The sequence below is a fragment of the Thalassovita sp. genome, assembly GCF_034670005.1.
GTDB lineage: Bacteria > Pseudomonadota > Alphaproteobacteria > Rhodobacterales > Rhodobacteraceae > Thalassobius.
On sequence record NZ_JAXMOH010000006.1, the window covers coordinates 1 to 57035 of the forward strand.

Sequence of the window (57035 nt, forward strand, 5' to 3'; positions counted from 1 at the left end):
CCTGTTCTCTAATCTGCGCCATGCCCGCCATCTGATCCACGCCTGGCGCGAAGACTATAACTATCACCGCCCCCATACGAGCCTCGACGGGCTCACCCCGTGGGAATATCATCAACGGTCGAAAGAGGACCAAAACCTGAACAGAGCTAACTTATAATCGAGGACTCTCAGGGGAGCACGTCACAACCGGTATGCGTATTCGGGGAACGATCCGGTAAACTTGAGCGATCCGGAAGGGAACTTCTGGGGGGCTGCAATTGGTGGTGCGATCGGTTCTGGGTTTAGCGTAGGTTCAGACTATTTCAATAATCGAGATATTGATTGGGGTTGCGCGTTCGCTAATGGTTTTGTTGGTGCCATCGCCGGGGCAACGGGAGGTTTGGTAAGTGGAGTGATTGCGAAAGACGTAGCTGCGACTGGTATGAAATATGGGGTAGGGGCAGCAACGGCCGCGAAACATGGCAAAGTGCTTGGAAATACTGTAGGAGGCGCGGTCGGTGCTGCAGATGCTAGCGTTCTGGGCCAAGGGGCGGAAGATATGCTGAATGGAGAAGATGTATCTATAGATACCAAAGAGGTTCTTTCTGATTCGCTAATAGGCGGTGTAATCGGATCTGCTGCTGGAGTGATTGGAGTGGGAGAGCTTGTTGAAAAAGCTCCCGTCGGCATTGGTGGTTCAATTGGGGCAGCCTTGAGCAAAAAAAAACGTAAAAGAGGTTTTGGGAAAGATTGCCGAAGGGCTCGCCAAAAAAGTGTCAAGTGTACCGATGGACAAACAATATGAAGAAGATGAAAGTCAAGAAGGTGACAATGAGCCTACATATTCGGGATCATAGAAAGAGGCGAACTTTTTTTGTCATCTTTCTTGTGGTATTTGCGTGTTTATTTTCTTATTCGTACCTTTTTTTCGACTTTGAAGGTGAGGTCGTTGGATTCAAAAAGGTTTTAGGGGCGATCAAATTTTCGATAATTTATATGTATGTATTGATTATGGTGTTGCCGCTATTTTTTAGAGTTGCTTTTTCTTGGGGGTTTCTGATTCTCTATGCCGCCTTTACTTTTTTCTCTCTTTCCGGTTTGTATTACTCCTATGAAGATGGGTCCGTTCGTTTAATGGCTGTATTCAAAGCCGCTTGGGTCGATATTTTGGATATTTTGCATTTGTGTGCCCCGGTATTTTTGATTTCAACAGTTGTCGGGGTGCTGTTAAGGAGAAAATTTTAATAAAACAAACAAAGTAAATTCATTTTATTTCTGAGGCGACAAGGAATACTTTTAATTCGCAATGAATGAAGGATATAACCCTGAAAGGCTGTCTAGGCCGTTGCTTATTTTTTACGTTTACAACGTCATTGATCACGCTTGAGCATTATTCCTAGTACACTCCGCTTCGGTGTCTTCCTGAACCCCACCTCAAACCCGACACCATCAAACTCAACCGCCATCACCTTCGTCTCGAATCCCACCTCCGCTTCGTCCCGCGACAGAGCCTCCGCCCCCAACGGCCGGGCCAGTTCCCGCACCGCCCTGCGCGCCATATCCTCGCGCTGCGCGTAAGCGGCTTTCTTCAGCAGCTTCGCATTCGCCAATCCGGCCGATTGCAGTATGGCGACCACCCCGATGACCAGGACCAGCGTGATCATGGTTGAGATCAGCACGATCCCTCATCTAGGATCACGGCGGGGGTTTTGCATGAAAGGGCCTCGGAACTCGTGCGGTCGTTCACAAAGCCCAGTTTCACCATTTCGCTGCTCTGAGCCGTTATACGGTTCCAATATCCCGATGGTTTGATTTTCGCTGAAACGGCTTCTCTTCATCGTCTGTCTCCTTCGCCAGAGAACAGAGCAAACCTCAAACTGCGGACTCTCGTTATGAGTGAGGGACTAGCAGGGGGCAGGCCAGTACCTATAATCCGTACTCTGACGGGCTCTGTTCAGCGCCCATGAGACGTGAAATTCGATGGGCAGCGGCAACAACCGCGTCGCGAAGCTGTGGCGGTATACCACCAGAGCCATCGGCAGAGGTCGTGGCATTAAGCGCCGCGATCGTGCGGCCAGACAGGTCGCGTATCGGCGCGGCGACCGAAGCGATACCGGCCTCGAAACTCCCGATCTGTTCGACAAACTCGGCTTCGCGGTCGCGACGCTTCTCTGCTACGCCCCTTTTAGGAAGCGGGATCATTGTGCGGCTGACAGCACAATAGGTGTGCCGTGCGGGGTCGCCCGCGCTGCGGCCTGCCAGCGTTCGGTGAGGGCCTGAACGTCTTCGGGGCTGGCGATGCCGGCAGTTTCCAGAATCTCGATCAGGGCTTCAGACCAGACCTGCCAATAGGCATCTGCCCCGACCTGCTGAACCCGGGGGCCAAACACGGATGCCCATTCCGCCCAAGTGAATTGCCCCGCCTCGTTCAGCGCGACGGTGAAGGCGAAAAGCTGCGCCTGCCAGGGTTCTTCGAAGGGGGCTTCAGGCGCGTTCAAGATACGGCTCCCAGGCTTCGATGCTCACGGAAAGTGTCGGGTCGGCGTCTGCACCGTAAAGTTCCACGGCGTCGAACCGCACGGTGTAGAGAGGGCAGGGATGTTCCCCCTCGAAATGGCCGTTGCTGTCGGGATAGACATGGCAGCCGTGGATATCGGTGACGATGCCGCAATGGCCGCGCGCATAGCCGGGCAGGCGGGTGTGACCGGCGGGCTGATGGTTGCGGGTGCGGACACGATCGCCGACGGCGAAGACGGGGTCGGGCCCGGGGCGGTCGGCGGGGCCGCCCTTGGCAAGCACGCCTGCAACGGCTTCCACCGACATACGGCGGTCGGCGCGCTGGCCAGGGGTCTGCGCATGTCCCCCGCTCAACTCGTCGCGGCTGATTTCGCCCGCCGCTTCCAGCAGGTTTTCAAGCGCGCGCAGCCAGATTTCGTAATAGCTGGCATTGTAATAGACCGCCGGAGGCAGGCTTTCGCGCGCATGGCGGGACGCATCGATATTCCAATAGCCCAGCGCGGCGGAGGCAAGGGTGACGCCGAGAACCCGCTTTTCCCAGTCGGCATGGAACCGGGTGGTCTCATCCTCAGGGTGCACCGCGCCGAAGCCGTGCCGCCCGCCGATATCCTGCGGCCCGTTCATGGCGTTTCAGGCCGAAGGGGCTGCCCGCAGCCGATCATGCTGTCCCGGGTCACCAAATCTGCAAGAGCAGCGGCATCCATCCCTTGCGTCCCTTCCGGGCGTTCGGGAATCACCAAATAGCGGATTTCGGCCGTCGAATCCCAAACATTGATGTGGGTGGTTTCGGGCAATGTTACGCCGAATTCTTTAAGGACGGCGCGCGGTTCTCGCACAGCTCGTGACCGGTAGGCGGGCGTTTTGTACCATGTGGGGGGCAGGCCCAGCACCGGCCAAGGATAGCAGGAACAAAGGGTGCAGACGACCATGTTGTGTTCATCGGGCGTGTTGAAACGTGCCACCATGTGTTCACCTTGCCGACCGACGAACCCCATCGAAGCGATGGCTTCATTCGCGTCCTCCCGCAGCCAATCTGCGAAATCCGGTTCGCTCCAGGCCCGGGCGACGATGGCGGCACCGTTTCGGGGCCCGACCTTGTGTTCATAGGTTTCGATGATGGCATCGACGGCGGCCGGATCCACAAGCCCCTTTTCGACGAGGATTGTCTCAAGCGCACGCACTCTGGCCGTCATGTCGTCCAGCTCGTTATCAATGTGCGGGTCGTCATGCATCTGCAATTTCCTCGCCATCAGCGCAAGTGGGGAGAACGGTTTCCCAAGCCCGTATTGAAGTCCTTGAAATCAGTATGTCAATGGACCCCAAACGGCGCAACGCAATAAATGATAACCTGAAACAGAAGCCGTCTTGGTTGTTCAGAGACAAGCGGGGCCGGCAATTCGCGTCGAGGAATGGTCGTGGTGATATCCTCGTTACAGCAACTTCCCGATTTCCGAAGCGGTCAGAACCTTGCCGGCAGAAACCAGCTTTTCGTCGATTACCAGTCCCGGGGTCGACATCACGCCATAACCGGCGATCTGGGCGATATCGGTTACTTTGACGATCTCGGCCTGCTTGCCTGCGGCTTCGGCCGCAGTCTTGGCGTTTTCGCCCAGGGTCACGCATTTCTTGCAGCCGGATCCGAGGATCTTGATGATCATGGTCGTGTTCCTTTCAGATAAACCAGTGGGTGATGGTGTTGAACAATACGCCAATGCCAAGAATACCCCCGGTGACGACGGTCAGGAAAAGCACCAGAAGCGGCATGTTGACCACGCGTTTAAGCATGATGATCGACGGCAGGGACAGCGCGGTAACTGCCATCATGAAAGACAGGACAGTGCCAAGTCCGACACCTTTGCCAACTAGAGCTTCGGCAATCGGCAGGGTTCCAAAAATATCGGCATACATCGGGATGCCAACCAGGGTCGCCACGGGAACCGACCACCATTTGTCCTGCCCCAGCAGCGCAGTGACGATGCCAGTCGGCACCCAATTGTGAATCATCGCGCCGATACCGACCCCGATCAACACGTAAGGCCAGACCCGATGGACAATCTCGGTCACCTGATCGCGCGCAAAGACAAGCCGTTCTGCCCGCGTCATCGCATGGTCGTTGTCCTGAACAGGGGCGTTATGGACGAAATCGGCGATCTGATTTTCCATCCCGGCGCGCCCGATCAGGGTACCGCCGACGACTGCAACCACCAGCCCGACGACGACATAGGCCAGTGCGATCGGCCAGTTGAAGATCGACGCCAGCAGAATAACCGACGCCAAATCCACCAGCGGCGACGAAATCAGGAAAGAAAAGGTGATCGCCAACGGCAGACCCGCAGCCGTGAAGCCGATAAAGATCGGGATCGACGAACAGGAACAGAATGGTGTGATGGTACCCAGAAGGGCGGCCAGGGTGTTCGCCCAGATCCCTGAACGTCCTCCCAGGATGCGGCGGGTGCGTTCGGGTGGAAAGAAGCTCTGGACGTAGGAAATCGAGAAGATCAGCACCGACAGCAGAATGAAGATCTTGATCACGTCATAGACGAAGAACTGCACCGACCCGCCGATGCGCGACGCCGGATCAAGACCTACGCTTGAAATTCCGGCTGTCACCAGATCTGACAGCCATTGCATCCGGAGCAGTTGATCGTTCAGCCAGGCAAAGACGTTCATGCTAGGCATTCCTCGGACAAGGGGCGGACAGTCTGCGTATCAGGCCGGTAAGGGAGAAAAGGGCAAAACGAATCATTGGGCCTCCAGTTTGTGCGAAATTACGCATGGGCGGGAGAGCCTGCCGTTGATTTGGATCAGAACCACGCTCATTTAACTGTACAGGGTAACCTGTCGTCACAAGGCCAAAACGCATGACGCAGATCAAAGACAATTTATCGGCAAGATGAGCTGATGGGAGGACCCCGACACCAATCCAGTGATCGTCTGTCATGCCCAAATCCCATCCCGATTCCCGCGAAAAACCGCAGCCAGCCCATCCGGACAAGCGCAAGGCGGAATTGCCGTGGACAGCGCCGAAGTCTGACGCCGAAGACCCCACGGCCCCACGCCTGATCGCGACTATTATGAACAGTCCGGAATATCGTCAGGCTGATGAAGATGTGGAGTTTCTTCAGGGCGAAGCGACGCGGGGCGTTCGGCTGCAACTCGATTACCTCAAAGCGGAAAACCTGTTCCGCGAGCACGGCATTGCGCATTCGATTGTGGTTTTCGGCAGCACCCGGATTGCCGAACCCAAGGCGATCCGTGAAAAGGTTACAGCACTGGAAGCGCTGGTGGCACAAAACCCCGGAGACCATGAGGCGGAACGCGACTTGCGGATTGCCCGGCGGCTGCTGGACAGAAGCCGATATTACGACGTGGCCCGAGAATTCGGTCAGATCGTAGGCCGGGTCGAGGGTGAAAGCGGCAATCGGCTTGCCGTCGTTACCGGCGGTGGTCCGGGATTGATGGAAGCCGCAAACAGAGGCGCTCATGATGTCGGGGCCCGTACCGTTGGGCTGAATATCACGCTGCCGCATGAACAATTTCCCAACCCTTACCTGACGCCGGGGTTGTGTTTTCGGTTGCACTATTTCGCGATGCGCAAATTGCATTTCATGCAACGGGCCCGTGCGCTTGTCATTTTCCCCGGTGGCTTCGGTACGCTGGACGAAATGTTCGAAGCACTGACTTTGATTCAGACCCGAAAAATCAAGCCGGTTCCGGTCATTCTGGTCGGGCGCAGCTACTGGGAAAACGCTTTCAATCCGGAATTCCTGATGGAGGAGGGGACCATTGATCCCGAGGACCGCGACCTGTTCTGGTACGCCGAAACGGCGGAAGAAATTTGGGACGACATTCAGCGCTGGTATGACAGGGCGGGGCAAACGCTGACTTGAGGGAGGCAAATGATGCGTATTTCATTTCACGGTGCGGCACAGGGGGTGACCGGGTCTTGCCACTTGGTCGAGGTCTGCGGCCTGAAAATTCTTGTCGATTGCGGCATGTTTCAGGGCGGGCACGAACTGCACGAAGATAACGCCGCCGATTTCGGTTTTGAACCAGGCAAGATCGACGTGTTGCTGCTGACCCATGCCCATCTCGATCATTGCGGCCGCATTCCTCTGCTGCTGAAACGCGGCTTTTCAGGCGAAATCATCAGCACCGCCGCCACCCGCGATCTGACCCGGTTGGTCCTGATGGATTCCGCCCACCTGCATGAGGAAGAAGCCAAACGCCGTCGACATCACGGTCAAAAGGACCGTCCACTATACGACACCGTGGATGCGTTCGACGCGATCGGGCTTTTCGGGCGTCAGGCGCAATACGAACGGCCCATCGACCTGGGCCACGGGGTCCGCGCGACATTTTACGATGCAGGACATATCCTTGGATCGGCCAGTATTCTGATTGAGGCGGAAGAAAGTGATCGTCATCGCAGCATTCTGTTTTCCGGCGATATTGGTCCCAACGACCGCCCGTTGCTGAACCCGCCCGCCCCGCCGCATGGGGTTGATGCCGTGGTGATGGAAACGACCTATGGCGACCGTGATCACCGGTCGCTTGATGCCTCGGTCGATGAATTTTACGAAGCCATAAAGGATGCCGATGCGCGTGGCGGCAATGTCATCATCCCAACCTTCGCCCTGGAACGGGCGCAGGAGCTTCTTTATTTCCTGCGTGAAGGAATAGAGGCCGAACAGATCAGCCCATCGCTACAGGTCTATCTCGACTCGCCGATGGCGATCTCGGCCACCAAACTGTTCGAACGTCACCCCGAAGCGATGAAGGAAGATTTGTCGAAAATGATCTCAAGCGGGCGCGACCCGTTCAAATTGCCCGGGCTTCATTTCACCCGCGAAGCATCTGAATCGCGCCGGTTGAACCGGGTCCGGTCGGGGTCGGTTCTGATGGCAGGATCGGGGATGTGTACAGGCGGGCGCGTTCGGCATCACCTGCGTCACAACCTTGCCCATGCCGATTGCAGCGTTATCTTTGTCGGCTATGCGGCCGAAGGAACGCTCGCCCGGATCATCATTGATGGCGCCAAATCGGTGAAGCTGTTCGGCGACCATATTCCAATCCGGGCGCATATACATACCATCAATGGGTTTTCGGCACATGCTGGCCGCAAGGAACTTCTGGAATGGCACCAGCGCACCGGCAAGCCTGAAATTACCTTCCTTGTGCATGGCGAAAGCGATGCGATGAAAAGCTTCGCCAAAGGGCTCAAGGGGCACCGTGTGGAGTTGCCCAAGATGGGGCAGAGTTTCGAAATCTGAGATGCGATAATGTAACTTTGGCGATAGGAGGGAAAAAGATGTCCGATTATATCGACTATCTTGAAAGGCAATTGCACGAGGTCGATCAGGGGATTGAACGCGCGCAGAAACATTTCGAAGCATCCGGCACGTCCGACAAGGTCAAGGCGCTTGCCGAACTAACCCGGCTGCGCCAGCGCCACGCAGATCTTGATCAACGGATTGCTGCGGCAAAGGAAAAGGGAACCGAGGCATGGTCGTCCCTGCATACCAGTTTCCGGGAGGAAGCGGACGCGCTGAAAGACACGCTCGACAACTGGCTGACCCGGATCGGGTAGGAAGGAATGCTATGATTGAAGTCATGGATCAGAGCCGGGGCAATATCATCGGTCTTCATGTTACCGGCAAACTGCATGAAAAGGATTATGCCGAATTCCTGCCAAAGCTCGAAGACCTGTTCACTCAGTACGGCAAGCTTCGGGTGCTGTTTTTCGCCGACCCCGATTTTGAAGGCTGGGATATGTCGGCGGCCTGGCAGGATGCATCTGTCGGGTTCCGTCATGCAGCGGATTTCGAACGCCTTGCTGTTGTTGGCGCACCGGATTGGGTCGAATGGTGTATCCGGCTCAGCGGCTTTCTGTTCAAGGGCGACGTCAAGATTTTTCCGCCCGATCAACTGGACGACGCGTGGGGCTGGATTCAAGGGTAACGCCGGGCCGGGTCCAGTTGCGATTAAAACAGTTCGTCGTGGCAAACATTATGATGGAAACCGCTGAGGTCGATCGTGTGATTATCCGCAACAGCGCCGGCCTCGGATCAGATTTCGGGCTTGTTGAGCTATATCAAGGATTTTTCTTTAGAGCTGTAGGCTAGTGTTACGGCTACCGTAAACCGACCCATTTCAAACTCAGTGTTACAGAGAAAGGCAGGTGCATGGATATTAGTTCGACCTTGCGAGGGACATCTTTGATCCGGAGAAATAGCCTTTCCGCCGTACTTATGTGGGCGGCCGTGTTGGCTGTCGGCTTGGCTCCGGAGCCGCTCAGCGCAGAGGCTTCGCAGGTCGTGACGCAGGCTGACAGAACCCTCTGGGCTGAAACTGCGACCGAGGCCGATTTGAAACAGGCGCTGCAAACCCTGGAAACTGCCGCCGCTCAGGGAGATGTCGATGCGCAACTGGTTCTGGGCCAGCACCTGCTGAATGGCTGGGTTGTTACAAAGGATATTCCACAGGCTCTTGCGCTGCTGCAGCAGGCAGCGCAATCCGGCGATGCCAAGGCGCAGTTGGAACTGGGGCAGGCCTATCTTTGGGGAACCGTCGTTCCGACCGACCCCGCAAAGGCCCGGCACCTGTTGGACGCGGCTGCGGCGCAGGGCAACCCCGATGCGATGCGTGTTCTGGGTGAACAATTGATTGGCGGCTGGACGTTGACCCGCGATCTGGACCGTGGCCGCGCCCTGCTGGATGCCGCGATTACCAAAGGTGATGACAAGGCGCAGGTCGCGTTGGGCAAGCTGCTGTTGTTCGGGCAGGGGTTGGAACAGGACCGCGCTGGCGCGATGACGCTGTTTGAAGCCGCTGCCGAACAGGGCAACGGCAGCGGGCTGGCGGCTTACGGTGAGATGCTTATGTGGAGCCAGCGCAGCCCCCGAGCGGCCGAAGCGATGCTGAACCGGGCCGGTGAACTGGGTGCCAGCGAAGCCTGGGTCTCTCTGGCGCATGGTGCGATGTATGGCTATCTCGGCGGGGGCCGCGTTTCGCGGGCAAAGTTCGATGGATATGCCGAAAAGGGGCGTCAGGCCGGTGAAGAAGAAATCGCCGTGCTGGAAGCCACCCGCAACATGTGGGGCATCAATATGCGCGCCAGTGGTCCCGAAACGATTGCCCGTCTCAGAACCGCCGCCGATGCTGGTAATGCCGCCGCCGCCAAGTTCCTGATCGAACTTCTGCGCGACGGAAACGGGCTGAACTTGCACCGTCGTCGCGCCGATGCGCGGGCGGCGTTGGACGCCTATGGCGATCTTCTGACCAGGAAAGAGCGCGCTCAATTCGCGTTGAGCATCGACGCGGCCACCGCTTTTGGGCCTGCGGCCTATGCGACAGTGGCCGACGCCTATTTCGCCCGGCCCGAACTGAAATCGCGCTGGTTCGGGATGCAAATCCTAAAGGCCAATGAAAATGTCGCCTATTACATTTTGCAAATGCGCCTCAGGGAAGAGGGGCTTTATGGCGGTAGCGTGAACGGGTTTGCCACGCGGCTGACCCTAAATGCGGCGTATCGAACCTGTCTCGAATTGGACAGGCCCGAACGCTGCAATGACAATGTGATGCGTCCCGACGTGATCGGCGATTTGCTGGCGCGGTAATTTTGATGGGAAAGATGACGAATACTCCACAGCGCGATGCTGAGTCGCGAAAGCAAGATGCGCAATTCCGTTTCGTCCTTTGGGTCGGGGCCATTCTGGGCGTTTTTCTGGCCGCTGCCCGCGTCTTTGCGCTCCGCGAAGCGATGAGCGGGGGCGGAGTGGGCCAGAACCTGGCGCTGCTTGCGCGCGGACTGGGGCAGGATTGGCTGATCGTACTGGTGCTGACGCTGGTCTTTACCGCCTTGGTGCGGTCCGCGAATGGCGGTGCCCTGGGCCGGTTGTTCACCATCCTGTTCGGTGCTCTGGCCACGGTTGTCCTGCTGATCGGGCTGGCCAATCTGGTGGCGCTGCGGATGTTGGGGGCACCGCTAACGATGGACTGGGTCGCCTATTCCGACCTGGCGCATACCGATGTGGCGCTGGATTACATGCGCCGGGTGGTGTCGGCCAAGGTGATCATGGTCGGTGTCGGCAGTATCGTTGCCCTGCTGGGATCGGCGGCGGTTCTGGCCCGCGGACAGTCCGGTATCGTGCCCAAGCTGATGATGGGCTTGATGGCCTTTGCGGTCATTGCGGGCTTTGCGCAGCGCAGCAGGTCCGCTGGCGTCTCCGTGGCCCGGCTGCAAAACCCGATCGTCGCCTTTGCGACCTCCGTTGGGCGCGACAGCGGCATTCAGGGGCTGGACGGTCTGGCTGCGGATCAATCGGGGCTTGCGATGCCGTTTGGTCCGTCCGATCCCTTGCCGCGCCCGGGCAGACCGGTGAAACCGATCCGCAATGCGATCATCTTCGCCTATGAATCGACCCCCGCCAATCAGGTCAAAAGCTGGACTGGCCCGCATGATGTCACCCCCAACCTGACCGCGATCCTCGATCGGGCGCTGGCGTTTGACCGGGCCTATGCGCATGTGCCCGCGTCGAACTATTTCCTTGTCTCTGCCTTTGCTGCGCTTATTCCCGAACTGTCACCGATTTCGATGCTGGCCAGCTGGCCGGATCTCGATACGATTTTCGTTCCCGAGGTGATGCGCGCGAATGGGTTGCGCACCGCCTTTTTCAACTCCTCAGACAATCGGTTTCAGGATACAGAAGGCCTGGTCTCAGCGGCAGGTTTCGAACAGGTCAGCGATTACCGGGACTGGGACTGTGAAACGGGTGTCTATGAATATGCCAGCGTGACCGACAAGTATCTCAACACCTCAAGCGATTTGTGTACTGTCACCCAGATCATCAAATGGATCGAACAGCGCCCTGATCTGCCGTTCTTCTTATCTTTCCGCACCGGTATGACCCACTACCCGTATTTCCCCGGTGAAAATCCGCAAGATTACGTGCCCGACGAAACCTATAACGATTATCTAAACGCATTGCGGGTCGGCGATGAAGCCTTCGGCAAGTTGATGAGCTATCTTGATCAAAGCGGGTTGGCCGATGAAACCCTCGTGGTGGTGCTGGGCGATCATGGCGAAGCCTTTGGTCAGCATGGCACCTATGTACACGCCGCCGGGATCAACGAAGAAAACGTTCATATCCCGATGGCGCTGGTCAATCCGCAATTGTTCAACGGGACACGCAGCGACCTGTTCGTGGGGGTCGCCGATATTGGGCCGACGATCACCGATCTGCTGGAATTTCCGACCCCGTCTTCGTGGCAGGGACGATCCGTTTTTGCTGAGGGTCGTAAAAACGGCATCCTGTTCTTTTCGCCGTGGAACGGGTTTCTCGTGGGGTATCGCGAAGGCGATGAAAAATTCATCTACAACGGCAATACCGGCGAAATGGCGCTTTACGATCTGGCCGCTGACCCGGGCGAAATCGACAACCTCGCCGCAGCAAGACCCAAACAGGCGGCCGCAGCGCGCGACAAGCTGGGCGTCGCCATCGCCGCGCATAACCAGTATATCGACTGGCTGTTGGCCCATAGCGGCGCGGCCGAACAGGATCAGGCCGAGGCGGATGAAATCGAAATCGCCGCAACCGGGATGAGCTTCAAATCCCCGCCCGAAGGCTGGGTGATGATGGATGGCGAACATGTCGGCGGTTTCAAGCTGACCTCGGCCCCGTCCAATGCCGACCAGGCGGTGACCCAGGCCGAAATCGATGCCGCGATCACCACCTTTCATTTGCCGGTCTCCGCTGGCCCCTGTCCGCGCAATATCGAGTTGTTTTTTCTGAACGACGAATGGGCGGGTGAAGGCCAGACCGGCGATACCGACCTGTTCATCCGCTCGGTGAAATTCGCCGGTACCACTTACTACTTCAACCGTTTCACCCCCCTTCATGAACGGGTCGGAGGCGTTTCAGGGGACTATTTTCGGTTCTGGCGCAATGGGGGTATTCGCATCGACCTTGATCTCGACCAAAGCTGTCTGAGCCGCGACTTGGTGCAGCAGTAATCCGGTTTGGGTTGCGATTTTCGCGGGGCAATCGATAGGTGGTTGTTTCTAAAAGAAAATGCGCCTCACGACGTTGCGGAAACGATGCAACATTTGTGTTAAGTAAAGAATATGTGCTTTCAAATGTTAAGGTTCATGTCGTTTTGATGAGAGGTCGTTTGGGGGGCAGCCAAAAAAACGGCTAGACAAAGAAGGTGCCAACGATTGTGTATGATGTGATATGAGCAGACTAAATGTTTACGAACCGGGTTTTTTGTCCCAGAGACCTTACCGGTCCGGGCGTACGGTAATTATTGCCGGGGGTGCAGGGTTCATCGGGTCTAATATGGGGGCGCGGCTGATTTCCGAGGGCGACCGGGTGATTTGTGTCGACAACCTCGAAACCGGGCGGCAGGAAAACATTGCCGGGCTTCTCGAACATCCCAATTTCGCGTTTTTCCTGCACGACATCATCGACCCTTTTAGCATCGAAGGGCCGGTCGACCGGATTTACAATCTGGCCTGCCCGGGGTCCCCGCCAAAATATCAGCGCGATCCGCTGCACACCTTCAAGACCTCGGTCATTGGCGGCATCAACCTGCTGGAACTGGCCGAAGAAAAGGGCGCGCGTATCCTGCAAAGCTCGACCTCAGAAGTGTATGGCGACCCCGACGTGTCGCCGCAGTCCGAGACTTATCGCGGGCTGGTCAACACGGTCGGACCTCGTTCCTGTTACGATGAAGGTAAGCGCGGTGCGGAAACGCTTTTTCATGAAATGCACGAACGCGAAGGGGTCGACACCCGCATCGCCCGGATTTTCAACACGTACGGGCCGAAAATGGACCCAGAAGATGGCCGGGTTATTTCCAACTTCATCGTGCAAGCCTTCACCGGTCAGAACCTGACCATTTATGGCGATGGCCACCAGACCCGTTCGTTTTGCTTTATCGACGATATGCTTGATGGTTTGATCGCGCTGATGGAAACAGAAAACAGCTTCGGCAAGATCGACGATCCGGTCAATCTGGGCAATCCGGGGGAATTCACCATCGCTGAACTGGCAGATATCGTGCTTGAACTAACGGGGACCGATGTCGGCATCAGCTATCACGATTTGCCGCAGGACGATCCGCGCCGCCGCTGCCCCGACATTTCCCGCGCTGGCAGACTACTGGGCTGGGCCCCCAAGATTCCGTTGCGCGAAGGGCTTGGTCCCACCATCGAATATTTCCGCGAAGAACTGAAACGCAAGCAACGCCTGAACAGGCAAGTTTCGTGATGGGATCGGAATTGCGCAACATCTTGGTTACGGGTGGGGCCGGTTACATCGGTAGCCACGCCTGCAAGGCGCTGGCGCGGGCCGGGTTGCAGCCGGTGGTGGTTGACAACCTGTCGCGCGGCCATGCCGACGCGGTGAAATGGGGGCCATTGGTTGAAGCCGATCTGCGCGACACCGACCGGGTCCGCGATACATTGCGCGCTCATCGGATCGATGCTGTGATCCATTTTGCCGCCTTCGCCTATGTCGGAGAAAGCACCGCGCAGCCCGAACTTTACTACGATAATAATCTCGGCTGCATGATATCGCTGCTGACGGCGATGCGGGCCGAAGGGGTCGACCGGGTCGTGCTGTCGTCCAGCTGCGCCACTTATGGCATTCCCGAAACTCAGCCGATCACCGAAACCGCGCCGCAGCGTCCGATCAATCCTTATGGCCGCAGCAAGCTGATTTGCGAATGGATGTTACAGGACGCGGCCGCGGCTTGGGGTTTGCGCTTTGCCGCGTTGCGCTATTTCAATGCCGCCGGGGCCGATCCCGAAGGCGAGGTCGGCGAACGCCACGACCCCGAAACCCACCTGATCCCGCTGGCCTTGATGGCGGCGGCGGGGCAGGGTGCGCTGCATGTCTTCGGAGAAGATTACGACACGCCTGACGGCACTTGCATCCGCGATTACATCCATGTGTCCGATCTGGCCCGCGCCCACGTTTTGGCGCTGAACCATCTTGACGACGGTGGTGACAGCCTTGCGGTCAATTTGGGCACCGGACGGGGCCATTCGGTGCGCGAAGTGGTCGATGCCGTGACCCGCGTGACGGGTCAAGCGGTGCCGGTCGTTTCCGCGCCGCGCCGCGCCGGTGATCCCGATAGTCTGACCGCCGACCCGACCCGGGCAGATGAAACCCTTGGCTTTCGGGCCGAATATACCGCGCTCGATCAGATCGTCGCTGATGCCGCCCCATGGTTCGGTCATTCGGGGACCAGATGACCGGCAAACGCCATCCCGCACTTGAACCGCGCCCCAATCTTGCGCCGATGCTGACCGGTGTGCGGGCGCTGAAATACTTCGTCATCGCCGGGATGTGGTTCCTGGCCGCCGGTTGGTTCTGGGCGTGGTGGTTGCAACCACAAAACATGATCGCGCCGCTGCGGTATTGGATCGTCACGGCAGCGATGCTGTGGATCTGGGGGATGCAGCTTTATTTCGTGCTGGTGTTTCTCAGCGCCCGCAAATCCGCCGCGCCCGATCCGCAGCCGGGGCAATACCGGGTGGCAATGATCACCACCAAGACCCCCGCCGAACCGTTCGAAGTGGTGCGCGAAACGCTCGAAGCGATGCTGGCGCAGGAATATCCCCATGACACCTGGCTGGCCGACGAAGACCCAAGCCAGGAAACCAAATACTGGTGCACCGCCAAAGGCGTGAAAATCTCCACCCGCCACGGGGTGGCGGACTATCACCGCGCGGAATGGCCCCGGCGTACCCGCTGCAAAGAAGGCAATCTGGCCTATTTTTACGATCACTGGGGCTATCGCGATTACGACATCGTTAGCCAGCTCGACGCCGACCACGTGCCACAGCCGGGATATCTGCGTGAAATGCTCAGGCCGTTTGCGGATGACGACGTCGGCTATGCCTCGGCCCCGTCAATCTGCGCCGCCAATGCCAAAACAAGCTGGGCCGCGCGCACAAGGCTGTATTCCGAAGCCGCCTTTCACGGCGTGTTTCAGGCCGGATATACAGCGGTGCTGACCCCGATGTGTATCGGGTCGCATTACGCGGTCCGGACCAAGGCGCTGAAAGGCGCGGGCGGATTGGGCCCGGAACTGGCCGAGGATCACTCGACCACGATGCTGATTTCGTCCGCCGGCTGGCGCGGGGTCCATGCGATCGATGCCATCGCCGTGGGGCAGGGGCCCGACACGCTTGCCGATCTGGTGACACAGGAATTTCAGTGGTCGCGTTCACTCTTGTCGCTGCTGCTGCGCTATACGCCGCATTATCTGAAAACCATGCCGCTGCGGCTGAAGCTGCTCTTTCTGCTGTGCCAGACATGGTATGTGTTTTTTGCGCTGTCGATGTCGATGATGTATCTGGTGCCGATCATTGCGGTCAGTCTTGATATTCGCTTTGCCGATGTCACCTATCCCGCTTTTCTGGGCCATTCCCTGCCTGCGGTCGGGGTGATGATCCTGTTTGCCTACGCGATGAAACGCGATGGATTTTTCCGCCCTCGCTGGGCCAAGGTGCTGGCTTGGGAAAAGGCGCTGTTCGTCATGCTGCAATGGCCCTGGGTATTGTGGGGCTGCGTGATGGCGGTGCGCGACAGGATCACCGGCAGGTTCGTGGATTTCCGCATCACCCCCAAGGGCGCGCAGGCTGAAAACCTGCTGCCGGGCAAGATCATCGCTGTTTATGCCGCGCTGGCGCTGGGGGCGATGGCGCCGGTTCTGTTGGTATCCACCGTCACCGAAGCGCGCGGATTCTACCTGCTGTCGCTGGTCAACGCAGTGCTTTATTGCATCCTGCTTTCGGTCGCGCTGGTGGCGCAACTGAAACGCGCCGGCCGAAATAAGCCGTTGAAACGAAAAATAGTGCTCCGCGACCTCTCTACTTTGAGCTTGATCATGTTTCTGCTGGTTGGAGCGTTTACACTCAGAGGTCAGGAAAGTCTTCATGCTCTGGCTGTAGGGTTGCAGCCGATGAAGGTGGTAAAGGTCGAATATGTTGTATCGGGCGCTGGTATGGGTAACGCTGAAAACAGTGTCCGGGTCACGTATTTACCGGGCTGGGCCGAGGCTCTTGTCAATTTCCGCAAGTAAAAAGGGGAAGAGAATGGACAGAAGAACTTCAAAGCTGATCAGCGCTTTTGCTGCGGGACTTACGACGCTCGCCATGACCGTCGCGGCGGCCCATGCGGCGCCTCCGGGTGAATTGCCGTTTGGGGTTTACGATCCCGATGGCGATTTTTCCAAAGATGGCGAAGTTGTCATCGAACATCTCTTTCTGCCGTGGGAAGATGTCTATTTGCAGTCGCTTTATGACGCCGACGAATATGCGCTGGAACGCAATCGGTCGCTGCTGGTGACGGTGGAACCCTGGACCTGGTCGCGCAGTGAACGCAACACCGCACGGTATCTGCGCCAGGGGATCGAGAACGGCACCTATGATCCCAACATGAAGGCCATTTGCGATATCTTGGGCACTTTGAAAAGCCCGGTAACGCTGCGCTGGGCGCATGAAATGGAAGATAAGAGCGGTCAATTCATCTGGGCCGACTGGGAACCGGAGGCCTATATTGCGGCCTATCGCCATATGATTGATCTGTGTCGTGAATCGGCGCCGAATATCACGGTCATGTGGTCGCCGCTCGGCTACGAGAACATGGATGAATATTATCCGGGCGATGATTATGCCGACTTGATCGGCGTGTCGGTTTTCGGATTGCAGGCTTGGGATCAGTACAAGTTCGGCCATGATCAAACCTTCGACGAAATCTTTGCGCCGCGCTACGAACGAGCCGCCAAATACGGCAAGCCCGTGGTGGTCGCCGAACTGGGCTATGTCGGCAGGCAGGCCTATGTCGAGACGTGGAAAAATACCGTGCGTCAGGTCAAAGCGGAATATCCCAGCCTCGTTGGCGTGGTCTATTTTAACTACCCCGAAGTCTACCCGTGGCCCGAAGGGTTTGGCCTGCCGGACTGGCGTGTCAAAAACCAGATTCTGGATTGATCGACAGGAATACGCGCCGTCGGCGGAAAGCTGCCGCCGATCAGGCGCAGGGTTAGTGTATTGATAACGCCCGGGGTTTCCCCGGGCGTTATATCTTTGTTGTGCCTGATTATTCGTCAGATTTAACCACGAAAAAGTCTTCATTGATCGCTAAGATTTTTATGGTTGAATGCCGTTCAATGAATATAAGCACCAGTTTGCATGCTTTTTGCACGGCTTGTGACCGGAACGATAAAATTGAGGTAGGAACCATGAAAAAGAAATTTTTTGTCCGGAACTTCCCGATGGTGGCGTTGGCAGCGGGCGTAATCACGCTGTCTTCGGTCGCTCAGGCGGAAATGACCATGATACCGAACCAGCCTGGTGTGGAGCTCGCAAAATCTTCAGCCGGTACTGGCCGGACGCATTTCGATTGGCTGGCGAAACGTGGTGCGAATGATGCCAATACATCGCGCCGTCTGGTCCGCAAAGCGTCGCTCGGTCGCGGCAGCTGGATTTGTTCCGCCGCCGGTTTCGGCAAGAAATCGAGCTGCTATCGCCGCTGATCCCGACCGGGATTCTCTTGGATATTCGGACAGTTCAAAGCCTCCTGCGCCATGTGTACAGGAAGGTGATGTCGTCCGATAAAACGTGGATATGCGCCACCATTACATTCTGGCCCGCTGTTCCCGTATGATGATTTGGCCAGAGGGGCGGAATGATCGGGCGCGCATTCCAAATAAATCCCCTCATCGTTGATCTGCCTCAACGTACTCTGGATCATTTCGATAAACACTGCCGCAATGCGAGCAGGGTATCGGAGTAAAGATGCAAATCGATAAATCGCCTGATCCGGCTATTGGCCTGACCAGCGCCGAAGCGTCGCGGCGACTTCAACTTCATGGCCGCAATGTCGTGGGCGAATCCCATTTGACCCCGGCTTGGAAAATCTTTCTGCGTCAGTTCACTGGCCTGTTGGTTCTGTTGTTGATTGCCGCCGCTCTGGTGGCTTTGGCGGTGGGCGAATGGGTCGACAGCGTGGCAATCGGGATGGTGGTGGTTCTGAATGGTGTGTTGGGCTTTGTGCAGGAATGGCGGGCGGAAACCGCGCTGACGGCACTGCGTGAAATGCTGGTGGGCCGGGCGCGGGTGATCCGCGACGGGCACCCGATGGATATCGACAGCCGCGATATCGTGCCCGGCGATCTGGTGCTGCTGGATGCGGGCGATCAGGTGCCCGCCGATGCCCGGCTGCAATCGGCGCTGGAACTCAGAATTGATGAAAGCGTGTTGACCGGGGAATCGATCCCGGTGGCGAAATCCGATCGCGACCCGTCCTGCGACACGGTGATGATGGGGACCTTGGCGGTGGCGGGCAGGGCCGAAGCGGTGGTCACCGCGACAGGCGCCGATACCGCCTTTGGCAAGATCGCCACGCTGACCGGTTCGGTCGGTGAAAAGGAAACCAACCTGTCGCGGCAACTGGGCCGGTTGGGGGCACAGTTGGGCATTGCCGCGCTGGTTCTGGGGGCGGTGATTGCCGTGGTCGGCATTCTGGCCGGGCGTGACGCGCTCGATATGCTGATGACCGGCCTGTCCATGGCCGTGGCGGTGGTGCCCGAAGGCCTGCCGGCGGTGGTCACGATCAGCTTGGCGCTGGGGGCAGCCGCTATGGTCCGGCAAAAGGCGCTGGCGCGGCGGCTGCAGGCGATCGAAACGCTGGGATCGGCCTCGGTTATCTGCACCGATAAAACCGGCACCCTGACCGAAAACATGATGACCGGCGAAACGCTGTGGATCGCCGGGCGGCATTACGCGGCGCTGGGCACCGGCTATGACCCTGCCGGGCGCATTTTGCTGGACGACCGGCCCTTGCGCCATGGCGAAGACCCTGATCTCAGCGCTGCTCTGGACGTGATGGCGGGCTGCAGCCATGCCAGCCTGTATCACGAAGACGGGAAATGGCACATGGTGGGCGATCCGACAGAAGGGGCGTTGGTGACCTTTGCCTATAAGGGCTGGACTCCGATGCCAACGGCCGCGCCTTTGGCCGAAATCCCGTTTTCGTCCGAACGCAAACGGATGAGCATGGTGCGGTGGCAAGATGACCGGCTGGTCCAACTGGCCAAGGGCGCACCGGAACATTTGCTTGAAGTGTGCAGTCACTGGCGCGGTCCCGACGGCGCCGCGCCCCTGACCGAAACTGTGCGCGATGAGATTCATTCGGTTTATGCCAAGATGGCCGACCGGGGTCTGCGGGTGATCGCGCTGGCGCGGCGCGAAGTGACCGAGGCCGAAGCGCCCGAGGCGGAGTTGGAATTTATCGGGCTGGTCGGCATGATCGACCCGCCACGCCCCGAGGTCGGGCAGGCAATCCGGGCCTGCCGGAGCGCCGGTATCCGTGTCATCATGATTACCGGCGACAGCCCGCGCACTGCCCGCGCCATCGCCGATGTGCTGGGCCTGCCAGTCGATCGTGCGGTCACCGGGGCTGAACTGAAAACGATGGATGACGACAGCTTGCGGGCGCTGTTGTCACAGCAGGTACTGTTCGCCCGTACCGCGCCGGAACACAAAATGCGGCTGGTCGGGCTGCTGCAATCCGAAGGCCGCATCGTGGCGATGACCGGTGACGGGGTGAATGACGCCCCCGCCCTGAAACAGGCCGATGTCGGCGTCGCCATGGGCATTCGCGGCACCGACGTGTCCAAGGATGCCGCCGATCTGGTGCTGCTTGACGACAATTTCGCGACCTTGGTGCGCGCCATCCGCGAAGGCCGCCGTCAGTTTGCCAATATCCGGCGCTTCGTGCGTTACCTGCTGGCCTCGAACGCGGGCGAGGTGATCGCGATCCTGTCCAATCTGGCTCTGGGCGGGCCATTGATTTACCTGCCGACGCAGATCCTGTGGATGAACCTTGTCACCGACGGGGTCACGGCGCTTGCGCTCGGGCTGGAACCCGGAACGCCCGACCAAATGACTGAACCGCCACGCCCCGCGAAACAGGGGATCATGGACTGGACAGCGGCGGGTCTGATTCTGGCCTTCGGCAGCTATACCGGATCGGCCAGCCTCTACCTGTTCTATGCCTTTGCTGCCGAGGGCGATGTGGTGGCCCGAACAGCGGCCTTTACCGGTATGGTGATGTTCGAGAAACTCAGCGTCTTTGCCTTCCGGTCCTTTACCCAACCCTGTTGGCGACTGGGTTGGTTTTCCAATCCCAAGCTGATCGTTGCGCTGATCCTGATGATCTGCGCCCAGATCGCAGCGGTTTATTGGACGCCGTTGCAGACGGTTCTGCGCACCGCGCCATTGGGGTGGGAGCATTGGCAGATGATCGCGATCCTGTGTGTGCCGCTGGTGGTGGTGCCCGAAGCGCTCAAATCGCTGCGGCTGATCCGGGGGCGCCATCGCGGGAACAAGGATTAAGCCGACGCCACCTTGACTTGAATCATGGTCGCGCCGTTCAAAACGGCCCTATCCTGAGGCGCGGGAGGATGGCCGAATGACATGGGATACCATTGCGAAAACCGAGGATGAACGCGGGTTTGCCGCCTTAGCCGATCCAGACAAGGCACGGTCCGAATTCACATGGGATCGGGCGGCGGACATGCTTGATGGTCTGCCCGACGGCGGTCTGAACATTGCTTACGAAGCGCTGGACCGGCATGTGGTGCATGGGGATGGCGACCGGCTGGCGTTGCGCTGGTTCGGCAAGGATGGCGGCAGCCTTGATTTTACCTATGCCGATCTGACCCGTGCCACCGCGCGTTTTGCCAATGTACTGCGCGATCACGGGCTGGAATCCGGTGACCGGCTTTATTCGCTGATGGGCCGCAAGCCCGAACTCTATATCGCAGCCCTTGGCACGTTGAAGGCAGGGCTGGTGTTTTCGCCTCTGTTTTCCGCCTTCGGGCCCGAACCGATCCGCACAAGGATGGAAATTGGCGAAGCCAATGCAGTGGTCACTACGGAATCGATCTACCGCCGCAAGATCGCCAAATGGCGTGATGACATCCCGTCGCTGAAGCTGGTGTTCCTGGTCGATGTGGATGAGGCGCCGGAAGGCTGCGTTGCATTGGGTCCGGCGATGGCGGCGGCTTCGGCGGATTTCGAAGTTGCGCCAACAGGACCCGAAGACATGGCGCTGATCCATTTTACCTCTGGCACCACCGGGCGTCCCAAGGGTGCAGTGCATGTGCATCAGGCGGTTTATGCCCATGCCGCCACCGGGCGTTTCGCGCTGAACCTGCGCCCCGGCGCCATTTACTGGTGTACTGCTGATCCCGGTTGGGTCACGGGCACGTCCTACGGGATCATTTCGCCGCTGGTGAACGGTGTCACCATGCTGGTGGATGAGGCCGAATTCGATCTGGACCGGTGGTACGGCCTGTTGCAGCGCGAAAAGGTCGACATCTGGTACACCGCCCCCACCGCCATCCGAATGATGATGAGGGCCGGGGCCGGGGCGGCGGAACCTTACGATTTCTCGCATCTGAAATTTCTGGCCAGCGTGGGCGAACCGCTCAACCCCGAAGCGGTGGTTTGGGGCAAACAGGTGTTCGGCCACCCGTTCCACGATAATTGGTGGCAAACCGAAACCGGCGGCATCATGATCGCCAATCTGGCCGCGATGGATATCAAGCCGGGATCGATGGGCAAACCGTTGCCGGGGATCACTGCGGCGGTGGTCGATACCGATGCCAGCCCGGTGCGCGAATGCGCCCCCGGTCGGGTTGGCGAATTGGCGCTGCGTCCCGGTTGGCCGTCGATGATGCGTGCCTATCTGCATGAACAGGCGCGCTATGACAAAACCTTCCGCGATGGCTGGTATCTGTCCGGCGATCTGGCGATGCAGGATGCAGAGGGATATTTCTGGTTTGTTGGCCGCGCCGATGACCTGATTAAATCGTCCGGCCACCTGATCGGCCCGTTCGAAGTCGAAAGCGCCCTGATCGAACACCCGGCGGTGGCCGAGGCCGGGGTGATCGGCCTGCCGGACGAAACCGCCGGTGAAGTGGTCAAGGCCTATGTGTCGCTGAACCCCGGGTTCGAGCCGTCCGAGGAACTGGAACGCGACATTCGCGGCCATGCCCGCAAGAAACTGGGCCCTGCCGTGGCCCCGCGTGAAGTGGTGTTTCGCAAAACCCTGCCGAAAACCCGGTCGGGCAAGATCATGCGGCGTCTGTTGAAGGCGCGCGAACTGGGTCTGCCCGAGGGCGATATTTCCACATTGGAGACGGATGAATCATGACTTCCAAGATCCGCCTGTCGCGCGAACATGTTTTGGACCTGCTGGGCGCGATGTTGCGCGTACGCAAGTTCGAAGACAAATGCGCCGAGCTTTATACGCAGGAAAAAATCCGTGGTTTCCTGCATCTTTATGATGGCGAAGAAGCGATCGCTGCCGGCGTCATCCGGAATTTGACGCCCGAGGATCGGATCGTCGCCACCTACCGCGAACACGGTCATGCGCTGATCCGGGGCGTATCAATGAAGGCCGTGATGGCCGAAATGTACGGTAAGGTGACGGGATGTTCCGGCGGACGTGGCGGGTCGATGCACCTGTTCGACAAGGCTGCAAATTTCTATGGCGGCAATGCCATCGTCGGCGGCGGTCTGCCCTTGGCGGGCGGGCTGGCGCTGGGCGACCGGATGCAGGACACCGGGGCGGTCACCGCCTGTTTCTTCGGTGAAGGTGCGGTGGCCGAGGGCGAATTTCACGAAACCATGAACCTGGCACAGCTGTGGCAGGTGCCCGCGCTTTTCATCTGTGAAAACAATGGTTACGCTATGGGTACTGCGCTGGACCGTTCGGAATCGCAGACCGATATCCATCAGAAGGCCGCCAGTTACGGCATCCCGTCCGAAGTGGTCGACGGCAATGACGTGGTCGCGGTCGAAGCGGCGGCGCGCCGGGCGCTGGCGGCGATCCGCGAAACCGCACATCCCTATTTTCTGGAATGCCGCACCTACCGGTTTCGGGCCCATTCCATGTTCGACGCTCAACTTTACCGCGACAAGGCCGAGATCGAGGTTTGGCGCAAACGCGGGCCGATCCTCCGGTTTCAGACATGGGCGATGGGTGCGGGGCTGATCCACGACACCGACGTTGCCGATCTGGAAACCCGGATCGACGCGGAAATCTCCGACGCGGTGGATTTTGCGGAAAAATCCGACTGGGAACCGCTGACCGACCTCACCCGCCACGTCACGGCAGAGGACCGGCCCGAACCGCTGGCACCTTCCGTTCCCTCGGGTGAAACGGTCGAAATGACCTATCGCGAGGCGGTCAAGCAGGGCATCCGCGACGCGATGATCCGCGACGACGGCGTGTTCCTGATGGGCGAAGACGTCGGTGCCTATGGCGGCTGCTACGCTGTGTCCAAGGGGTTGATGGCGGAATTCGGTGAAGACCGCATCCGCGACACGCCCCTGTCGGAATCCGGTTTCACCGGATTCGGTATCGGTGCGGCTGCGATGGGGATGCGGCCCATCGTGGAACTGATGACGGTGAATTTCAGCCTGCTGGCGCTGGACCAGATCATGAATACCGCCGCTACCATCCGGCACATGTCGTCCGGTCAGTTCGGGGTGCCGCTGGTGATCCGTATGGCCACCGGCGCGGGCAAACAGCTGGCGGCGCAGCATTCCCATTCGCTGGAAGGCTGGTACGCGCATATTCCGGGTTTGCGCGTGTTGGCACCTGCAACGCTGGAGGATGCGCGCGGGATGCTGTGGACCGCGCTTGCCGATCCCGATCCGGTGCTGATCTTCGAAAACGTGATGCTGTACAACATGACCGGGGACATCGACGCCAAGGCCGGGCCGGTCGATATCGACAGTGCCGCGATCCGCCGTCCGGGCAAGGATGTGAGCCTGATCACCTATGGCGGATCGCTGTACAAGACATTGGACGCGGCCGAAGAACTGGCCAAGGACGGGATCGAGGCCGAGGTGATCGACCTGCGCGTTTTGCGTCCCTTGGATGACGCGACCATCATCGCCTCGGTCGCGCGCACCCGCCGCGCGGTGATCGTGGACGAAGGTTGGCGCTCGGGATCGCTGTCGGCGGAAATCGCCGCCCGGATCCATGAACAGGCGTTCTGGCGCATGGATGCGCCGGTGGGCCGGGTCTGTGCGGAAGAGGTCCCGATCCCCTATCCAAAACATCTCGAAGACGCCTCGATCCCGCAGGTGCCCGGCATCGTCGCCGCCGTCAAATCCGCGCTCGGGAAGGGCTGAGCCATGGGCGTGTTCAAGATGCCCTCGCTCGGCGCCGACATGGAGGACGGCAAGCTGGTCGAATGGCTGGTGGGGCCGGGCGATACGGTCAAGCGCGGCGACGTGGTGGCGGTGGTAGAAACCCAGAAGGGCGCGATCGAGATCGAGATTTTCGAAGACGGCGTGGTCGAACGGATCGACGCCGCCTTGGGACGCACATTCCCGGTCGGCGCGCCCTTGGCGGTGATCCGGGGCGAAGGGGAGGCGGCTGCGCCCGCCGCCATGCCCGAACCCAAACCCGCGACCGTAGAACAACCGGCGAAACCCTTTGCCGCGCCGCCGCCCGTGTTGGCGGATGCAGGGGAAATCCCGGCCTCGCCTGCTGCACGGGCGCGGGCGGCGGAAATCGGGGTCGATCTGTCGGGTGTGGCAGGGACCGGCCCCGGCGGGGCCATTGTTCTCGCCGACGTGGATCAGGCCGGGACGGGCAAGCGCAAACCGACCAAGCAGGGGCTCGATCTGGATGCCATGCGCGACGCCATCGCGGCGGCGATGACACGGTCCAAACACGAAATCCCGCATTACTATCTGGAACACGAAATCGACCTGCAGGCCGCGGACGACTGGTTGCGTGCCCGAAATGCGGATTGTCCACCCGAGGGCCGCATCCTGATGGGCACGCTTTTCGTCAAGGCGATGGCGCTGGCCGCAGCGGGCGTGAAAGGGATGAACGGGCAATATATAGACGGTACTTTCCAGCGGTCGGAAACCGTCAATGCCGGAATCGCGGTGGCGCTGCGCGGCGGCGGGCTGATTGCGCCGGCGATCATGGATGCCGCTTCGCTGCCGCTTGATCAACTGATGGCGGCGATGCGCGATCTGGTGGCGCGGGCGCGGTCGGGCCGGTTGAAGGGATCGGAAATGACGGCCGGAACAATCACCCTGTCCAGTCTTGGCGAAAACGGCGTCGACGGCATGACCGCCGTGATCTATCCGCCGCAGGTGGCCATCGTCGCCTTCGGCACCCCGCGCCCAGCACCGCGCGTCGTGGGCGGCGCGGTGATGGCGCGCATGTGCGTCCACGTCACGCTTGCCGCCGATCACCGCGTCAGCGATGGCCGCCGTGGCGCGAAATTCCTGAAACAAATCGACACATTGCTGCAAAGCCCGGAGGATTTATGACCGAAGACGAGCTTAGAACTGCCTTTCTCGAAGAACTGACTTCGGTTGCGCCCGATATCGTCGCCGATGATGTCGGCGGTAACGATCACATTCAGGACGATCTGGAACTCGATTCCATGGATGTCCTGAACTTGGTCACGGCGCTGCACGAACGGCTCGGCGTGGACATTCCCGAAGCCGATTACACCAGGATCGAAACGCTGGACAAGGCGGTGGCCTATCTTGCCGAACGGCTGGGCTGAGCGCGGGAATTTGCGGCATTGGGGGAACAGGTCAGGCGGGTCTTCGCCTTTTTCCTGACCGCATCTTTTGTTGCCGCCGGATTTGTGTTCCGCTGGCAAAAGCTGTTGGCCTGTCGTCGGAACCAAAGGTGGCCGAACCATGGAAACACGATCAAACCAGCCTTCGCGCGCTGATCAAACCGCGCTGATCGGTGCAATTTGCGACGCGGTGGGCAACGATCCTCACCGTATGCTCGATATTCTGCGTTCGGTGCAGGATGAATGCCGCTGGATTTCACCCGAGACGATGCAGATGATCGCCGACCGTACCGGGTTGAGCCGGATCGCAGTCGAAGGCGTGGCAAGTTTTTATTCTTTCCTGTCGCAGCAGCCCCGGGGCCGGGTCACGATCCGGCTTTGCGACGACATCATCGACCGTTTCGCGGGTATGCCGCAGGTTGTGGCGGCGTTCGAAGAAGGGTTGGGCATCAAGCTCGGCGAAACCTCCGCCGACGGGGCGGTGTCGCTGGAATACACCCCCTGTATCGGGTTGTGCGATCAGGCCCCGGCGGCGATGGTCAACGATATCGTGCTGACCAATCTGACACCGGACCGGGCGGCCGAAATTGTCGCGCTGTTGCAGGCGGGACAAAGACCGGAAGAATTGATTTCGCAGGACTTCGACGGCATGACCCCGCATGAGCGTGCCAGCCGTCAGGTTAAAAACAATATCCGCCATGCCGGGGCGTCCCTGCTGTGCCCGGTGCCAGACGGGGCCGGGTTGGCAAAGGCGCTGGACATGGCGCCGGACCGGATCATCGACGAGATTGAGGCCAGCGGCTTGCGCGGCTGCGGCGGTGCGGGGTTCACCACCGGGCGCAAATGGCGCTTTGCCGCCGGGGCCGGGGCCGATCGCCGCGTCATCATCTGCAACGCCGACGAAGGCGAACCGGGCACCTTCAAGGACCGGGTTCTGCTGACCGAACGGCCGCACCTGCTGATTGAAGGCATGACCATCGCCGCCCGCGCCGTCGGCGCAAACGAAGGCATCCTTTATCTGCGCGGTGAATATGTTTACCTGCGCGAATTGATCGAGGAAACCCTAAAGGATCGCCGCGAAAAGGGCCTGTTGGGGCAGGCGATCATGGGGCAGGACGGGTTCGATTTCGACATCCGGCTGCAACTTGGCGCAGGGGCTTATATCTGCGGCGAGGAAGGGGCGCTGATTTCGTCTTGTGAAGGGTTGCCGGGGGAACCGAAAACGCGCCCGCCTTTTCCGGTGACGCAGGGCTATCTGGGGTTGCCCACGGTGGTCAATAACGTCGAAACCTTCTGCCATGCCGCCCGTATCCTAGACCAAGGCGCGCAGTGGTTTTTCGACATGGGCCATGAAGGCAGTCACGGCACCAAGCTGTTCAGCGTGTCGGGCGACTGCCTCAATCCCGGCATCTACGAATTGCCCTACGGCCATTCGGTGCGCGAATTGCTGGCGATGGCGGGGGGCGAAGACGCGGCGGCGGTGGCGGTCGGCGGGCCGTCGGGCACCATGATCGCCCGCGATCAGTTCGACCGCTGTCTCAGCTTCGACGATCTGGCAACGGGGGGCGCGGTGATCGTCTTCAACGGACAGCGCAATATCCTGGAAATCGTCGAATATTATATGTCGTTTTTCGTGCATGAAAGCTGCGGCTATTGTACGCCGTGCCGGGTCGGCAACGTGTTCTTGCAGCGTGCCATCGGTAAGTTCCGCAAGGGGTTGGCCAATCCCGAGGACATCGAGTACCTCAGGGATCTGTCCGGCACCATTATCGAAACCAGCCGCTGCGGGCTGGGCACCACATCGCCCAACCCGATCCTGACCACGCTGGAAAATTTCCCGTTGGTCTACGCGGCGACGGCCAAACCGTCCAAGGACCGTATCCGCGCCAGTTTCGACATTCAGTCGGCCATCGACGACGCCCGCCATCTGGCCAAGCGCCGATCGACAATTTTCGACGAGGATTACAGCAAATGACCGGGTTCAGCTTTACCATCGACGGAATCGAGGTCGAGGCAAAGGACGGCCAGACCATCATGGAGGCCGCCGATGCCGCCGGCATCTACATCCCGAGGCTTTGCGATCACGAAGGGTTGCGCCATCAGGGATCGTGCCGGGTCTGCACCGTCAAGGCGGGCGGGCGCAGCGTGTCCGCCTGCACCCAGCCCGCACAGCCGGACCAAGCGGTGGAAAATGAAACCCCGCATATCACCAAGCTGCGCCGCGATCTGGTCGAAATGCTGTTTCACGAAGGCAATCACCTGTGCCCGATCTGTGAGGCCAGTGGTAATTGCGAATTGCAGGCGATGGCTTACCGGCTCGACATGACGCATCCGACGAAGTTTCCCTATCTCGAACCCAGTCGGCCGTTGGATGCCAGCCATCCCGATATCGCGCTCGATACCAATCGCTGCATCACCTGCGGCCGTTGCATTCGCGCCAGCGAGGAAGTCGATGGCAAGGGCGTGTTCGGCTATGTCGGGCGCGGAATCAACCGCCGGGTCGCGGTGAACGGCGCTGACCTGGCCGATACCGATGCCGCGATCACCGATTTCGCCATCTCGAAAGAGGTCTGCCCGGTGGGCTGCATCATCCGCAAGGGGATCGGCTTTTCCACTCCCATTGGCGAACGCGAATTCGACACCGGCCTGATCGGCCACGAGATCGAGGAGAAGAAGCGTGACTGAGCAGCGCAAGGCACGGATTGCCACCGCCTCGCTGGCGGGTTGTTTCGGCTGTCACATGGCGATCCTCGACATCGACGAGCGGCTGATCGAACTGATGAAGCTGGTCGAAGTCGACCGCTCGCCACTGACCGACATCAAGCGGTTCACCCGGCGCTGCGATATCGGCATCATCGAGGGCGGCTGCTGCAATGAAGAAAACGTCCATGTGCTGCGCGATTTCCGGCGCAATTGCGATGTGCTGATCGCCATCGGCCAATGCGCGATCATGGGCGGGTTGCCAGCGATGCGCAACGCCATCATGCATTCCGACGCGCCGCTGCGCGAATGTCTTGAAGAGGCCTATATCACCGGCCGCTACATTCGCAACACCACCCATCAGGTGCCCAACGACCCGGCTTTGCCCTTGTTGCTGGACGAGGTCTATCCCTGTTCCGAGGTGGTCGAGATCGATTATAACATCCCCGGTTGCGCGCCGTCGGGCGATGTCATCTATGAAACCCTTGCCGGGCTGCTGGCGGGTAAGTTCCACGGCTTCGAGCGCGAACAGATCAGGTTTGACTAGGACATGATGACATGACGGAACCAAGACTGATCGAAATCTCGCCACTCACCCGGGTCGAGGGTCATGGCAAGGTGACCATCCACCTCGATGCCGAGGGACAAGTCGACGAGGCGCGGTTGCATATCGTTGAATTTCGTGGCTTCGAACGGTTCATCCGTGGCCGTCTGCTGTGGGAAGTGCCGGTGATCGTGCAACGGCTTTGCGGTATCTGCCCGGTCAGCCATCACTTGGCGGCGGCCAAGGCGATGGACATGATCTGTGGCGTCGATCAATTGCCGCCGACGGCGGAAAAGATGCGCCGTTTGATGCATTACGGCCAAGTGATGCAGAGCCACGTTTTGCATTTCTTCCATCTCGCCGCGCCGGACCTGTTGTTCGGCTTCGGTGCCCCGGCGGAAAAACGCAACATATTCGAGGTGCTGAAGGATCAGCCCGAACTGGGCCGCCGCGCCATCATGATGCGCAAATTCGGTCAGGACATCATTGAGGCCACGGCGGGCAAGAAAATTCACGGCACTGGCGCTATTCCCGGCGGCATCAATAAAAATCTGCCCATCGAAACCCGCGATGCGTTGCTGGCGCAGATCGGCGATATGCGCCTGTGGGCACAGGACGCGCTGGCGTTGGCGCGGGGGTACATGCTGGACAATGTCGAACTGGTGCAGGGTTTCGCGGCCTTCCCGTCGCATTACATGTCGATGGTGCGTGACGGCGACGGCGCGCTGGACCTTTATGACGGCAACCTGCGGGCGCTGTCTTCGGATGGCGATACGATTTTCGATCATCTCGACACCCGCCGCTATCACGATGCGCTGACCGAAGATGTGCGGTCGTGGTCTTATATGAAGTTCCCCTTCATCAAGGATCTCGGCCCCGACGATGGCTGGTATCGTGTTGGCCCTCTGGCGCGGATGAACACCGCCAGTTTCATCGACACCCCGCTGGCCGATGCCGCCCGCGCCGATCTGATGGCAACCAATCACGGATTGCCGCAACATGCGGTGCTGGCCAATCACTGGGCCCGGATGATCGAGGTCCTGCATTGCGTCGAAAAGATTGACGAATTACTGCACGATCCCGACCTGCAAGGCACCGATCTGCGCGCCACCGGCGAACGTCGGTCCGAAGGGATTGGCGTGCTCGAGGCACCACGCGGCAACCTGATCCATCACTATCAGGTCGATGAAAACGATCAGGTCACCTATTGCAACCTGATCGTGTCGACCACCCATAATAACGAAGGTATGAACCGCGCAGTCAAGGATGTGGCGGTGAAATACCTGTCCGGCCAGCCGCAGATTACCGAAGGCATGCTGAACCATATCGAGGTTGCGATCCGCGCCTATGATCCCTGCCTGTCCTGCGCCACCCACGCGCTGGGGCAGATGCCGTTGCAGGTTGAACTGTTCGATTTCGATGGCAGTTTGCTGGACCGGCGGGCCAGCTGATGCTGCTTATCGGCTATGGCAATCCCGGACGTGGCGATGATGGGCTGGGTCCGGCCTTTGCCGAACGTATCGAACGGGCTGCACTGCCGGGGGTCAGGGTGATGATTGATTATCAGCTGACGGTCGATCATGCACTGGCAGTGGCCGGGGCCGATCGGGTCGTTTTTGCCGATGCGCTGATCGCGGATGAGGGGGCGTTTCAGTTCAAAGCCTCGGCCGCCGTCACTGACGCCGAAATCACCAGCCACGCGTTGTCGCCCGAGGCGGTGCTGACCTTGGCCCGCACTCTTTACGATGTCACGCCCGCTGCTTTCGTCCTTGGCATTACCGGTCAGGACTTCGGCGAGGTCAAAGAGGGGCTGAGTCGACAGGCGCAACGCAATCTTGACGACGCCTTGACGTTCTTCTGCGATTGGGTCGCAGCGTAGACCACGTCGCCCTAACGGCAGGCGCGTCGCGTTTTGACAAGTTGTGTCGCTTTTAAACCTTCTCTTGTCGTATGCTATCCTGGACAGTAGTGTTCAATCGGGCAGTCTGACTCCGTGCAGAGGGGAAGTTTGGTCTGTGAAACCTTGAACGCTGTGTGCATGTTTGACTGGCATAGGAGGGACGCAAAGAAGGGACGCCAAGACGCTTATTGCGGGGCAGTGCTGCTGACGTTGGGGCAATTTGATTGCAGTGGGGAAGATGCCGAATACGGCTGTAACTTTCCTCGGGGACAGAAAAAAACTTTCTACAACAACGCTCTTGAACCACCGAGTCAAATAATGTTCCCTTGAGGCGCAGTGCAAGGCAGCGACCAAATAGCGTTCTCCCCGGCCTGGCGGAAACATCGGCAGAAATGCCGGGATGTGGCGTGGTGGAGTGATCGAACTCCGCCCAACTGGTCAGCCCATGCCATAGGCTTGAAACTTCCCGATCTAGCCAATCACCGATAACGCCCCTGCCGACTGTCGGGTCCGGGGCACGGAACGAAATCAACCTAATTCTATCCAACGAGGAGGCATCTTGATGTCGAAGAAAATTCTTAAAAACGGCGCCGCTGCGGCGGCTATCGCTCTGTCCGCCGGGGCCGCGTCCGCCGATTGCGGCGAAATCACCATGACCGAAATGAACTGGGCCTCAAGTCAGGTCGTGTCCGGCGTGGCCAAGTTCGTTCTCGAACAGGGTTATGGCTGCACTGTCGAGATGATCCCGTCCTCGACAGTTCCGGCGCTGGCCTCGGTTGCCGAAACCGGCGAACCGGACATCGTGACCGAGCTGTGGATCAACGGCGCGCCGTCCTACGAAAAACTGGAAGCCGAAGGCAAAATTACGACGCTGACCGATGTCCTGTCCGATGGTGGTGTCGAAGGCTGGTGGGTGCCCAAATTCGTCGTCGACGAACATCCCGAAGCCGGTACGCTGGAAGGCATCCTTGCCAACCCCGAACTGGTCGGTAACCGGTTCCACCAGTGCCCCGAAGGCTGGGGCTGCCAGCGCGCCAACGATTCCAAAACCAAGGCGTTCGGCGTCGTCGATGCCGGTATCGAAGTGTTCCAGCACGGGTCCGGCGAAACCCTTGCCTCTGCCATCGCGGCGGCATTTGAAAACAAGGAACCTTGGTTCGGCTATTACTGGGGTCCGACCGCGATCCTGGGTAAATACCCGATGGTGAAGATCGATCTCGGTGAATACAACGCCGAGGTCCATGCTTGTGACTCCGATCCCGAATGCCCCGATCGCGGTGTCGGCAAATCGGAATATCCCGTCAGCCCGGTCAAGACCATCGTGACCACGGCCTTCCTCGAAAGCCATCCCGAGGAAGCGGCGTTCATGAAAAACCTGTCTTTCACCAACGCGCAGATGAACGGTATCCTCGCATGGAAAGAGGCCAACACCGCCTCGACCGAAGAGGCCACGGTGAATTTCCTGACCACGCGGCCGGATGTCTGGGGCGCCTGGATCAACGATGCCGCCAAGGAAAAACTTTCGGGCCTGTTACAATAATCAGGTCTGGGGGAAGGGCGCCCAAACGGGCGCCCTTCGTTATTGCCGGGGCTGGACCCGGCCAAAAAAAACAACAGGGGGAAAGACATGGCCACCTATGATTGGCTGTTCAACACATTGGGTCTGCAGGACTGGTGTTCGCAAAACAAGACTGACGCACCGATGACCATGGCGCAGCTGCTGGCAAGGTCTGGTCAGACAGCATCAGGAACCGCAGGAGAGACCCCGGCAGTGTCCTTCTGGGACACGCCGTTCCCGTCGCTTGACGAATTGAACCGGTCCTGTGACGCGGTGGCGCGTACCCGCGACATGACCAGTTGGGTCGAGCAATTGTTCCTGACAATCAAGAACCCGTTGAAAGTGGTTCTCGATCCGATTTCCCAACCGCTGAGCTGGGCCTTGGATGGGTCGCTGTGGCTGTTCGAAACGATTCCGTGGTTCGTGGTCATCCCGTTGTTGCTGATCGCGGTCTGGTTCGCGACGCGGTCCATTGGCCTGATCGTCTTCGTTGCCATGTCCTTCTTCTTCATGGCCTTTATCGATCACTACGTGCCAGCGATTCAGACCCTGTCGATTATCTTCGTCTGTACCGGGTTCAGCGTGTTGCTGGGCGTGCCCATAGGGATTCTCATGTCGCGAAGTAACACGTTGCAACGACTGTCCTTACCGGTGCTCGATATGTTGCAGACCTTGCCGACCTTCGTCTATCTGATCCCGCTGATCTTCCTGTTCTCGGTGACGGAATCGAAACTCTACGGTATCGCCATCATCCTTTATGCGGTGGTGCCGGTGATCCGGCTGACCGATCTGGGAATCCGGCTGGTCGATCAGGACGTGATCGAAGCCGCCGATGCCTATGGCATGACCGACCGACAGAAATTATGGGGGGTGCAGATCCCGCTGGCGATGCCGAATATCATGGCCGGGGTCAATCAAACCATCATGATGAGCCTTGCAATGGTTGTGATCGCGTCTCTGGTGTCCGCCCCCGGTCTGGGTGTGCTTGTGCTGCGCGGTATTCGTAATCTGGAATTGGGCGTCGGTCTGGTCTCGGGCTTTGGCATCGTGTTGCTGGCAATCTTGCTGGACCGGGTGACCAAGGCGTCCCTCGGGCGCATCAACGTAACGCAAAAGCGGTAAGGACAGGGACATGAGCAACGATCCCAAAATTTCGATCCGCAAGTTGTACAAGATCTTCGGGTCCGACCCGAAATCGATGTTACCGCATGTCCATGCCGGCATGGGCAAGCCCGAACTGCTGGACACCTATAACCATGTGCTCGGCCTGCAGGACATCAATGTCGATATGCAGGCCGGGGAAATTACCGTGATCATGGGGCTATCGGGATCGGGGAAATCAACCCTGATCCGGCACCTCAACCGGTTGATCGAACCGACCAGCGGCGAAGTCATCGTCGATGGTGAAAATGTGCTGGACTACAACGAAGACCAGCTGCGCAAGCTTCGCCGCGAAAAAATGTCGATGGTGTTCCAGAAATTCGCATTGTTGCCGCATCGCACGGTGTTGCAGAATGCCGGAATGCCGCGACTGGTCCGGGGCGAAGACGAAGCCTCGGCGGAAACCAATGGCCGGACCTGGCTGGCCCGGGTCGGGCTGGACGGTTACGAGGATCACTATCCGCATCAGCTGTCGGGCGGTATGCAGCAACGGGTCGGGATTGCCCGGGCGCTGGCGGCGGCCAGCGACATCATGCTGATGGACGAAGCGTTCTCGGCGCTTGATCCGCTGATCCGCACCGACATGCAGGACCTGCTGCTGGAACTGCAAAAGGAACTGCAAAAGACCATCGTCTTCATCACCCACGATCTGGACGAGGCTCTTAAACTGGCCGATCACCTGGTGATCCTGAAGGATGGCTATGTGGTGCAGCAGGGCGAACCGCAGGACATCCTGCTTAATCCCAACGATCCGTATATCGAAGACTTCGTCAGCGACATCAACCGTGCCCGGGTGCTGCGGGTGCGCTCAGTGATGTCGCCTTTGAACGGAGAAACGGAATTTGCTGGCGTTGTTGATGTGAATGACAATCTGGAAAAGCTGATCCAGATGTCGGGCGGTGACACCACGCATCATTTCAAGGTGCAAAAGGATGGGGTCGATGTCGGCATCCTGCATATGAAAGACCTCGTGCGCGCGTTGGTTCCGGCGCAGGCCGCAGAAAAGGGTGCGCTGCGCTAGGTCGAGTGCATAACCTCAAACTGGCGCGATCCGGGCGAACGGGCCGCGCCATTAGTGATCTCACTCTGTTGCGAGGGGCAAAGCTACCCCGTCACCAGCAGATACCGCTGCGGCACCCGTCCCTCGGGTATGGGGCCGTCCAGCTTTTCCGCGCTGACAAACTCATGCCCCGCTTCGTTGCAGAAATGCGGGATGTCGATCACTGCGACCGGATCGTCGGCCAAAAGCGCGACCCGCGACCCCGCAGGAAGGCCCGCGATCCGTTTGCGCAGGCGCAAAACCGGCAGCGGGCACAGCAGGCCCAAAGCATCAATTTCCAACGGGTCGGACATGGCGCGACCTTAAGATAGCGACCGGCGACTGTCCATGTCGGACGTTGCCAGCCGCGCGCCGACCTGTTTCTCTGCCAACCACGGTGCGCAGCCGCAATCAGGTACGGCAGGGCGATGACAGGGCGCATTCCCGGGGTGATTTTGGCAGGTGGATCGGCGTGGCGCATGGGCTGCGGCGACAAATGCCTGTTGACCTTGGCCGGGCAGCCATTGCTGACACAGGTGATCGACCGGTTCCGCCCGCAGGTCGGGGCGATGATGCTGAAAACCGGCGGCTGCATCCGACCTTTGGTCTGTGGCCGGTCGATCTGCGCGACGATCTGCGTGCGGCATTGCAGCAGGGCGCACGTAAGATGATGCTCTGGGCCGATGCCCAAGGCGCGGCAGAGGCGGTCTTTGACGACCCGCAGGCGTCGCAATGGTTTTTCAACGTCAACACACCCGACGATCTGGCCCGGGCCGGGACCATCTTGCGCGCCGGGCAGGTCTGAGTGTCTAAATCGATTGTCCGGGGCGAATGGTCGGCGGCAGGGTTTCGGTCCGCGCCTCTCCGCCGGGCCTGTCATAACAATCCAGAACAATTGCGGCCGCCTTTTGGCCGATCTCGAACCGATGCGCGTCGGCGGTGGCCAGTTGCAGCGGCAGACCCTGCAGCATTTCCAGATCGTTGAAACCCGCCAGCGCAATATCGCCGGGCACCGACAGGCCTTCGGCCAGACAATGCATATAGGCCCCGATCGTCATCAGGTCGCTGGAAAAATACAGGCAATCCAGACCGGGGCTGCGGTTCAGAATCTCGCCGGTCAGCTGCCGACCGGTTTCGACTGATGACGCGCCGATATGGAAAACGCTGTCTTCCGGCTCCAGCCCCAGATCGGAAAGTTCGGCCTGAAACCCGTCCATCCGTTTGTGTGCGCGGAAATCGCGCGTGGCGCGGGTGCTGACGATGCCGATCCGCCGGTAGCCGCGCTTGACGATTTCGCGGGCCATAGCGCGCCCGGCCTCAATATGGGATATGCCGACACAATGGGCGACCGGGTCGCCGTCGACATCCATTATTTCGATCACCGGGCAATCTGCGGCCATCATCATTCGCCGCGCCGCATCGGTATGTTCCAACCCGGCCACGATCAATCCTGACGGCCGCCAGCTTAACATTTCGCGGATCACCGCTTCTTCTTCGTCCAGATCGTAACCCGATACTCCGATCACCGGTTTTAGCGGGCTGCCGTTCAGCCGGTCGGAAATCCCCGATAACACCGTCGGAAACACCTGACTGGACAGGGATGGCACCACTACGCCAACCAAATTGACCCGCTGGGATGCCAATGCCCCGGCAATGCGATTTGGCACATAGTCCAAACTCAGCGCGGCTTCCTCGACCTTTTGTTTGGTCGCGCCGGAAACGTCCGATGCGCCGCGCAGCGCCCGCGAAGCGGTCATGTCACTAACCCCGGCGAGCAGTGCAACGTCTTTCAGCAGAACTTTTTTGCCCATGTCCGGGATGGTCCGACACATCGGACAAAGACGCAAGCGGGAAAGCGGTAACGTTACCGGACCCGGTCTGAACTTAACGCTGCCGCCGCGCCCTCTCGCTTTGTCGCTTAGGCTAGGGTTGCGTCGAACCCTGCCGCCTTGATCGCATTCAGCAAAACATCATTGTCATCGCCGCTGTCGATGTCGACCTGGCGGTTGCTCAGGTCGAAGCTCAACAAAGCAGTGGGATCGGTCTCTTGCACCGATTCCTCGATCTTGGCGGTGCAATGGCCACAGTTCATTTCGGGCACGGTAAAGGTGGTCACGGGTTCATCTCCATGCAAGTCGTCGCGATTAATTCCCAAATGGCGGCTTCCTGCGCTGGAAGGTCAAGGGCCAGTATCGATTTTTGCAAAAATGTCGCGACGCCCTTGACCTTCCAGTAGATGGAACCACTATCTCTCCTGTCAGGAACAGCCAAAGGTGCCCCATGACAACGCAGACCCAAGCCAGCGAAACCCTTAGAATCCCCGTCGAAGGCATGACCTGCGCGGCCTGTGTCGGTCGGGTCGAAAACGCCCTGAGCGCCGTGGACGGGGTGGAAACCGCCGCGGTCAATCTGGCCAATGAAACCGCGCAAATCCGGTTTCACGCCCCCGCCGACGCGCCGGGGCTGATCGCGGCGCTGGACAAGGCGGGCTACCCGGCCCGGCAGACCGACCGCAGGCTCAGCATCTCCGGCATGACTTGCGCCTCCTGCGTCGGCCATGTCGAAAAGGCGCTGGCATCGGTGCCCGGGGTGATCGCGGCGCAGGTGAACCTGGCGACGGAAACCGCTCAAATCACGGTCCTCGACGGCAACTTCGATCCAGCAAAAGCGCTGCACGCGGTCAAACAGGCGGGCTATGAGGCCACCTTTGCCGTCGATGCCCAGCCCCAAACGGAAAACCGCAAAGCGGCCGAAGCCGATGCGTTGAAACGGAAATTTCTGCTCGCCGCGGCACTGGCACTGCCGGTGTTCCTGCTTGAAATGGGCGGTCATCTGTTTCCGCCCTTTCACCACTGGATCAACGCCACCATCGGACAACAAAACAGCTGGCTGTTTCAATTCGCCCTGACCACGCTGGTTCTGATCGGCCCGGGCCGGGTGTTTTACCAAAAAGGCATTCCGGCGCTGCTGCGCGGGGCGCCTGACATGAACGCGCTGGTCGCCGTTGGCACCGCGGCCGCCTATGGGTTTTCTCTGGTGACCACCTTCCTGCCCGCCATGCTGCCGGCCGCCAGCCGGGCGGTCTATTACGAATCCGCCGCTGTCATCGTGGTGCTGATTCTGATGGGCCGGTTTCTCGAAGCCCGCGCCAAGGGCCGCACCGGCGCAGCAATCCGCAAACTGGTTGGATTGCAGCCCAAAACAGCCCGGGTCGAACGCGGCGGCGCGGCCACCGACATTCCGCTGGCCGAGGTTGTTCAGGGCGATATTGTGCTGGTCCGCCCCGGCGAACGGGTCGCAGTCGATGGCACCGTGCTGTCGGGGCAAAGCTATGTCGATGAAAGCATGATCACCGGCGAACCCATCCCGGTGGCCAAGGACACGGGTGCAATGGTGGTCGGCGGCACCGTCAACGGCACCGGCGCATTGCGGCTGCGGGCCGAAAAAGTCGGCGCCGACACCATGCTGGCCCAGATCATCCGCATGGTCGAAGACGCGCAGGGCGCCAAACTGCCGATTCAGGCGCAGGTCGACAAGATCACCCTGTGGTTCGTCCCGGCAGTCATGGCGGTGGCGCTGTTGACTGTTCTGGTGTGGTTTTCGTTTGGCCCGGCCCCGGCATTGCCCCATGCGCTGGTGGCCGGTGTCGCGGTGCTGATCATCGCCTGTCCCTGCGCGATGGGGCTGGCCACGCCGACCTCGATCATGGTGGGCACCGGGCGCGGCGCCGAACTGGGCGTGTTGTTCCGCAAAGGCGATGCGCTGCAGGCGCTGCAAGGGGTCAGAACCGTGGCTCTCGATAAAACCGGCACATTGACCGAAGGCCACCCAGTGCTGACCGATCTGGTCGTGACCCAAGGCGCCGACCGCGACGGCGTGCTGCGCATGATCGCGGCGGTCGAGGCCCAGTCAGAACATCCCATCGCAGCCGCGATTGCCGCCGCCGCAGGGCCGGACCTGCCGCTGGTGGAAAAATTCGGATCAGTGACTGGTTACGGCGTGCTCGGCACCGTCGAGGGGCAGCGGGTGATGGTCGGGGCGGCCCGGCTGATGACGCGGCGCAAGGTGGATATCACGGCGCTGGAACCGGCCGCGCAGGCGATGGCGGCACAAGGCAAAACGCCGCTCTATGCCGCGATTGACGGCCAGCTCGTCGCCGCTCTGGCGGTTTCCGACCCGATCAAGCAAACCAGCCGCGCCGCCATTGCCGCGCTGCACCGGATGGGACTCAAGGTGGCGATGCTGACCGGCGATAATCAGGCCACCGCGCAGGCCATCGCCAAGGAACTTGGCATCGATCACGTCATGGCCGAACTGCTGCCCAAGGACAAGGTCGACGCGCTTGAGAAACTGCGCGCCGAAGGGCCGCTCGCCTTTGTCGGCGATGGTATCAACGACGCCCCGGCACTGGCGGCGGCCGATATCGGCATCGCCATCGGCACCGGCACCGACGTGGCGATCGAAAGCGCCGACGTGGTGCTGATGTCTGGCGATCTGACCGGCGTGGTGTCGGCCTTTGACCTGTCGGCCCGGGTGATGCGCAATATCCGCCAAAACCTGTTCTGGGCCTTCGGCTATAACACCGTGTTGATCCCGGTCGCGGCGGGGCTGTTCTATTCCGCCCTGGGCTGGCAGCTGTCGCCGATGCTGGCGGCGGGGGCGATGGCAATGTCCAGCATCTTCGTGCTGACCAACGCGCTGCGCCTGCGCTTCGTGCCGCCCGCTTTCACTGGAAAGGAAACCGCATGAATATCGGGGATGTCGCCCGCCTCTCTGGCCTGCCTGCGAAAACCATTCGCTATTACGAAGATATTGGCCTGATCAAGCCGCAGCGCAGCGCCAATGGCTATCGTAGTTTTCAGACCAGCGACCTGCATAAGCTGGCGTTTCTGGGCCGTGCCCGCGCACTTGGTTTCAGCATCGAAGACTGCCGTCAGTTGATGACGCTCTACGAAGACCAAAGCCGGGCCAGCGCCGATGTAAAACACATTGCCCGCGATCATCTGAAACGGATCGACGCCAAGCTGGAGGAATTACAGCAGATGCGCGTCACGCTGGCCGCGCTGGTGTCCTCCTGCGCTGGCGACAATCGCCCCGATTGCCCGATTCTCGCTGATCTGGCGGCCAAGCCCGAACTCTGACCCCGGTTTCATCTTGCCTGAAATACTCCGGGGGGGAGCGCGCAGCGCGGGGGGCAGCGCCCCCCAAACCACCTTCAAGGTCAGCGATAGCGCCCGACCTGCGCGGTCAGCCGGTCGAATGCGGCAAAATATTCCGTCGCGATCCGGTCAATCAGCTGTGCCGCCGGGACCACGTCCTTGATCGCGCCGATGCCCTGACCCGATCCCCAGATTTCTTTCCAGCTTTTGGGTTTTTCCCGCTCGGTGCCAAAATCCATCTTCGACGGGTCCGACCGTTCCAGATTGTCCGGGTCCATTCCCGCCGCCGCAATGGACGGTTTCAGATAATTGCCCCAAACCCCGGTGAACAGGTCCGAATACACGATGTCTGAGGCCCCGCATTCGGTGATCATCTGCTTGTACCGGGCATCCGCGTTGGCTTCGTTCGTGGCGATAAAGGCCGACCCGGCATAGCCGCCATCGGCGCCCATCGCCTGTGCGGCCAGCAACGCGTCGCCAGTGGCAATCGACCCCGACAGGAACAACGGGCCGTCGAACCACGCCCGGATTTCGCGTACCAGCGCCAGCGGCGACAGCGCCCCGGCATGGCCGCCCGCCCCGGCAGAAACCGCGATCAGCCCATCGGCGCCCTTTTCGATTGCCTTATGGGCAAAGCGGTCATTGATCACGTCATGCAGGGTGATGCCGCCGACCGAATGGGCGGCCTCGTTGACCTCGACCCGCGCGCCCAGGGATGTGATCCAGACCGGCACTTTGTGTTTCACGCAGATCTCGATATCGCGCTCCAGCCGTTCGTTGGACCGGTGCACGATCTGGTTGACCGCATAGGGTGCGGCGGGGGTGTCGGGATTGGCCTGATTGTAGCGGTCCAGTTCCTCGGTGATCCGGGTCAGCCATTCGTCCAGCGACTGGCCATCCTTTTCCCGCGCATTCAGGGCGGGAAATGACCCGACGATCCCGGCCTTGCACTGGGCAATCACCAGATCGGGGTTGGAAATGATGAACAAAGGGCTGCCGATCAGCGGGATGCGCAAATTCTGCAATTGGGTGGGGAGGGTCATCGTAAGATCCTTATTTACCTTTGAATTCCGGTTTGCGTTTCTCGATGAAAGCCTGCACGCCTTCGCGGAAATCGTCCGATTTGGTCAGCGCCTGCTGTTCGCGCGCCTCGGCGCTGAACGCGTCGCCAAAGGACCCTTCGCCGATTGTGCGCAAAATCCGTTTCGCCGCCTGAGCCGCCAGCGGCGCGGCATTGGCGATACGCCCGGCCAGTGCGCGGGTCTCTGACTCCAGCTGATCTTCGGGCACGATCTGATTGACCAGACCGTATTGCAGACACTCCGCAGCCGGGATTTTCTGCCCTTCGATGATTGCCTGCAATGCCCGGTGATAGCCCATCCCCTTCAACAACAACCAGGTATTGCCGCCATCGGGCACCAGCGAAATTGCGGCGAAAGCCATGTAGAGCGACGCATTGTCGGCCATCACCACCATGTCGCAATTCATCGCATAGGCTGCGCCGATCCCGGCGGCCGATCCATGCACCTGCGCGATCCAGATCTTGGACGAATTGGCGATGCCTTCCAGCGACGGGCGGTATTGGGTTTCCAGCATATTGTCGACCTTGGGGTCCAGCCCGCCTTTCAGGTCAGCCCCGGCGCAGAAGCCGCGGCCTTCGCCCTTCAGGATGACCACCCGGAGGGCGTCATCGGCGTCGATCTCGGCCACCGCCGCAATCAGCGCGCTGCGCAGGTCGGCATTGATGGCGTTAAACGCCTCGGGCCGGTTCAGGGTGACAGTGGCAATCGCCCCGTCCTTTTCGATGCGGATCACGTCGCTCATTTCAGTCCTCCTCAGCTCAACACCCCGCGCTCACGGAGGTTGGCAATCATGTCGGCGTCATAGCCAAGCTCGGCCAGAACGCTGTCGGTATCGGCGCCCGGGGCGGGCGGTTGGCCCACCGGTCCCGGCGGGGTGCGGTCGAAACGCGGGGCAGGGGTAACCTGTGTCACCCCGTTCACTTCGGCGAATACGCCGCGCGCCTTCATATGCGGATGCTCGGGGGCTTCGCTCCAGCTCAGCACCGGGCCGACACAGGCATCGCTGCCATCGAAAATCTCGGTCCATTCCGCACGCGTCTTCGTGGCAAAGAGCTTGGCATAGCTTTCGCGCCGTGGCTGCCATAACGTTTCGTCATATTGGGTCGGTTTTTCATCCTGCGGCAGCCCGGCCAGATCGACCAGTTGGGCAAAGAACTGCGGTTCCAGCGCGCCGACCGAGACAAATTTGCCATCGGCGCATTCATAGGTCCGGTAAAACGGCGCGCCACCGTCCAGCCAGTTGCTTTCGCGGTCCTCGCCCCAGCGGCCCTGTGCGATCATCGAATGGACCAGCGCCAGCAGCGCGGGCGCACCATCGACCATCGCCGCGTCGATCACCTGTCCCTTGCCCGATCCCTGCCGTTCGAACAGTGCCGACAGGATGCCCAGCAGCAGGAACATGGTGCCACCGGCATAATCGGCACCGATATTCAGCGGTGGAATCGGCGGTTCGTCCTTTTTGCCGATGGCGTTCAACACCCCGGTCAGGCCCAGATAATTGATGTCATGCCCGGCGGTTTGTGACAGCGGCCCATCCTGACCCCAACCGGTCATCCGGGCAAAGACCAGCGCGGGATTGCGCGCCTGACAAATATCAGGCCCCAGCCCCATCCGTTCCATTACCCCGGGCCGGAACCCTTCGATTACCACATCAGCGCGGTCGATCAGCTGCAATGCCGCATCGACCCCGTCGGGGTCTTTCAGGTTCAGAGCCACCGACCGCTTACCGCGATTGTTGATATCGGCTGGATCGGCCCGTCCCGATTTGCGCGCGATCAGAATGACCTCGGCACCGAGATCGGACAGGAACTGCCCGGCCAATGGTGCCGGGCCAAGCCCCTGCATTTCGACCACTTTCAGCCCCGTCAGAGGTCCGCTCATGCCGCCACGACCTGTTTTTCGCGCAGAATGTCGAAATCCGATGCATTCAGCGCAAAGCGTGCCCCATAGGTTTCGGCCAATTCGGCGGCGCGGGCGGCGAAACGGTCGATGCCAATGCCGCGTATGAACTGGATCGCGCCGCCGGTATGGGCCGGGAATCCGATGGCAAAGATGCCGCCCAGATTGGCCTCGACCTCGGTGCGCAGCACGCCTTCGTTCAGGCAGCGCAGGGTTTCGATCGCTTGCCGATAGAGCAGCCGGTCGATGGCGTCCTCCATCCCCATTTCGGCATTGCCTTTCGCAAACTGGTCCAGCCCTTTCCACAAGGATTTCGACCCGTCAGCGGCGTATTCGTAGAAGCCGCCGCCGTAATGGCGCCCGCCGCGACCCTGTTCGATCATCGCGTCGACAATGGGATTGCCAGCCTCCATGTCGATGGAGAACCCGTTTTCGACGCCAAGCCGTTCGTCCAGTGCCTCATGCGTCTTGCGGATCTTCTGGGACAGTACCAACGAGGTTTCGTCATGCACCGCCAGCGGGCCCACCGGCATACCGGCCAGCCACCCGGCGCGCTCCACCGCGACCGGGGCCATGCCGTCGCGCATCAGCGCCATGCCTTCGTCCAGATAGGTGGAGAACACGCGGCTGGTGAAGAAGCCCCGGCTGTCATTCACCACGATGGGCATATATCCGATCTGTTGCACGTAATCGTAGGCCTTGCGCAGCGTTTCCTCGCTGGTCTTTTCGCCGAGGATGATTTCCACCACCTTCATCTTGTCGACCGGGCTGAAAAAATGCAGCCCGATGAAGCGGCTGGGGTCGGGGCAGGCTTCGGCCAGAATGGAAATCGGCAGGGTCGACGTGTTGGACCCGTAAATCCCATCCTTCGACAGCATCTTGAAGGTTTCGGGAATGACCTTTTCCTTCAGCGCGATATCTTCGAAGACCGCCTCAACGATCAGGTCTGTTCCCTCGTAGGCGCTGTCTTCGGTCGCCGGAACAATCATCGACAGCAGATGGTCCTTTTTCGCCGCGTCCATCCGGCCCCGCTTGATCCGCTTGTCGGCCAGCATTGCGGTATAGGATTTGCCCTTTTCCGCCTTGTCCATCTCCATGTCTTTCAGAACCGAAGGCAGGCCCGCATTGGCATGGGCCCATGCGATACCGCTGCCCATCATGCCGGCGCCCAGAATGGCGGCGGATTTGGCGTGCCAATGGGGGCCCTCGGGGCGCACCTTGCCGCCCTTGATCGCCTGCATCCCGAAGAAAAAGGTGGTGATCGCCGCCTTGCATTCGGGGGTGACCGCCAATGCGCAGATGCCCCGGCTTTCCACCAACAATGCCGCGTCGTAATCCATCCGCATCGAATTGACCGCGATATCGAGGATCTTGGCAGGGGCGGGCAGCAATCCGCGGGTTTTCTGATAAAGCACCGCCGGGGCGGCCATGATCAACTGGCGTACCTTGGGATGCAGTGCATCGCCGCCGGGATAACGGAACCCTTTCTGGTCCCATGGCTGGCTATGGCTGTCGGGATTGGCCTTGATCCATGCTTTGGCAGCGGGGATCAGGTCTTCGATGCCGTCCACCACCGCATCGACCATACCGATTTTCAGCGCTGCCTGCGGTTTCACCGGCGTGCCTTCGGTCAGGTGCGGCAACGCCTTTTCCAGCCCCAGCAGCTTGGTCAGGCGCACAACCCCTCCGGCCCCCGGCAGCAGGCCCAAAGTCACTTCGGGCAGGCCGACAACCGCGCCTTTCACATCTGCGATGACACGGTGATTGCAGGCAAGGCACAACTCGTACCCGCCACCCAGAGCAGCCCCGTTGATGGCCGCGACAACCGGCACCGGCAACTTTTCCAGCTCGCGGTAAGGGCGCTTGTTTTCCTCGATATAATGCAGCGTCTCGGCGTCTGCTTTTTCAATCCCGAGGATCAGGCGCAGGTCGCCGCCCGCGAAGAAGGTTTTCTTGGCCGAGGCGAAAACCACGCCCTTCAGGTCGTCTTCCGCCCGCAGCTTGGTCAGAACCTCGTCCATGCCGGGCACATAGCGTTCGTTCATTGTGTTGGCCGACTGGCCCTGCATATCGATGGTGACGGTCACGATGCCGTCGGCATCTTTTTCGTAAATGAAATCAGTCATGTCCGTCCCCCTCAGACCCGTTCGATGATGCTGGCGATGCCCATACCACCGCCGACGCACATGCAGATCAACGCGCGTTTCAGGTTCCGCCGTTCCAATTCGTCCAGCATGGTCGACACAAGACACCCACCGGTCGCACCCAGCGGGTGCCCCATTGCGATGGCACCGCCAACGACGTTCAGTTTTTCATCCGGTACATCCAGATCCTTCTGCAAGCGCAATGCAACGCTGGCGAAGGCTTCGTTGATTTCCACCAGATCAATGTCGTCGATGGTCAGACCGGCCTTGGCCAGCGCCTTTTGCGATGCCGGTCCCGGCCCGGTCAGCATGATGGTCGGGTCCGTCGCGGTCAGCGCGATCGACACCACCCGCCCGCGCGGGGTCAGGCCCAGATCCTTGCCCGCCTGTTCGTTGCCCAGCAGGATCAGCGACGCGCCGTCGACGATCCCGGATGAATTGCCCGGCGTATGGACATGGTCGATCCGTTCCACATCAGTGTATTTCGCCAAAGCCACCGCGTCGAACCCCAACTGACCGTGCATGGCAAAGCTGGGCTTCAAGGCGGCCAGTTTTTGCATGTCGGTGTCCGGTTTGATGAAATCGTCGCGGTCCAGAATGGCAATGCCGTTTTCATCCCGGACCGTCACCACCGACCGGTCGAACCAGCCGCTGTCGCGGGCATGGGCGGCACGCTTTTGCGATTCCATCGCAAAGGCGTCGACATCGTCGCGGGTCCAGCCTTCGATCGTGGCGATCAGGTCGGCACCGATTCCCTGCGGCACGAACCCGGTCTGGATCGAGGTTTCGGGGTCTTCGGCAAATGGCCCGCCATCTGCTGCCATCGGCACCCGGGACATGCTTTCATAACCGCCGGCACAGACCACGTCTTCCCAGCCGCTGGCGATCTTGGCGGCGGCGGTGTTGAATGTGTCCAGCCCGCTGGCGCAGAACCGGTTGACCTGCGCACCGGCAACGTTTTCGGCCCATCCGGCTTTTTGCAGCGCCACTTTGGGCAATACCGCGCCCTGTTCCATCACCGGCGTCACGCAGCCCAGCATCACATCATCGACCCGGGACGTGTCCAGATCGTGGCGTTGCTGCATTTCGGTCAGCAGCGTGGTGACAAGGTTGATCGGCTTCACCTCGTGCAGCGTGCCGCCTGCCTTGCCCTTGGATCGGGGTGTTCTGATCGCATCGTAGATATAAGCTGTTTCTGCCATTGGGTCCTCCTCCCAAAACCTAGTGCGAACCGGTCATTGCCTCCGGTCGCGTCAATCCTTGCGCCACGGCGGAAAAATCAAGCTGCGGCAGCGGATCGAAATCCACTCTTGCCAGCCGATGCGCTTCGCCCCGGCCGATTCCCAACGCTCGCAGATATAATTCCGCGATTTCCGAACCGGACTTGCGCCAAGTCACTGCGCCGCTCAACACCTGCGATGCCGACCCCATCATCGCGCCACCGCCCAGCGTGGTGACCGACGGGATCTGATCCACCGGCACATCGAACCGGCCGCTTTTTACGCCCTTACGGATGATATCGGCCGGTTCCCTGGCCCAGACCGCCCCCAGCTGTGGTTCGGTCATCGCAAACAGCGCGACGAAGCGGCCCCAGTCGGGTTCGTCATGCACCCGCCGGATCATCTGCCGGATCAGGACCGAAATATTCAGCGCGGGGTCGTCATTCGTTTTCAGCCCGCTGCGGATGCAACTGCGCAATTCCTCGAACAACATCCCGCAGGTGATGTGGAACAGCGTCTCGGGATGTTCCACGTTGTTATAGATCGTGCCGCGCGACAGGCTGGCCGCTTTCGCCAGATCGCTGACGGCGATTTGCATGGCGCCCTGTTCGGCAAACAGCCGCATAGCCGCGTGAATGATGCGAGATTTTACGTTTTTCATGTGAGCTGATCATCAGTGTTGACAGAAATTGAACACGCGTGTTTAGCTAAGTCAACAGCGTTCATTCAGCTTTGGGAGGAGACCGTATGAATGCGCATAACAAGGGTCCTGTCTCAGGACTCGGCCCCCGCACGGGGGCGGTTTTGCCGTATGCTTTCATCCAGACAGCCCCAAAAGACATTTTAAAAGGAGCATCTGCGTGGAATTGATTCAGCTGATCATCGGCGGCATCGCCTCGGGATGTGTCTACGGACTCGTCGCGCTGGGCTTCGTGCTGATTTACAAAGCGACTGAAGGGGTGAATTTCGCCCAGGGCGACATGATGATGCTGGGCGCCTTCGTGGCGCTGGGCCTGGTGAATTCGGACTACTGGGCGCTGCCCTTCATTCCGGGCGTGCTCCTGGCCGCTGCGATCATGGGCGGGGTCGGGTATGGCGTCGACCGCTTCGTGGTGCGGCAGATTTTCGGCCAGCCGCAATTCGCGCTGGTGATCCTGACCATCGCCATGGGGTTCGTGTTCCGGTTTGCGGCCGGTGCGATCTGGGGTTTCACACCGCTGGTACTGGAAACCCCGTTCGCCGGGCGCAGCCTGCATTTCGGCGGCGTCATCATCGGCTACGAAGATGTGGTAACCATCATCGTCACCGCGCTTCTGACCCTCGGCCTGTGGCTGTTTTTCCAATATACACGGATCGGTCTGGCGGCGCAGGCCGCGTCGCAGAACCAGATGGCGGCCTATATTGTCGGCGTGCCGGTACGGCGGATCAATTCGACGATCTGGGCGTTGTCCGGCGCGGTCTCGACCATTGCGGGGGTGCTTTATGCCTCCAAAGGCGCGATTGACCCGAATATCGGCCTGCTGGGGATCAAAGCGTTTGCTGCTGCCGTCATCGGCGGTTTCGGCAGCCTGCCCGGTGCGCTTCTGGGGGGCATCCTGATCGGAGTGGTCGAACCCATCGCAGCGCGCTACCTGCCCAGCGGTTTCAGTCAGATGAGCCCTTATATCATCATGCTTGCGGTGCTGGTCACCCGTCCCAACGGGCTTTTCGCTCAAATCTACGCCAAGAAGGTCTGAGCCGATGAAAGTGATTTTCAAGACAAGCTACGATAACGATATCGACCTGCACGAAGACGGGTGGGCGCGCGGCAAGCTTATCGCGCTGGTCGCGGTGATGGCGGTGCTACCGTTCCTGGTGGGGGAATATTATCTGGCCGAGGCGACCAACACGCTGATCTGGTCGCTGGCCGGAATGGGGCTGATGCTGCTGGTCGGCCATACCGGGCAGGCCAGCCTGGGTCACGCCGCCTTCATGGCGATCGGGGCCTATACCGACGCGGCGCTGATGAATGTGGGTGTGCCGTGGGTCGTCGCCTTCCCGCTGGCTGGATTGGCGGCGGGGGTGTTCGGGGCGCTGGTGGCGATCCCGGCGGTGCGGATGTCCGGCATCTATCTGGCCATCGCAACGCTGGCGCTGTTCGTCATCGTAGAGGAAATGATCATCATCATGGAACCGATCACCGGCGGGGTGGGTGGCATCTTTGCCCCCTCGATCACCATCGCCGGGGTGGATTTCGACCGCTACACCAGTCTGAACAATTTCTATTGGCTGTGTCTGGCCGTGGTGGTGGGGGTCACATGGCTGTACGCCAACCTGCTGCGCAGCCCCACGGGGCGCAGTTTCCTGGCGGTGCGCGACAGCGAAGTGTCGGCGCGTGCGCTGGGCATCAATGTCACCCGCACCCGGTCTCTGGCCTTCGGGCTGAGCTGCGCGATAACCGGGCTGGCGGGGGCGTTGCTGGGCCATTATATCAGCTTCTTCAATTACGAACTGTTCTCGGTCTTCATTTCGATCAACCTGCTTTTGGTGGTGACCATCGGCGGCTTGGGGTTCATTCAGGGTGCGTTTTTCGGGGCCATTCTGATCTCTGCTGTGCCGCAGCTCATTTCGATCCTGCGCGACGGGCTGAACAGCACCACCGGTATTGATCTGGGCTCGATCCCCGGGCTCGATACGCTGATCTTCTCGGGAATTTTGATCGGCTTCATCATCTATGAACCGGCAGGGCTGTATGGCCGCTGGCTGAAAATGCGGGCCTGGGTACAGCTGTTCCCGCTGGCCCGGCGCGACATGTTCCGCCGTCAGAAAACCTATATCAAGACGGAGCGGATGCGATGACCCTGTTGCAAGTCGAAGACCTCGCGGTCCATTTCGGCGGGGTAAAGGCCGTCGATGGCGTTTCCTTCAGCGTCGAAGCCGGCGAGGTGTTTTCGATCATCGGTCCGAACGGGGCCGGGAAATCGACCATCTTCAACCTGATTTCGCGCTTCTATAAACCGACGCGCGGAACGATCCGGTTCGACGGGCAGGACATCACCCATCTGCAGGCCCATCAAATCGGCCAGTTGGGGATCGCCCGCACTTTCCAGAATATCGAACTGTTTGATCATTCCACCGTGCTGGATAACCTGCTGATGGGGCGTCACACCCACCGCTCGACCAATTGGGTGCAGGATATGATGTACCTGCCCAAGGTGCGCCGCTCCGAACGGGGCCACCGTCGACAGGTCGAGGAAGTGATAGAATTTCTCGAACTCGAAGCTTACCGCGACAAGCTGATCGCCGGGCTGCCTTACGGTGTGCGCAAGGTGGTGGAAATCGGTCGCGCGCTGGCGATGGGGCCGAAAATGATTCTGCTGGACGAACCCGCATCGGGCCTTTCGGTCGAAGAAAGCCAGGAAGTCGCGTTCTGGGTCGAAGACATGCGCCGCGACATGGGACTGACCGTCCTGATGGTCGAACATGACATGAGCCTGGTCAATCAGGTCAGCGACCGGGTTCTGGCCGTGGCCAATGGCGAAGCCCTGGCGATGGGCACCCCGGCCGAAGTGCAGGCCAACAAGCAGGTACAGGCCGCCTATCTGGGTACGGAGGTGACTGAATGACCGTTCTCGATATCCGCAATGTCGAAACCTTCTACGGCGCCATCATGGCACTGCGCGGCGTTTCGCTGAGCATCGAAAAAGGGGAAATCGTGACCATCCTTGGCGCCAATGGCGCGGGCAAGACGACGCTGATGAAAACGATTTCCGGCCTGATGGACCCCGAAAAGGGCAGTATAGAATTCAACGGCACCCGTATCGACGGGCTGGATCCCGATAAAATCGTCGCCCAGGGGCTGGCCCATGTGCCCGAAGGGCGCGAGGTATTTCCCTATCTGACGATCGAAGAAAACCTGCGCATGGGGGCCTATACCCGCCGGGGGGCCGATATCCGTGACGATATCGACTTGGTTTACAGCTATTTCCCGATCCTCAAGGAACGCCGCGCTCAATCGGCCGGGTTCCTGTCGGGCGGCCAGCAACAGATGCTGGCGATCGGTCGCGGGCTGATGGCCCGCCCCAAGCTGATGCTGCTGGACGAACCCTCGCTTGGCCTGTCGCCGCTGCTGACGCAGGAAATCTTTGCGATCATCAAGCGGCTCAATGCAGAACAGGGCGTTACCATGCTGTTGGTGGAACAGAACGCCAACGTGGCGCTGCACACCGCGCATAAGGGCTACGTGCTGGAAATGGGCCGGATCGTGATGGCGGGCAGCTGCGAAGAATTGCGCGCCAGCGACGACATTCAGGATTTCTATCTCGGTCGGCAGGAAGAAACCCAACGCGGTCAGAAGCGTTGGAAACGGCGTAAGACCTGGAGGTGAGCATGACACAGATGCCAATGGATATGGCCATTCCCGACGACGCGCCGATCACCATGGACGGCTGCGACACGGTGGTGAAACTGTGGGCCAAGCGCTGCCATGAACTGGGCGCCAGAACCGCGCATCGGGAAAAAGAACTGGGGGTTTGGCAGGCCTATTCCTGGACCGATTACTATCAGGGCGGCAAATGGGCCGGGCTGGCGCTGCTGGCGATGGGGCTGCAAAAGGGCCAGCCGGTACAAATCTTGTCCGAAGATCGCCGCGAATGGCTTTATGTCGATCTGGGCGTGGCGGCAGTGGGCGGCATTCCCTCGGGCGTCTATACAACCGACAGCGCCGAACAGCTGGCCTATCTGGTCAACGATTCCGGCGCGCCGTTCCTGTTCGTGGAAAACGACGAACAGCTCGATAAATTCCTCGAAGTGCGCGACCGGATGCCGGGTCTGCAAAAGGTCATCGTCTTTGATCGCGACGGGCTGGCCGGGTTCAGTGACCCGCTGGTGATGTTTTGGGACGATCTGATGGACCTGGGCCGCGCCGAAGCCGACGCCAATCCGAAAAAATTCGAAACCGCGCTGGAATCGGTGAAACCCGAAGACCCGCGCATGTTGATCTATACCTCCGGCACCACCGGCCCGCCCAAGGGCGCGATCATCACCCATCGCAACATGCTCTATCAGGGCTTTGCCGGGGAACAGACGCTGGAATTCTACGATACCGACGAATTGCTGTGTTTCCTGCCGCTCTGTCACGTGCTGGAACGGCTGATATCGGTGGAATTTCCGATCCTCGCGGGTTGCAAGGTGAATTTCGCCGAAAGCACCGAAACCGTGTTCGACAATCTGCGCGAAGTCAGTCCGCATTCCTTTACCGGCGTGCCAAGGATCTGGGAAAAGATCTACAGCCGCATCACCATCATGCGATCCGAAGCTGGCTGGCTTGGCCAAAGGGCGTTTGACTGGGCCGTGGCGGCAGGCATGAAGAAAGCCCTGGCCAAGGAAGAGGGCAAACGCCTGGGTCCGCTGGACCAGCTGAATCTGGCGCTGGCCGATCTGCTGGTGCTGCGCAATCTGCGCAATCTGGTGGGGCTGCAACGCACCCGCCGCTGCACCACCGGTGCCGCGCCGATTTCGCCCGATCTGCTGCGCTGGTTCGAAGCAATCGGTGTGCATCTGCTGGAAGGCTACGGTATGACCGAAACATCAGGCGTTGCGACGGTCAACACGATTGCCAACAATTTCGTCGGCACCGTCGGCGAAGCCTTGCCGGGCACTCAGGTCCGTATCGCGCCGGACGGGGAAATCCAACTCAAGGGCCCCGGCATTTTCAACGGCTACTGGAACAAACCGGAAAAGACCGAAGAAACCTTCACCGATGACGGCTGGCTGAAAACCGGCGATGTCGGCATGCTGGACAATCACGGCGCCATGACCATCACCGGACGGCTGAAAGACATCATCATCACGGCGGGGGGCAAAAACATCACCCCTGCCGAGATCGAAAGCAAACTGAAGTTTTCGCCCTACATATCGGATGCGGTGGTGATCGGCGACCGGCGCAAATACCTGACCTGCCTGATCATGATTGATCAGGAAAATGTCGAACGTTTCGCACAGGACAGGCAGATCCCATATGCAGATTTCGCGTCACTGACCCGGGCGCCCGAAGTGGTCGGTCTGATCGGGGATGTGGTCAAAGAGGTCAATCAATCCTTTGCGCAGGTTGAACAGATCAAGACATTTCGCTTGATCGACGTTCTGCTTACGGCAGAAGATGAGGAACTGACGCCGACGATGAAACTCAAGCGGAACTACGTGAACACGCGTCATGCCGCCTTGATCGAAAGCATGTACTGATCCGACCACGGGAGGGGCCGGGCCAGTCGCTATAAAAATCAAATGGGAGGAAGTTCAATGAAAACTTGGAAGGCAATTACAGCCGCCGCGGCCCTGTCTCTGGGGCTGGTAGCGCCTGCGGTTCAGGCCGAAATGGGCGTGACCGACGATGAAATCAAAATCGGAGGGGCACACGACCTTTCCGGCATCTTCGCGCCGTTTTCGGTGCCAGCCGTCAAGGCTGCGCAGCTTTACTTCGACGAAGTGAATGCCGCCGGTGGCGTCAATGGCCGCAAGATCAACTACATCGTCGAAGATCATGGCTATCAGGTGCCCAAGGCCGTGCAGGCCGCCAACAAGTTGATCAATCGCGATGGCGTTTTTGCCATGCTGTTGAGCCTCGGTACGCCGCATAATATCGCGATGTTCAAACTGATGGGCCCCAAGGGCATTCCCAATGTCAGTCCGCTGTCTGCGGCACGTCAAATGGTCGATCCGCCCGCGCCGTGGAAATTCGCTGGTACCGCATCCTATTATGACGCGGTCAAGGCGACCACCGAATACATGGCCAATGAACAGGGGTCGAAAACCTTCTGCCTGATGTATCTGCCCACCGATTTCGGGGTGGAAATTCAGCAAGGGCTGATCGACGGCGCCGCCGCATCGGGCACGTCCTACGGGACCGAAACCAAGCACAAGCCGGACGAAACCGATTTCTCCGGTGCGCTTGGCAAGATCAGGGAAGGCGGCTGTGACACGGTCGGCCTGGCCCTTGGGGTCAGCCAGGTCATCAACGTGATCGCCACCGCGCATAAACTGGGCATGGACGATTTGCGGTTCCTGCTGTCTTCGGCCGGGTTCCACACCGTTGTTGCCAAGGGTCTGGCAGCGCAGGGTGTCATGGGCGGCGTCTATGCCGGTGCCGGTTGGCAGGATCTGGAAGCCCGCATCGGCAATCCCGAAGTTGCCAAATGGGTGAAAGACTATACCGAGGCGACCGGGGAAAAATTCCCCGGCACCGGCGCGCTTCTGGGCCGTTCTGCGGCCGGGCTGATGGTCAAGGGACTGGAAGCGGCAGGCCCCGACCTGACCCGCGAAGGTTTCATCAAGGCGATGGAGGGGCTCAGCTATGACGATGAAATCGCCGGCAACTCGGTCGCAATGAGCGCCGACAACCACGTCGCGGCCACCTCGATCTATGTTTCAGCGATTGAAAACGGATCGTGGAAACTGATCAAGACCATCGAATGATGATCTGACCGGCGGGGCGGCTATGACCGCCCCGCCACTCCCATTTTTCCACAGTCTCAGGCAATGATCAGGCGGAGGTATCCGGTGCTGAAACGATCTCTTTACGAGGAAGAACACGAAATCTTCCGCAATTCGGTCCGCAAATGGGCCGAGGCCGAGGTTTTCCCGCATATCGAAGACTGGCGCGCTGCCGGATGTGTCAGCCGCGAGGTGTGGCGCAAGGCTGGGGAACAGGGGTTCCTGTGCATGTATGCGGATGAAAAATACGGCGGGCTGGGGCTGGATGATTTTCGTTATGACATGATCCTGTGCGAAGAAATCAATCCGCGCGAACCGGGCTTTTTCATCGGGTTGCAGAACCGCATCGTCGGTCCCTACCTGCACAAGCTGGGCAATGACGAACAGCGCGACCGCTTCATGCCCGGTGTGGTGTCGGGCGAAACCGTTCTGGCGATCGCGATGACCGAACCGGGCACCGGGTCGGATCTGGGTGGGGTGAAAACCCGCGCCGTGGACATGGGCGATCACTGGCTTCTGAACGGGTCGAAAACCTATATCTCCAACGGTTTGCTGGCGGGGTTGGTCGTGGTGGCCGCGCGCACTGGCGATGGCCATGAAATCGGGCTTTTCCTGGTCGAAGACGGGATGGACGGCTTTGAACGCGGTCGAAACCTGAAAAAGATGGGGCTGAAATCCCAGGACACGGCCGAGCTCTTTTTTGACAATGTCAAAGTGCCAAAGGAAAACGTGCTGGGCGATCCCACCAGCGGTTTCAAGGCAATGATGATGAATCTGGCCGAAGAACGCATCATGGGCGCGCTGGGATTTGTTGCCCGGGCCGAATACGCCTTCGGGATCACGATGGATTTCGTGATGGACCGGCGGGTTTTCGGTAAACAGGTGGGCACCTATCAGAATTCGCGGTTCAAAATGGCCTCGATGCGGACTGAACTCGATGCCGCCTGGGCGCTGACCGATCATTGCGCCCGCGAACATCTCAAAGGCCAGCTCAGCGCTGAAATGGCCGCCGAGGCCAAGCTGTTCACCTCCGAAGTCGAAGGCCGCGTGGTCGATGAATGTCTGCAACTGCATGGCGGTGCTGGCTACATGGACGAATATGAAATTTCCCGACTTTACAGCGATGCGCGGATCAGCCGGATTTACGCCGGCACATCGGAAATCATGCGTGAAATCATTGGTCGCGGATTGGGGTTGGATGAACGAAAGCGCAATTGACAGAATCGCCGAATCGTCCCGACCAATGGTCTGAAAAATGCTGCACCTGCAAGATGACTGCCCCCGATCGCCTGCGATTTTTCGTTGTTTTTCCGTGTTTCACAGCAAAAAATTAGCAAAACTGTAAAAAATAGTTGAGTATTTCGCAGCTGCAGCATTAGCCTGAAACCCCAAGGGATCACAGGATTGGACCGGGGGAAAGCATGATGCGACGGGTCTATATCACGGGCGCTTCTGGGGCAGGGGTCAGCACCTTGGGCAAAGCCTTGGCCGCGACGCTGCACGTACCACAGGCCGATATCGACGATTATTATTGGCTGCCGACAGAAATACCCTTCAGCAAAAGGCGCCGCGTCACCGACCGGGTCCGCCTGCTCAAAAGCGCACTGGGCGCCAAAGGATGGGTGCTCAGCGGATCGTTCGACAGCTGGGCCGATCCGTTGCTCGACGGGCTCGATCTGGTTGTGTTCGTTTCCGCGCCGACCGCCATCCGGCTGGCTCGTTTGCGAGCCCGCGAAAAGGCCCGGTTCGGGGACCGGATTGAGCCGGGCGGCGATATGGCCGCCATTCATGCCGGTTTCATGGCTTGGGCATCGCGCTATGACGACCCGGATTTTTCAGGCCGCAACCGCGCCCGGCACGAAGAGTGGCTCGACTCCAGTCGGCATCCGGTCCTGCGCCTCAGCGGCACTCAGCCGACTGCGGCACAGGTCAAAGCCGTACTCAACCATCCGGCGCTGGCGAAAACCTACGCCTGAACGATTTTGAAATGGGGTGTGCGGGGCGGTGTGCAAACAGCCCCGCGCCGAAATTCACCCCATCCGTTCGGATGCGTAAGATCCGGGCGAGGCGGGGAACACAACCGTCTTGTTTCCGTTCAGGAACACCCGGTGATGAATATGGGCGTGGATCGCGCGGGACAGAACCTGACTTTCCACATCGCGGCCCAGTGACACGTAATCGGACGGGCTTTGGGCATGGGTGACACGCACGGTGTCCTGTTCGATGATCGGCCCTTCGTCCAGATCGGCGGTCACGTAATGTGACGTCGCCCCGATCAGCTTAACACCGCGTTCGAACGCCTGCTTATAAGGGTTCGCCCCCTTGAAAGAGGGCAGGAAGGAATGGTGGATGTTGATGATCCGGCCGGACATTTTCTTGCACATTTCATCCGACAGAACCTGCATGTAGCGCGCCAGCACAATCAGTTCGGCACCGCTGTCTTCGACAATCGCCATCTGCTGCGCTTCGGCCTGTGCCTTGTTGTCCTTGGTGACTTTGATGAAATGGAACGGGATGTCGTGGTTCACCACGACCTTCTGATATTCCATGTGATTTGAGATCACCGCCACGATGTCGATCGGCAATGCCCCGATGCGCCAGCGGTACAGCAGGTCGTTCAGGCAATGGCCAAAGCGCGATACCATGATGACCACCTTCATCTTGCGGTGTTCGTCGTGGAAGTCGTAGGCCATGCCTTTGTCTTCTGCGACGCTTTGGAAGGACACCGACAGGTCCTCCAGTTCCTTGCCTTTCTCGCTGCGGAAACTGACGCGCATGAAGAAATTGCCGGTTTCCGAATCGTCGAATTGCGAACTGTCGGTCAGGTTGCAGCCGTTATCGGACAGGAAATTGGCAATGGCCGCGACAATGCCGCGGGAGGATTTGCATTTCACGGTGAGGGCGTAGTCAGTCATCGGGTTTCCATGCTTTTCCGGCCCGTTGGGCCGCTGTTTGGGATCAACCTTCGTGGTAGAAGGCGCGGTCTGGCGCGGCAATCGCTGAAATGACGG

The 57035-nt window shown here is 59.7% G+C and carries 56 protein-coding genes; 39 read left to right on the forward strand and 17 right to left on the reverse strand.

Annotated features, from left to right (window positions below; genetic code table 11):
- The 3 genes from VOI23_RS11755 to VOI23_RS11765 all read left to right on the forward strand — a co-directional run.
- Window positions 1–157 (forward strand): integrase core domain-containing protein (locus VOI23_RS11755; RefSeq protein WP_323785237.1); only part of this gene is annotated, 157 nt, incomplete at its 5' end.
- Between the two features lie 63 nt (window positions 158–220).
- A complete protein-coding gene (locus tag VOI23_RS11760; protein ID WP_323785016.1) occupies window positions 221–784 on the forward strand; it encodes a hypothetical protein in 564 nt (187 codons plus the stop codon).
- Window positions 781–1224, forward strand: coding sequence for a hypothetical protein (locus VOI23_RS11765; protein WP_323785017.1), 444 nt, complete (start codon window positions 781–783; stop codon window positions 1222–1224). Before VOI23_RS11760 ends, VOI23_RS11765 begins: the two co-directional genes overlap by 4 nt.
- Before the next feature lie 125 nt (window positions 1225–1349).
- Here VOI23_RS11765 and VOI23_RS11770 read toward each other — a convergent pair whose 3' ends face one another.
- The 7 genes from VOI23_RS11770 to VOI23_RS11800 form a co-directional block, all read right to left on the reverse strand.
- Window positions 1350–1658 (reverse strand): hypothetical protein, encoded by a 309-nt coding sequence (locus VOI23_RS11770; protein WP_323785018.1) that lies wholly within the window; start codon window positions 1656–1658, stop codon window positions 1350–1352.
- A gap of 247 nt (window positions 1659–1905) precedes the next feature.
- Window positions 1906–2181 carry a hypothetical protein gene (locus VOI23_RS11775; RefSeq protein WP_323785019.1) on the reverse strand — a complete coding sequence of 92 codons (276 nt, stop codon included), beginning with the start codon at window positions 2179–2181 and terminating at the stop codon, window positions 1906–1908.
- A complete protein-coding gene (locus tag VOI23_RS11780) occupies window positions 2178–2477 on the reverse strand; it encodes a nitrile hydratase accessory protein (protein ID WP_323785020.1) in 300 nt (99 codons plus the stop codon). Before VOI23_RS11780 ends, VOI23_RS11775 begins: the two co-directional genes overlap by 4 nt.
- Complete coding sequence (gene nthB / locus VOI23_RS11785) at window positions 2464–3120, reverse strand: nitrile hydratase subunit beta (protein WP_323785021.1); 657 nt, start codon at window positions 3118–3120, stop codon at window positions 2464–2466. Before nthB ends, VOI23_RS11780 begins: the two co-directional genes overlap by 14 nt.
- Complete coding sequence (gene nthA / locus VOI23_RS11790; RefSeq protein WP_323785022.1) at window positions 3117–3728, reverse strand: nitrile hydratase subunit alpha; 612 nt, start codon at window positions 3726–3728, stop codon at window positions 3117–3119. Before nthA ends, nthB begins: the two co-directional genes overlap by 4 nt.
- A 198-nt stretch (window positions 3729–3926) precedes the next feature.
- On the reverse strand, window positions 3927–4154 hold the full coding sequence (locus VOI23_RS11795) for a thioredoxin family protein (RefSeq protein ID WP_323785023.1): 228 nt from the start codon (window positions 4152–4154) through the stop codon (window positions 3927–3929).
- Between the two features lie 13 nt (window positions 4155–4167).
- Window positions 4168–5166 (reverse strand): permease, encoded by a 999-nt coding sequence (locus VOI23_RS11800; RefSeq protein ID WP_323785024.1) that lies wholly within the window; start codon window positions 5164–5166, stop codon window positions 4168–4170.
- 269 nt (window positions 5167–5435) lie between these two features.
- Between VOI23_RS11800 and VOI23_RS11805 the strand changes: the two genes are divergently transcribed.
- The 24 genes from VOI23_RS11805 (at window position 5436) to VOI23_RS11920 (ending at window position 35032) form a co-directional block, all read left to right on the forward strand.
- Window positions 5436–6386 (forward strand): TIGR00730 family Rossman fold protein, encoded by a 951-nt coding sequence (locus VOI23_RS11805; protein ID WP_323785025.1) that lies wholly within the window; start codon window positions 5436–5438, stop codon window positions 6384–6386.
- Window positions 6387–6398: 12 nt separating this feature from the next.
- A complete protein-coding gene (locus tag VOI23_RS11810; protein WP_323785026.1) occupies window positions 6399–7769 on the forward strand; it encodes an MBL fold metallo-hydrolase in 1371 nt (456 codons plus the stop codon).
- 38 nt (window positions 7770–7807) lie between these two features.
- Window positions 7808–8086: a hypothetical protein gene (locus VOI23_RS11815; protein ID WP_323785027.1), complete on the forward strand. Its 279-nt coding sequence runs from the start codon at window positions 7808–7810 to the stop codon at window positions 8084–8086.
- Between the two features lie 11 nt (window positions 8087–8097).
- The gene (locus tag VOI23_RS11820; protein WP_323785029.1) at window positions 8098–8457 is read left to right on the forward strand and encodes an STAS/SEC14 domain-containing protein; all 360 of its coding nucleotides are present in this window, start codon (window positions 8098–8100) and stop codon (window positions 8455–8457) included.
- 305 nt (window positions 8458–8762) lie between these two features.
- Window positions 8763–10115 carry a tetratricopeptide repeat protein gene (locus VOI23_RS11825; protein ID WP_323785030.1) on the forward strand — a complete coding sequence of 451 codons (1353 nt, stop codon included), beginning with the start codon at window positions 8763–8765 and terminating at the stop codon, window positions 10113–10115.
- A 14-nt stretch (window positions 10116–10129) separates the two neighbouring features.
- Complete coding sequence (locus tag VOI23_RS11830; protein ID WP_323785031.1) at window positions 10130–12511, forward strand: LTA synthase family protein; 2382 nt, start codon at window positions 10130–10132, stop codon at window positions 12509–12511.
- A 220-nt stretch (window positions 12512–12731) separates the two neighbouring features.
- Window positions 12732–13769, forward strand: a complete 1038-nt coding sequence (locus VOI23_RS11835) for a UDP-glucuronic acid decarboxylase family protein (protein WP_323785033.1) — start codon at window positions 12732–12734, stop codon at window positions 13767–13769.
- Complete coding sequence (gene galE / locus VOI23_RS11840) at window positions 13769–14758, forward strand: UDP-glucose 4-epimerase GalE (protein ID WP_323785034.1); 990 nt, start codon at window positions 13769–13771, stop codon at window positions 14756–14758. The genes VOI23_RS11835 and galE overlap by 1 nt, the downstream gene beginning before the upstream one ends.
- A complete protein-coding gene (locus VOI23_RS11845) occupies window positions 14755–16593 on the forward strand; it encodes a glycosyltransferase family 2 protein (protein WP_416376524.1) in 1839 nt (612 codons plus the stop codon). Before galE ends, VOI23_RS11845 begins: the two co-directional genes overlap by 4 nt.
- Before the next feature lie 13 nt (window positions 16594–16606).
- Window positions 16607–17503, forward strand: a complete 897-nt coding sequence (locus VOI23_RS11850) for a glycoside hydrolase family 26 protein (RefSeq protein ID WP_416376525.1) — start codon at window positions 16607–16609, stop codon at window positions 17501–17503.
- A gap of 251 nt (window positions 17504–17754) precedes the next feature.
- On the forward strand, window positions 17755–18048 hold the full coding sequence (locus tag VOI23_RS11855; RefSeq protein ID WP_323785036.1) for a hypothetical protein: 294 nt from the start codon (window positions 17755–17757) through the stop codon (window positions 18046–18048).
- A 262-nt stretch (window positions 18049–18310) separates the two neighbouring features.
- Window positions 18311–20911, forward strand: a complete 2601-nt coding sequence (locus tag VOI23_RS11860; protein WP_323785037.1) for a cation-translocating P-type ATPase — start codon at window positions 18311–18313, stop codon at window positions 20909–20911.
- 76 nt (window positions 20912–20987) lie between these two features.
- On the forward strand, window positions 20988–22736 hold the full coding sequence (acsA, locus tag VOI23_RS11865) for an acetate--CoA ligase (RefSeq protein WP_323785038.1): 1749 nt from the start codon (window positions 20988–20990) through the stop codon (window positions 22734–22736).
- The gene (gene pdhA / locus VOI23_RS11870; RefSeq protein WP_323785039.1) at window positions 22733–24727 is read left to right on the forward strand and encodes a pyruvate dehydrogenase (acetyl-transferring) E1 component subunit alpha; all 1995 of its coding nucleotides are present in this window, start codon (window positions 22733–22735) and stop codon (window positions 24725–24727) included. Before acsA ends, pdhA begins: the two co-directional genes overlap by 4 nt.
- A gap of 3 nt (window positions 24728–24730) precedes the next feature.
- Window positions 24731–25888 (forward strand): dihydrolipoamide acetyltransferase family protein, encoded by a 1158-nt coding sequence (locus VOI23_RS11875; protein ID WP_323785040.1) that lies wholly within the window; start codon window positions 24731–24733, stop codon window positions 25886–25888.
- Entirely contained in the window at window positions 25885–26130 is a 246-nt protein-coding gene (locus tag VOI23_RS11880; RefSeq protein WP_323785042.1) for an acyl carrier protein, read from the forward strand. The genes VOI23_RS11875 and VOI23_RS11880 overlap by 4 nt, the downstream gene beginning before the upstream one ends.
- A 139-nt stretch (window positions 26131–26269) precedes the next feature.
- Window positions 26270–28123, forward strand: a complete 1854-nt coding sequence (locus VOI23_RS11885; RefSeq protein ID WP_323785043.1) for an NAD(P)H-dependent oxidoreductase subunit E — start codon at window positions 26270–26272, stop codon at window positions 28121–28123.
- Complete coding sequence (locus VOI23_RS11890; protein ID WP_323785044.1) at window positions 28120–28833, forward strand: 2Fe-2S iron-sulfur cluster-binding protein; 714 nt, start codon at window positions 28120–28122, stop codon at window positions 28831–28833. The genes VOI23_RS11885 and VOI23_RS11890 overlap by 4 nt, the downstream gene beginning before the upstream one ends.
- On the forward strand, window positions 28826–29395 hold the full coding sequence (locus VOI23_RS11895) for an NADP oxidoreductase (RefSeq protein ID WP_323785045.1): 570 nt from the start codon (window positions 28826–28828) through the stop codon (window positions 29393–29395). The genes VOI23_RS11890 and VOI23_RS11895 overlap by 8 nt, the downstream gene beginning before the upstream one ends.
- Window positions 29396–29406: 11 nt before the next feature.
- On the forward strand, window positions 29407–30843 hold the full coding sequence (locus tag VOI23_RS11900; RefSeq protein ID WP_323785047.1) for a Ni/Fe hydrogenase subunit alpha: 1437 nt from the start codon (window positions 29407–29409) through the stop codon (window positions 30841–30843).
- Window positions 30843–31271: a hydrogenase maturation protease gene (locus VOI23_RS11905; RefSeq protein WP_323785048.1), complete on the forward strand. Its 429-nt coding sequence runs from the start codon at window positions 30843–30845 to the stop codon at window positions 31269–31271. The genes VOI23_RS11900 and VOI23_RS11905 overlap by 1 nt, the downstream gene beginning before the upstream one ends.
- 583 nt (window positions 31272–31854) lie before the next feature.
- Window positions 31855–32832: an ABC transporter substrate-binding protein gene (locus tag VOI23_RS11910; RefSeq protein ID WP_323785049.1), complete on the forward strand. Its 978-nt coding sequence runs from the start codon at window positions 31855–31857 to the stop codon at window positions 32830–32832.
- Window positions 32833–32919: 87 nt separating this feature from the next.
- On the forward strand, window positions 32920–33972 hold the full coding sequence (locus VOI23_RS11915; protein WP_323785050.1) for an ABC transporter permease: 1053 nt from the start codon (window positions 32920–32922) through the stop codon (window positions 33970–33972).
- A gap of 10 nt (window positions 33973–33982) precedes the next feature.
- A complete protein-coding gene (locus VOI23_RS11920; protein WP_323785051.1) occupies window positions 33983–35032 on the forward strand; it encodes a betaine/proline/choline family ABC transporter ATP-binding protein in 1050 nt (349 codons plus the stop codon).
- 83 nt (window positions 35033–35115) lie between these two features.
- On the opposite strand, the gene VOI23_RS11925 is transcribed toward VOI23_RS11920, so the two are convergent.
- Window positions 35116–35364 carry a sulfurtransferase TusA family protein gene (locus VOI23_RS11925; RefSeq protein WP_323785053.1) on the reverse strand — a complete coding sequence of 83 codons (249 nt, stop codon included), beginning with the start codon at window positions 35362–35364 and terminating at the stop codon, window positions 35116–35118.
- A 165-nt stretch (window positions 35365–35529) separates the two neighbouring features.
- On the opposite strand from VOI23_RS11925, the gene VOI23_RS18565 reads away from it, so the two are divergent.
- Together VOI23_RS18565 and VOI23_RS18570 are read left to right on the forward strand one after the other, a co-directional pair.
- Entirely contained in the window at window positions 35530–35721 is a 192-nt protein-coding gene (locus VOI23_RS18565; RefSeq protein ID WP_416376531.1) for a hypothetical protein, read from the forward strand.
- Complete coding sequence (locus VOI23_RS18570; protein ID WP_416376526.1) at window positions 35718–35855, forward strand: hypothetical protein; 138 nt, start codon at window positions 35718–35720, stop codon at window positions 35853–35855. The genes VOI23_RS18565 and VOI23_RS18570 overlap by 4 nt, the downstream gene beginning before the upstream one ends.
- Window positions 35856–35859: 4 nt before the next feature.
- Here VOI23_RS18570 and VOI23_RS11935 read toward each other — a convergent pair whose 3' ends face one another.
- A complete protein-coding gene (locus VOI23_RS11935; protein WP_323785054.1) occupies window positions 35860–36861 on the reverse strand; it encodes a LacI family DNA-binding transcriptional regulator in 1002 nt (333 codons plus the stop codon).
- Window positions 36862–36968: 107 nt separating this feature from the next.
- Window positions 36969–37166: a heavy-metal-associated domain-containing protein gene (locus VOI23_RS11940; RefSeq protein ID WP_323785056.1), complete on the reverse strand. Its 198-nt coding sequence runs from the start codon at window positions 37164–37166 to the stop codon at window positions 36969–36971.
- Window positions 37167–37330: 164 nt separating this feature from the next.
- On the opposite strand from VOI23_RS11940, the gene VOI23_RS11945 reads away from it, so the two are divergent.
- Together VOI23_RS11945 and cueR are read left to right on the forward strand one after the other, a co-directional pair.
- Window positions 37331–39799 carry a heavy metal translocating P-type ATPase gene (locus tag VOI23_RS11945; RefSeq protein ID WP_323785057.1) on the forward strand — a complete coding sequence of 823 codons (2469 nt, stop codon included), beginning with the start codon at window positions 37331–37333 and terminating at the stop codon, window positions 39797–39799.
- Window positions 39796–40191 carry a Cu(I)-responsive transcriptional regulator gene (cueR, locus tag VOI23_RS11950; RefSeq protein WP_323785058.1) on the forward strand — a complete coding sequence of 132 codons (396 nt, stop codon included), beginning with the start codon at window positions 39796–39798 and terminating at the stop codon, window positions 40189–40191. The genes VOI23_RS11945 and cueR overlap by 4 nt, the downstream gene beginning before the upstream one ends.
- A gap of 80 nt (window positions 40192–40271) precedes the next feature.
- Here the strand turns inward: cueR and VOI23_RS11955 are convergent, their stop codons facing one another.
- From VOI23_RS11955 to VOI23_RS11980, 6 genes are read right to left on the reverse strand one after another with little or no spacing between them, the layout of a single operon-like run.
- Window positions 40272–41252 carry a nitronate monooxygenase family protein gene (locus VOI23_RS11955; protein ID WP_323785059.1) on the reverse strand — a complete coding sequence of 327 codons (981 nt, stop codon included), beginning with the start codon at window positions 41250–41252 and terminating at the stop codon, window positions 40272–40274.
- 10 nt (window positions 41253–41262) lie between these two features.
- Complete coding sequence (locus tag VOI23_RS11960) at window positions 41263–42033, reverse strand: enoyl-CoA hydratase/isomerase family protein (protein ID WP_323785060.1); 771 nt, start codon at window positions 42031–42033, stop codon at window positions 41263–41265.
- Between the two features lie 11 nt (window positions 42034–42044).
- Window positions 42045–43172 (reverse strand): CaiB/BaiF CoA-transferase family protein, encoded by a 1128-nt coding sequence (locus VOI23_RS11965; protein WP_323785062.1) that lies wholly within the window; start codon window positions 43170–43172, stop codon window positions 42045–42047.
- A complete protein-coding gene (locus tag VOI23_RS11970) occupies window positions 43169–45316 on the reverse strand; it encodes a 3-hydroxyacyl-CoA dehydrogenase NAD-binding domain-containing protein (RefSeq protein WP_323785063.1) in 2148 nt (715 codons plus the stop codon). Before VOI23_RS11970 ends, VOI23_RS11965 begins: the two co-directional genes overlap by 4 nt.
- An 11-nt stretch (window positions 45317–45327) precedes the next feature.
- Window positions 45328–46536 (reverse strand): acetyl-CoA C-acetyltransferase, encoded by a 1209-nt coding sequence (locus VOI23_RS11975; protein ID WP_323785065.1) that lies wholly within the window; start codon window positions 46534–46536, stop codon window positions 45328–45330.
- A gap of 19 nt (window positions 46537–46555) precedes the next feature.
- Entirely contained in the window at window positions 46556–47215 is a 660-nt protein-coding gene (locus tag VOI23_RS11980; protein WP_323785066.1) for a TetR/AcrR family transcriptional regulator, read from the reverse strand.
- A 199-nt stretch (window positions 47216–47414) separates the two neighbouring features.
- On the opposite strand from VOI23_RS11980, the gene VOI23_RS11985 reads away from it, so the two are divergent.
- The 8 genes from VOI23_RS11985 (at window position 47415) to VOI23_RS12020 (ending at window position 56000) form a co-directional block, all read left to right on the forward strand.
- Window positions 47415–48290 carry a branched-chain amino acid ABC transporter permease gene (locus VOI23_RS11985; RefSeq protein ID WP_323785068.1) on the forward strand — a complete coding sequence of 292 codons (876 nt, stop codon included), beginning with the start codon at window positions 47415–47417 and terminating at the stop codon, window positions 48288–48290.
- A gap of 4 nt (window positions 48291–48294) precedes the next feature.
- Entirely contained in the window at window positions 48295–49392 is a 1098-nt protein-coding gene (locus tag VOI23_RS11990) for a branched-chain amino acid ABC transporter permease (RefSeq protein ID WP_323785070.1), read from the forward strand.
- Window positions 49389–50159, forward strand: coding sequence for an ABC transporter ATP-binding protein (locus tag VOI23_RS11995; RefSeq protein ID WP_323785071.1), 771 nt, complete (start codon window positions 49389–49391; stop codon window positions 50157–50159). The genes VOI23_RS11990 and VOI23_RS11995 overlap by 4 nt, the downstream gene beginning before the upstream one ends.
- Window positions 50156–50920 carry an ABC transporter ATP-binding protein gene (locus tag VOI23_RS12000; RefSeq protein WP_323785073.1) on the forward strand — a complete coding sequence of 255 codons (765 nt, stop codon included), beginning with the start codon at window positions 50156–50158 and terminating at the stop codon, window positions 50918–50920. The genes VOI23_RS11995 and VOI23_RS12000 overlap by 4 nt, the downstream gene beginning before the upstream one ends.
- A gap of 2 nt (window positions 50921–50922) precedes the next feature.
- Window positions 50923–52776 carry a long-chain fatty acid--CoA ligase gene (locus VOI23_RS12005; protein ID WP_323785074.1) on the forward strand — a complete coding sequence of 618 codons (1854 nt, stop codon included), beginning with the start codon at window positions 50923–50925 and terminating at the stop codon, window positions 52774–52776.
- Between the two features lie 57 nt (window positions 52777–52833).
- Entirely contained in the window at window positions 52834–54006 is a 1173-nt protein-coding gene (locus VOI23_RS12010) for an ABC transporter substrate-binding protein (protein ID WP_323785076.1), read from the forward strand.
- Between the two features lie 84 nt (window positions 54007–54090).
- Entirely contained in the window at window positions 54091–55242 is a 1152-nt protein-coding gene (locus VOI23_RS12015) for an acyl-CoA dehydrogenase family protein (protein WP_323785077.1), read from the forward strand.
- A gap of 206 nt (window positions 55243–55448) precedes the next feature.
- Entirely contained in the window at window positions 55449–56000 is a 552-nt protein-coding gene (locus VOI23_RS12020) for an adenylate kinase (RefSeq protein WP_323785078.1), read from the forward strand.
- Window positions 56001–56054: 54 nt separating this feature from the next.
- Here the strand turns inward: VOI23_RS12020 and purU are convergent, their stop codons facing one another.
- Window positions 56055–56939, reverse strand: a complete 885-nt coding sequence (gene purU / locus VOI23_RS12025) for a formyltetrahydrofolate deformylase (protein WP_323785079.1) — start codon at window positions 56937–56939, stop codon at window positions 56055–56057.
- Between the last annotated feature and the right edge of the window lie 96 nt (window positions 56940–57035).

Excerpts from the sequence above, each read along its gene's own strand:
- VOI23_RS11765 (WP_323785017.1), top strand. The coding sequence starts at position 781 with ATGAAGAAGATGAAAGTCAAGAAGGTGACAATGAGCCTACATATTCGG.
- VOI23_RS11775 (WP_323785019.1), bottom strand. The coding sequence starts at position 2,181 with ATGATCCCGCTTCCTAAAAGGGGCGTAGCAGAGAAGCGTCGCGACCGC.
- nthB (WP_323785021.1), bottom strand. The coding sequence starts at position 3,120 with ATGAACGGGCCGCAGGATATCGGCGGGCGGCACGGCTTCGGCGCGGTG.
- nthA (WP_323785022.1), bottom strand. The coding sequence starts at position 3,728 with ATGCATGACGACCCGCACATTGATAACGAGCTGGACGACATGACGGCC.
- VOI23_RS11795 (WP_323785023.1), bottom strand. The coding sequence starts at position 4,154 with ATGATCATCAAGATCCTCGGATCCGGCTGCAAGAAATGCGTGACCCTG.
- VOI23_RS11800 (WP_323785024.1), bottom strand. The coding sequence starts at position 5,166 with ATGAACGTCTTTGCCTGGCTGAACGATCAACTGCTCCGGATGCAATGG.
- VOI23_RS11805 (WP_323785025.1), top strand. The coding sequence starts at position 5,436 with ATGCCCAAATCCCATCCCGATTCCCGCGAAAAACCGCAGCCAGCCCAT.
- VOI23_RS11810 (WP_323785026.1), top strand. The coding sequence starts at position 6,399 with ATGCGTATTTCATTTCACGGTGCGGCACAGGGGGTGACCGGGTCTTGC.
- VOI23_RS11815 (WP_323785027.1), top strand. The coding sequence starts at position 7,808 with ATGTCCGATTATATCGACTATCTTGAAAGGCAATTGCACGAGGTCGAT.
- VOI23_RS11820 (WP_323785029.1), top strand. The coding sequence starts at position 8,098 with ATGATTGAAGTCATGGATCAGAGCCGGGGCAATATCATCGGTCTTCAT.
- VOI23_RS11830 (WP_323785031.1), top strand. The coding sequence starts at position 10,130 with ATGACGAATACTCCACAGCGCGATGCTGAGTCGCGAAAGCAAGATGCG.
- VOI23_RS11835 (WP_323785033.1), top strand. The coding sequence starts at position 12,732 with ATGAGCAGACTAAATGTTTACGAACCGGGTTTTTTGTCCCAGAGACCT.
- galE (WP_323785034.1), top strand. The coding sequence starts at position 13,769 with ATGGGATCGGAATTGCGCAACATCTTGGTTACGGGTGGGGCCGGTTAC.
- VOI23_RS11845 (WP_416376524.1), top strand. The coding sequence starts at position 14,755 with ATGACCGGCAAACGCCATCCCGCACTTGAACCGCGCCCCAATCTTGCG.
- VOI23_RS11850 (WP_416376525.1), top strand. The coding sequence starts at position 16,607 with ATGGACAGAAGAACTTCAAAGCTGATCAGCGCTTTTGCTGCGGGACTT.
- VOI23_RS11855 (WP_323785036.1), top strand. The coding sequence starts at position 17,755 with ATGAAAAAGAAATTTTTTGTCCGGAACTTCCCGATGGTGGCGTTGGCA.
- VOI23_RS11860 (WP_323785037.1), top strand. The coding sequence starts at position 18,311 with ATGCAAATCGATAAATCGCCTGATCCGGCTATTGGCCTGACCAGCGCC.
- acsA (WP_323785038.1), top strand. The coding sequence starts at position 20,988 with ATGACATGGGATACCATTGCGAAAACCGAGGATGAACGCGGGTTTGCC.
- pdhA (WP_323785039.1), top strand. The coding sequence starts at position 22,733 with ATGACTTCCAAGATCCGCCTGTCGCGCGAACATGTTTTGGACCTGCTG.
- VOI23_RS11875 (WP_323785040.1), top strand. The coding sequence starts at position 24,731 with ATGGGCGTGTTCAAGATGCCCTCGCTCGGCGCCGACATGGAGGACGGC.
- VOI23_RS11880 (WP_323785042.1), top strand. The coding sequence starts at position 25,885 with ATGACCGAAGACGAGCTTAGAACTGCCTTTCTCGAAGAACTGACTTCG.
- VOI23_RS11885 (WP_323785043.1), top strand. The coding sequence starts at position 26,270 with ATGGAAACACGATCAAACCAGCCTTCGCGCGCTGATCAAACCGCGCTG.
- VOI23_RS11890 (WP_323785044.1), top strand. The coding sequence starts at position 28,120 with ATGACCGGGTTCAGCTTTACCATCGACGGAATCGAGGTCGAGGCAAAG.
- VOI23_RS11900 (WP_323785047.1), top strand. The coding sequence starts at position 29,407 with ATGACGGAACCAAGACTGATCGAAATCTCGCCACTCACCCGGGTCGAG.
- VOI23_RS11905 (WP_323785048.1), top strand. The coding sequence starts at position 30,843 with ATGCTGCTTATCGGCTATGGCAATCCCGGACGTGGCGATGATGGGCTG.
- VOI23_RS11910 (WP_323785049.1), top strand. The coding sequence starts at position 31,855 with ATGTCGAAGAAAATTCTTAAAAACGGCGCCGCTGCGGCGGCTATCGCT.
- VOI23_RS11915 (WP_323785050.1), top strand. The coding sequence starts at position 32,920 with ATGGCCACCTATGATTGGCTGTTCAACACATTGGGTCTGCAGGACTGG.
- VOI23_RS11920 (WP_323785051.1), top strand. The coding sequence starts at position 33,983 with ATGAGCAACGATCCCAAAATTTCGATCCGCAAGTTGTACAAGATCTTC.
- VOI23_RS11925 (WP_323785053.1), bottom strand. The coding sequence starts at position 35,364 with ATGTCCGACCCGTTGGAAATTGATGCTTTGGGCCTGCTGTGCCCGCTG.
- VOI23_RS18565 (WP_416376531.1), top strand. The coding sequence starts at position 35,530 with ATGGGCTGCGGCGACAAATGCCTGTTGACCTTGGCCGGGCAGCCATTG.
- VOI23_RS18570 (WP_416376526.1), top strand. The coding sequence starts at position 35,718 with ATGATGCTCTGGGCCGATGCCCAAGGCGCGGCAGAGGCGGTCTTTGAC.
- VOI23_RS11935 (WP_323785054.1), bottom strand. The coding sequence starts at position 36,861 with ATGGGCAAAAAAGTTCTGCTGAAAGACGTTGCACTGCTCGCCGGGGTT.
- VOI23_RS11945 (WP_323785057.1), top strand. The coding sequence starts at position 37,331 with ATGACAACGCAGACCCAAGCCAGCGAAACCCTTAGAATCCCCGTCGAA.
- cueR (WP_323785058.1), top strand. The coding sequence starts at position 39,796 with ATGAATATCGGGGATGTCGCCCGCCTCTCTGGCCTGCCTGCGAAAACC.
- VOI23_RS11955 (WP_323785059.1), bottom strand. The coding sequence starts at position 41,252 with ATGACCCTCCCCACCCAATTGCAGAATTTGCGCATCCCGCTGATCGGC.
- VOI23_RS11960 (WP_323785060.1), bottom strand. The coding sequence starts at position 42,033 with ATGAGCGACGTGATCCGCATCGAAAAGGACGGGGCGATTGCCACTGTC.
- VOI23_RS11965 (WP_323785062.1), bottom strand. The coding sequence starts at position 43,172 with ATGAGCGGACCTCTGACGGGGCTGAAAGTGGTCGAAATGCAGGGGCTT.
- VOI23_RS11970 (WP_323785063.1), bottom strand. The coding sequence starts at position 45,316 with ATGACTGATTTCATTTACGAAAAAGATGCCGACGGCATCGTGACCGTC.
- VOI23_RS11975 (WP_323785065.1), bottom strand. The coding sequence starts at position 46,536 with ATGGCAGAAACAGCTTATATCTACGATGCGATCAGAACACCCCGATCC.
- VOI23_RS11980 (WP_323785066.1), bottom strand. The coding sequence starts at position 47,215 with ATGAAAAACGTAAAATCTCGCATCATTCACGCGGCTATGCGGCTGTTT.
- VOI23_RS11990 (WP_323785070.1), top strand. The coding sequence starts at position 48,295 with ATGAAAGTGATTTTCAAGACAAGCTACGATAACGATATCGACCTGCAC.
- VOI23_RS11995 (WP_323785071.1), top strand. The coding sequence starts at position 49,389 with ATGACCCTGTTGCAAGTCGAAGACCTCGCGGTCCATTTCGGCGGGGTA.
- VOI23_RS12000 (WP_323785073.1), top strand. The coding sequence starts at position 50,156 with ATGACCGTTCTCGATATCCGCAATGTCGAAACCTTCTACGGCGCCATC.
- VOI23_RS12005 (WP_323785074.1), top strand. The coding sequence starts at position 50,923 with ATGACACAGATGCCAATGGATATGGCCATTCCCGACGACGCGCCGATC.
- VOI23_RS12010 (WP_323785076.1), top strand. The coding sequence starts at position 52,834 with ATGAAAACTTGGAAGGCAATTACAGCCGCCGCGGCCCTGTCTCTGGGG.
- VOI23_RS12020 (WP_323785078.1), top strand. The coding sequence starts at position 55,449 with ATGCGACGGGTCTATATCACGGGCGCTTCTGGGGCAGGGGTCAGCACC.
- purU (WP_323785079.1), bottom strand. The coding sequence starts at position 56,939 with ATGACTGACTACGCCCTCACCGTGAAATGCAAATCCTCCCGCGGCATT.